Origin of the sequence: Streptomyces sp. NPDC006925, assembly GCF_042869575.1 — a bacterium.
GTDB lineage: Bacteria > Actinomycetota > Actinomycetes > Streptomycetales > Streptomycetaceae > Streptomyces.
Window position 1 is genome coordinate 1 of record NZ_JBIAGB010000019.1, and the last position, 57671, is coordinate 57671.

Annotated in this window: 46 protein-coding genes; 18 read left to right on the forward strand and 28 right to left on the reverse strand. The window is 72.8% G+C overall.

The genetic code is table 11. The features are described 5' to 3' along the window. Positions 1-349: 349 nt before the first annotated feature. Positions 350-1357, reverse strand: coding sequence for a stage II sporulation protein M (locus tag ACFYNS_RS23080; RefSeq protein WP_360302719.1), 1008 nt, complete (start codon positions 1355-1357; stop codon positions 350-352). A 167-nt stretch (positions 1358-1524) separates the two neighbouring features. On the opposite strand from ACFYNS_RS23080, the gene ACFYNS_RS23085 reads away from it, so the two are divergent. Next, positions 1525-2490, forward strand: a complete 966-nt coding sequence (locus ACFYNS_RS23085; protein WP_388604845.1) for an RDD family protein — start codon at positions 1525-1527, stop codon at positions 2488-2490. Between the two features lie 69 nt (positions 2491-2559). Here ACFYNS_RS23085 and ACFYNS_RS23090 read toward each other — a convergent pair whose 3' ends face one another. Together ACFYNS_RS23090 and ahcY are read right to left on the reverse strand one after the other, a co-directional pair. Continuing rightward, positions 2560-3180, reverse strand: coding sequence for a hypothetical protein (locus ACFYNS_RS23090; protein ID WP_360302724.1), 621 nt, complete (start codon positions 3178-3180; stop codon positions 2560-2562). 367 nt (positions 3181-3547) lie between these two features. Beyond that, positions 3548-5008, reverse strand: coding sequence for an adenosylhomocysteinase (gene ahcY, locus ACFYNS_RS23095; protein WP_360302727.1), 1461 nt, complete (start codon positions 5006-5008; stop codon positions 3548-3550). Positions 5009-5401: 393 nt separating this feature from the next. Here ahcY and ACFYNS_RS23100 point away from each other — a divergent pair, with 393 nt between their 5' ends. Beyond that, complete coding sequence (locus ACFYNS_RS23100; RefSeq protein WP_388604847.1) at positions 5402-7756, forward strand: fructose-specific PTS transporter subunit EIIC; 2355 nt, start codon at positions 5402-5404, stop codon at positions 7754-7756. A 194-nt stretch (positions 7757-7950) separates the two neighbouring features. Here the strand turns inward: ACFYNS_RS23100 and ACFYNS_RS23105 are convergent, their stop codons facing one another. From ACFYNS_RS23105 to ACFYNS_RS23130, 6 genes are all read right to left on the reverse strand, one after another. Next, the gene (locus ACFYNS_RS23105) at positions 7951-8928 is read right to left on the reverse strand and encodes a cation diffusion facilitator family transporter (protein ID WP_388604849.1); all 978 of its coding nucleotides are present in this window, start codon (positions 8926-8928) and stop codon (positions 7951-7953) included. A gap of 39 nt (positions 8929-8967) precedes the next feature. Next, positions 8968-10152: a mannose-6-phosphate isomerase, class I gene (gene manA / locus ACFYNS_RS23110; protein WP_388604851.1), complete on the reverse strand. Its 1185-nt coding sequence runs from the start codon at positions 10150-10152 to the stop codon at positions 8968-8970. Between the two features lie 75 nt (positions 10153-10227). Beyond that, positions 10228-11433 carry an SIS domain-containing protein gene (locus ACFYNS_RS23115; RefSeq protein WP_360291186.1) on the reverse strand — a complete coding sequence of 402 codons (1206 nt, stop codon included), beginning with the start codon at positions 11431-11433 and terminating at the stop codon, positions 10228-10230. 122 nt (positions 11434-11555) lie between these two features. Continuing rightward, positions 11556-11729 (reverse strand): Trm112 family protein, encoded by a 174-nt coding sequence (locus tag ACFYNS_RS23120; protein WP_019356880.1) that lies wholly within the window; start codon positions 11727-11729, stop codon positions 11556-11558. Between the two features lie 115 nt (positions 11730-11844). Next, positions 11845-13227, reverse strand: a complete 1383-nt coding sequence (locus ACFYNS_RS23125) for a phosphomannomutase/phosphoglucomutase (RefSeq protein ID WP_360291182.1) — start codon at positions 13225-13227, stop codon at positions 11845-11847. An 84-nt stretch (positions 13228-13311) separates the two neighbouring features. After that, complete coding sequence (locus tag ACFYNS_RS23130; protein WP_360291202.1) at positions 13312-13758, reverse strand: DUF3499 domain-containing protein; 447 nt, start codon at positions 13756-13758, stop codon at positions 13312-13314. 287 nt (positions 13759-14045) lie between these two features. Here ACFYNS_RS23130 and ACFYNS_RS23135 point away from each other — a divergent pair, with 287 nt between their 5' ends. Then, positions 14046-14495, forward strand: a complete 450-nt coding sequence (locus tag ACFYNS_RS23135; RefSeq protein WP_360291180.1) for a metallopeptidase family protein — start codon at positions 14046-14048, stop codon at positions 14493-14495. A gap of 60 nt (positions 14496-14555) precedes the next feature. Here ACFYNS_RS23135 and ACFYNS_RS23140 read toward each other — a convergent pair whose 3' ends face one another. From ACFYNS_RS23140 to ACFYNS_RS23150, 3 genes are all read right to left on the reverse strand, one after another. Then, a complete protein-coding gene (locus ACFYNS_RS23140) occupies positions 14556-16202 on the reverse strand; it encodes a DUF5719 family protein (protein ID WP_388604854.1) in 1647 nt (548 codons plus the stop codon). Further along, positions 16199-20008, reverse strand: a complete 3810-nt coding sequence (locus ACFYNS_RS23145; RefSeq protein WP_388604856.1) for a glycosyltransferase — start codon at positions 20006-20008, stop codon at positions 16199-16201. Before ACFYNS_RS23145 ends, ACFYNS_RS23140 begins: the two co-directional genes overlap by 4 nt. A gap of 284 nt (positions 20009-20292) precedes the next feature. Beyond that, on the reverse strand, positions 20293-20556 hold the full coding sequence (locus ACFYNS_RS23150) for a WhiB family transcriptional regulator (RefSeq protein ID WP_004952403.1): 264 nt from the start codon (positions 20554-20556) through the stop codon (positions 20293-20295). Between the two features lie 803 nt (positions 20557-21359). On the opposite strand from ACFYNS_RS23150, the gene ACFYNS_RS23155 reads away from it, so the two are divergent. The 3 genes from ACFYNS_RS23155 (at position 21360) to ACFYNS_RS23165 (ending at position 24474) form a co-directional block, all read left to right on the forward strand. Next, a complete protein-coding gene (locus ACFYNS_RS23155) occupies positions 21360-21896 on the forward strand; it encodes a cysteine dioxygenase family protein (protein WP_360291173.1) in 537 nt (178 codons plus the stop codon). Positions 21897-21973: 77 nt separating this feature from the next. Continuing rightward, entirely contained in the window at positions 21974-22975 is a 1002-nt protein-coding gene (cofD, locus tag ACFYNS_RS23160; RefSeq protein ID WP_360291170.1) for a 2-phospho-L-lactate transferase, read from the forward strand. Between the two features lie 158 nt (positions 22976-23133). Beyond that, a complete protein-coding gene (locus ACFYNS_RS23165; RefSeq protein ID WP_388604946.1) occupies positions 23134-24474 on the forward strand; it encodes a coenzyme F420-0:L-glutamate ligase in 1341 nt (446 codons plus the stop codon). A 71-nt stretch (positions 24475-24545) separates the two neighbouring features. Here the strand turns inward: ACFYNS_RS23165 and ACFYNS_RS23170 are convergent, their stop codons facing one another. From ACFYNS_RS23170 to ACFYNS_RS23180, 3 genes are all read right to left on the reverse strand, one after another. Continuing rightward, entirely contained in the window at positions 24546-25460 is a 915-nt protein-coding gene (locus ACFYNS_RS23170) for a DNA-3-methyladenine glycosylase 2 family protein (RefSeq protein WP_360291163.1), read from the reverse strand. Positions 25461-25590: 130 nt separating this feature from the next. Beyond that, a complete protein-coding gene (locus tag ACFYNS_RS23175; RefSeq protein WP_360291160.1) occupies positions 25591-26673 on the reverse strand; it encodes an NDP-sugar synthase in 1083 nt (360 codons plus the stop codon). A 198-nt stretch (positions 26674-26871) separates the two neighbouring features. Continuing rightward, positions 26872-28344 (reverse strand): peptidoglycan recognition protein, encoded by a 1473-nt coding sequence (locus ACFYNS_RS23180; RefSeq protein WP_360291157.1) that lies wholly within the window; start codon positions 28342-28344, stop codon positions 26872-26874. Positions 28345-28455: 111 nt separating this feature from the next. Here ACFYNS_RS23180 and ACFYNS_RS23185 point away from each other — a divergent pair, with 111 nt between their 5' ends. The 4 genes from ACFYNS_RS23185 (at position 28456) to ACFYNS_RS23200 (ending at position 34287) form a co-directional block, all read left to right on the forward strand. Continuing rightward, positions 28456-29211 (forward strand): TIGR03089 family protein, encoded by a 756-nt coding sequence (locus tag ACFYNS_RS23185; protein ID WP_388604859.1) that lies wholly within the window; start codon positions 28456-28458, stop codon positions 29209-29211. A 158-nt stretch (positions 29212-29369) separates the two neighbouring features. Beyond that, positions 29370-30527, forward strand: a complete 1158-nt coding sequence (locus ACFYNS_RS23190) for an LCP family protein (RefSeq protein ID WP_388604861.1) — start codon at positions 29370-29372, stop codon at positions 30525-30527. Between the two features lie 141 nt (positions 30528-30668). Continuing rightward, entirely contained in the window at positions 30669-32471 is a 1803-nt protein-coding gene (locus ACFYNS_RS23195) for an LCP family protein (RefSeq protein WP_360291149.1), read from the forward strand. Positions 32472-32541: 70 nt separating this feature from the next. Beyond that, on the forward strand, positions 32542-34287 hold the full coding sequence (locus ACFYNS_RS23200; protein WP_388604863.1) for an LCP family protein: 1746 nt from the start codon (positions 32542-32544) through the stop codon (positions 34285-34287). A gap of 159 nt (positions 34288-34446) precedes the next feature. Here ACFYNS_RS23200 and ACFYNS_RS23205 read toward each other — a convergent pair whose 3' ends face one another. Then, entirely contained in the window at positions 34447-35490 is a 1044-nt protein-coding gene (locus ACFYNS_RS23205) for a glycosyltransferase family 2 protein (protein WP_360291143.1), read from the reverse strand. A 353-nt stretch (positions 35491-35843) separates the two neighbouring features. Between ACFYNS_RS23205 and ACFYNS_RS23210 the strand changes: the two genes are divergently transcribed. Next, positions 35844-37289, forward strand: a complete 1446-nt coding sequence (locus ACFYNS_RS23210) for an LCP family protein (RefSeq protein WP_388604866.1) — start codon at positions 35844-35846, stop codon at positions 37287-37289. Positions 37290-37334: 45 nt separating this feature from the next. Here the strand turns inward: ACFYNS_RS23210 and ACFYNS_RS23215 are convergent, their stop codons facing one another. Then, the gene (locus ACFYNS_RS23215; protein WP_360291140.1) at positions 37335-37871 is read right to left on the reverse strand and encodes an acyl-CoA thioesterase; all 537 of its coding nucleotides are present in this window, start codon (positions 37869-37871) and stop codon (positions 37335-37337) included. Positions 37872-38000: 129 nt separating this feature from the next. Here ACFYNS_RS23215 and ACFYNS_RS23220 point away from each other — a divergent pair, with 129 nt between their 5' ends. Continuing rightward, the gene (locus ACFYNS_RS23220; RefSeq protein WP_360291138.1) at positions 38001-39266 is read left to right on the forward strand and encodes an LCP family protein; all 1266 of its coding nucleotides are present in this window, start codon (positions 38001-38003) and stop codon (positions 39264-39266) included. Positions 39267-39440: 174 nt separating this feature from the next. Here the strand turns inward: ACFYNS_RS23220 and ACFYNS_RS23225 are convergent, their stop codons facing one another. Continuing rightward, a complete protein-coding gene (locus ACFYNS_RS23225; protein ID WP_360291135.1) occupies positions 39441-39824 on the reverse strand; it encodes a VOC family protein in 384 nt (127 codons plus the stop codon). Positions 39825-39952: 128 nt separating this feature from the next. Here ACFYNS_RS23225 and ACFYNS_RS23230 point away from each other — a divergent pair, with 128 nt between their 5' ends. Together ACFYNS_RS23230 and ACFYNS_RS23235 are read left to right on the forward strand one after the other, a co-directional pair. Next, complete coding sequence (locus ACFYNS_RS23230) at positions 39953-40498, forward strand: CGNR zinc finger domain-containing protein (protein ID WP_388604869.1); 546 nt, start codon at positions 39953-39955, stop codon at positions 40496-40498. Between the two features lie 171 nt (positions 40499-40669). Next, positions 40670-41494, forward strand: coding sequence for an alpha/beta hydrolase (locus tag ACFYNS_RS23235; RefSeq protein WP_360291129.1), 825 nt, complete (start codon positions 40670-40672; stop codon positions 41492-41494). Between the two features lie 85 nt (positions 41495-41579). On the opposite strand, the gene ACFYNS_RS23240 is transcribed toward ACFYNS_RS23235, so the two are convergent. Next, complete coding sequence (locus ACFYNS_RS23240; protein ID WP_360291126.1) at positions 41580-42923, reverse strand: UDP-glucose/GDP-mannose dehydrogenase family protein; 1344 nt, start codon at positions 42921-42923, stop codon at positions 41580-41582. A 216-nt stretch (positions 42924-43139) separates the two neighbouring features. On the opposite strand from ACFYNS_RS23240, the gene ACFYNS_RS23245 reads away from it, so the two are divergent. Next, positions 43140-44306 (forward strand): acyl-CoA dehydrogenase, encoded by a 1167-nt coding sequence (locus ACFYNS_RS23245; RefSeq protein WP_360291123.1) that lies wholly within the window; start codon positions 43140-43142, stop codon positions 44304-44306. 408 nt (positions 44307-44714) lie between these two features. On the opposite strand, the gene ACFYNS_RS23250 is transcribed toward ACFYNS_RS23245, so the two are convergent. The 3 genes from ACFYNS_RS23250 to ACFYNS_RS23260 all read right to left on the reverse strand — a co-directional run bounded on the left by ACFYNS_RS23250 (position 44715) and on the right by ACFYNS_RS23260 (position 47713). Then, positions 44715-45929, reverse strand: coding sequence for a dipeptidase (locus ACFYNS_RS23250; RefSeq protein WP_388604872.1), 1215 nt, complete (start codon positions 45927-45929; stop codon positions 44715-44717). Then, positions 45926-46474, reverse strand: coding sequence for a 5-(carboxyamino)imidazole ribonucleotide mutase (gene purE, locus ACFYNS_RS23255; RefSeq protein WP_360291117.1), 549 nt, complete (start codon positions 46472-46474; stop codon positions 45926-45928). The genes ACFYNS_RS23250 and purE overlap by 4 nt, the downstream gene beginning before the upstream one ends. Before the next feature lie 75 nt (positions 46475-46549). After that, positions 46550-47713, reverse strand: a complete 1164-nt coding sequence (locus ACFYNS_RS23260; RefSeq protein ID WP_360291114.1) for a 5-(carboxyamino)imidazole ribonucleotide synthase — start codon at positions 47711-47713, stop codon at positions 46550-46552. A 126-nt stretch (positions 47714-47839) separates the two neighbouring features. Here ACFYNS_RS23260 and ACFYNS_RS23265 point away from each other — a divergent pair, with 126 nt between their 5' ends. After that, the gene (locus ACFYNS_RS23265) at positions 47840-48295 is read left to right on the forward strand and encodes a protease inhibitor I42 family protein (protein WP_388604874.1); all 456 of its coding nucleotides are present in this window, start codon (positions 47840-47842) and stop codon (positions 48293-48295) included. A 155-nt stretch (positions 48296-48450) separates the two neighbouring features. Next, positions 48451-49197 carry a GtrA family protein gene (locus ACFYNS_RS23270; protein ID WP_360291108.1) on the forward strand — a complete coding sequence of 249 codons (747 nt, stop codon included), beginning with the start codon at positions 48451-48453 and terminating at the stop codon, positions 49195-49197. Here the strand turns inward: ACFYNS_RS23270 and ACFYNS_RS23275 are convergent. Both ACFYNS_RS23275 and ACFYNS_RS23280 read right to left on the reverse strand, forming a co-directional pair. After that, positions 49117-50403, reverse strand: a complete 1287-nt coding sequence (locus ACFYNS_RS23275) for an ATP-binding protein (protein ID WP_388604876.1) — start codon at positions 50401-50403, stop codon at positions 49117-49119. The two genes, ACFYNS_RS23270 and ACFYNS_RS23275, sit on opposite strands and share 81 nt — an antisense overlap. Before the next feature lie 198 nt (positions 50404-50601). Beyond that, on the reverse strand, positions 50602-51282 hold the full coding sequence (locus ACFYNS_RS23280) for a response regulator transcription factor (RefSeq protein ID WP_027760256.1): 681 nt from the start codon (positions 51280-51282) through the stop codon (positions 50602-50604). A 323-nt stretch (positions 51283-51605) separates the two neighbouring features. On the opposite strand from ACFYNS_RS23280, the gene ACFYNS_RS23285 reads away from it, so the two are divergent. After that, a complete protein-coding gene (locus ACFYNS_RS23285; RefSeq protein WP_360291102.1) occupies positions 51606-53132 on the forward strand; it encodes an oligopeptide:H+ symporter in 1527 nt (508 codons plus the stop codon). Between the two features lie 278 nt (positions 53133-53410). Here the strand turns inward: ACFYNS_RS23285 and ACFYNS_RS23290 are convergent, their stop codons facing one another. From ACFYNS_RS23290 to ACFYNS_RS23305, 4 genes are all read right to left on the reverse strand, one after another. Next, on the reverse strand, positions 53411-54565 hold the full coding sequence (locus ACFYNS_RS23290; protein WP_388604947.1) for a neocarzinostatin apoprotein domain-containing protein: 1155 nt from the start codon (positions 54563-54565) through the stop codon (positions 53411-53413). 2 nt (positions 54566-54567) lie between these two features. Beyond that, positions 54568-55665: a hypothetical protein gene (locus ACFYNS_RS23295; RefSeq protein ID WP_388604878.1), complete on the reverse strand. Its 1098-nt coding sequence runs from the start codon at positions 55663-55665 to the stop codon at positions 54568-54570. 240 nt (positions 55666-55905) lie between these two features. Next, positions 55906-56694 carry an LPXTG cell wall anchor domain-containing protein gene (locus tag ACFYNS_RS23300; RefSeq protein WP_388604880.1) on the reverse strand — a complete coding sequence of 263 codons (789 nt, stop codon included), beginning with the start codon at positions 56692-56694 and terminating at the stop codon, positions 55906-55908. Positions 56695-56978: 284 nt separating this feature from the next. Beyond that, positions 56979-57665 (reverse strand): ATP-binding protein, encoded by a 687-nt coding sequence (locus ACFYNS_RS23305; RefSeq protein ID WP_388604882.1) that lies wholly within the window; start codon positions 57663-57665, stop codon positions 56979-56981. Between the last annotated feature and the right edge of the window lie 6 nt (positions 57666-57671).

Below are 57671 nucleotides of genomic sequence, written 5' to 3' on the forward strand. Positions count from 1 at the left end.
GGGGTATCAACATATCTGGCGTTGACTTTTGGCACGCTGTTGAGTTCTCAAGGAACGGACGCTTCCTTCGAAACCAATCGGTTCTGACGATGCAGCACCGGTTTCTCCGGACGTTTGCCCTTTCGGTGTCTCCGACTCTATCAGATCGAATCTGCTTGAAGTTCGGAGTGCTTCTCGCACGAGAATTCCGTTGCCGGATTTCTTGAGCCGAAGCGGAGAAGAATCTAACTGCTGCTGCCGAGCTTGTCCAACTCTAGGCAACTGTTCGAATCTACTGCCCGCAGGCCACCGCGTCAACGGTTTTCCGGGGCGGAGAGGACAGTAGCAGGTTTCCGGCTGTCCACGCACATCATGCGGCGGTGGGCGCCTCGGCTGAGCGGTCCGACACGGCGATGTCACCGGTTTCGCCCATCCCTGCAGCCCGGCGCCCCAGGACGTACACGTAGCCGAGGAAGGCCAGTTCCACCAGGACTCCGATGAGGATCCGCGCCCAGGTCGGCAGGCCGGAGGGGGTCACGAAGGCTTCCACGCCGCCGGAGACGAGGAGGACGGCCGCCAGTCCGAGGGCCATGCCGAGTGCCGAACGTCCTTCCTGTGCCAGTGCTGTCCGCCGGCTCCGGGGCCCCGGATCGATGACAGTCCAGCCCAGACGCAGCCCCGTGCCTGCCGCGACGAAGACGGCTGTCAGCTCGAGCAGGCCGTGCGGCAGCAGCAGGCCGAGGAAGGTGTCGAGGCGTCCGGCGGACCCCATGAGCCCGATGCCGACGCCGAGGTTGAGGACGTTCTGGAAGAGCACCCAGAGCACGGGGATGCCGAGGAGGGTCCCGAAGGCCAGGCAGAGGGCTGCGGCCTGGGCGTTGTTCGTCCAGACCTGGGCCGCGAAGGAGGTGGCGGGGTGGCTGGAGTAGTACGCCTCGTACTGGCCGCCGGGACGCGTCATCTCGCGGAGCTCCTCCGGCGCTCCGATGGTGGCGCGGACCTCGGGGTGGGTGCCCACCCACCACGCGATGAGCGCGGTCAGCACGATGGACAGCAGGGCTGTCGGAACCCACCAGGTGCGCGAGCGGTAGACAGCGGCGGGGAAGCCGGCGGTGAAGAAGCGCGCCGCATCCTGCCAGGAGGCGGTGTCCGCTCCGGTGATCGCGCTGCGCGCGCGGGCGACGAGGTGGGTGAGGCGTTCGGTGATGTCCGGATCCGGCGCACTCGAGCGCACCTGGGAGAGGTGGGTGGCAGCGCGCTGGTAGAGCCGGACGAGTTCGTCGGCATCCGCGCCGGAGAGCCGGCGGTGGCGGCGCAGCAGTGCGTCCAGGCGTTCCCACTCCGCGCGGTGCGACGAGACGAAGACGTCCAGGTCCATGGAGTCGAGTTTCCCAGATCGTCTTACTGGAAGACTGGGGCTGCGGCGCCAGATGGTTGCCGCAGGTGCCGAATGGTGCCGCGGCGGGAGCCTCCCCGCCATGAGGTGCGAGTGCGGCTTGTGGCCGTGGTGCCACTGCGCCGCGTCCGACGAACCGGGGGTGTGCGATGAGCGAGCTGGTGACCGGGGAGGCCGTCGTGCTCGGGCTGCGTCCGGCGCGGCTGCCGAGCAGGGCGCTGGCCGTCTGCGTGGACCTGGTCATCGTCTGGGTCATCTACCTCGCGCTGACGCTCGCCCTGCTGGTGTCGGTGGACTCCCTGGACCCAGCGGCGCTCGCGGCTGTGCAGGTGGGACTGTTCATGGTGGTCCTCGTCGGACTTCCGATCGCGGTCGAGACGCTCACCGGGGGACGCTCGGTCGGGAAGATCGCGGCGGGGCTGCGGGTCGTGCGGGACGACGGCGGTCCGATCCGGTTCCGGCACGCGCTGGTGCGCGGGGCGGTCGGTGTCGTCGAGATGCAGCTGCTGTTCGGTGTGGTGGCCTGTACGGCCTCACTGGTCTCCGAGCGGGGCCGTCGGTTGGGTGATGTGTTCGCCGGGACGCTGGTGGTACGGGAACGCAGCCCCCGGCTGCGGCAGACGACGGTGCCGCAGCCGCCCCGGTGGTGCACCGCGGAGTTCGCCGGGCTCGATCTCTCGCGCGTCCCGGACGCGCTCTGGCTCGCGATCCGGCAGTTCCTGCTGCGTGCCGAGCAACTGGATCCCGCTGTGCGGCACTCGATGGCGGAACAGCTCGCGGACGATGTCATCGAGCGGACCGGAGCGCCGGTGCCGCAGGGGATGCCCGCGATCAGCTATCTGGCCGGGATCGCTGCGGAGCGGCGGGAGCGGGAGGCGCGGCGTTCTTTCGGTTCCCCCGGGATGCCGTCTTCCCCCGGGATGCCGTCTTCCCCGTCATCGGCTTCCCAGCCGTCGCCACAGGCACAGGCACAGGCACAGGCACAGGCACAGCCGTCATCGTCCACGGCGACTCCGCCTCCTTCCCGACCTGCCTCGGAGCGGGAGGGCTCGGCCCCGGGCGGGGGCGAGGACGGGCCGCCCACTCCGCGCACAGGCTTCATACCGCCCTCTTAGCCCGCTCTCGGTCCGGCCGGTGCCGAGAGCCCGAGAGCACGGGAGCACGGGAGCGGGACTTCGACGCGTCTAACCCTGGTCGAACACGGACGGGGGCGACTCCAGGTCCTCCAACTCGATGCCCGGGGCCGCCAGAACGACGTCGCCGGCGAGGTGCACCGCGTGCTGCTCCCCCGTCTGCAAGTCGTTGACCTGGTAGTTGTGCACGACGAGCGGGCCGTTGTCGGTGTCGTGTGCTTCGCTGTCGGACAGCGTCCAGGACTGGTCCAGAGTGCGGGGAGCGAGGACGGGGGGCGTGAACGCGACGAGGCGGACGCGGGTCGCCGGGTCACCGGGAGCCGGGCGCAGCAGCCGTGCGGTCGCGATGAGGAATGCGGGGGATGCGCCGGTGAAGGAGTGGGCGGCGGCGTTGCCCTCCTGGGCCTGCTCGCCCATGGGATCGGAACGCACCCAGGTGACGCCGTCGAGTGCCGCTCCGCGGATCCGCCAGTTCGCGGCGCGGAGTTCGAGCCGGATCGGGCGGCCGAGATCGTCGAGCGTGAGGTCGACGGAGCCGGTGTGCTCACCCGCGGGGTCGGTGAGCTGTGAGACGTAGCGCCAGCCGGAGGGGCCGGTGGCGCAGTGGAAGTGCTCTTCTCCGAGGAAGGTGTGGTCGTGCGGATCGTGCAGCGAATAGCGGCCGCGGGGCATGGGCGGTGTCCGGGGTCGGTGCGGTGACGGGCAGGCCCCCGCCGGGGCGGGGGGCCTGGGGTCCGGTCCGGGGGCCGGGCAGGTCCGGAGGTGGTGTCGCCGGACTCGGCGCGGGGCCCGGTAGGACCGTGGTGCTGGAGCGGACCGTACCGTCCTTCCGGCGGTGCCGGAGGCGGCGCGACCGGTGGTGACGGGCTCGGCCCGGTACCACCGTACGGCCTTCTGCCGTCAGGACACCGGTGGGTACCGCGGTGCGCGCCGACGCGCACCGCCGGTACTCGTCGGCGTGTACCGGCGGGCCGACCGGGCCGGGTGCGGGTGCGCACGGTCGCGTACGCCACCCGCACCGGCCGGCCGGTCGCGGTGCTCAGTAGCGGTAGTGGTCCGGCTTGTAGGGGCCCTCGACCGGGACGCCGATGTAGGACGCCTGCTCCGGGCGGAGCGTGGTCAGCTTGGCGCCCAGGGCCTCCAGGTGGAGGCGGGCGACCTTCTCGTCGAGGTGCTTGGGCAGGACGTAGACGTCGGTCGGGTAGGACTCGGGCTTGGTGAACAGCTCGATCTGGGCGATCGTCTGGTCCGCGAAGCTGTTGGACATCACGAACGAGGGGTGGCCGGTGGCGTTGCCCAGGTTCAGCAGGCGGCCCTCGGAGAGGATGATGAGGGTCTTGCCGTCCTTGAAGGTCCAGGTGTGGACCTGCGGCTTGACCTCGTCCTTGACGACGCCGTCGATGGCGGCGAGGCCCGCCATGTCGATCTCGTTGTCGAAGTGGCCGATGTTGCCGACGATGGCCTGGTGCTTCATCTTGGCCATGTCCGAGGCCATGATGATGTCCTTGTTGCCGGTGGTGGTGATGAAGATGTCGGCGGTCTCGACCACGTCGTCCAGGGTCACCACCTGGTAGCCGTCCATCGCCGCCTGCAGGGCGCAGATCGGGTCGATCTCGGTGATCAGGACCCGGGCGCCCTGGCCGCGCAGGGACTCGGCGCAGCCCTTGCCGACGTCGCCGTAGCCGCACACGACGGCCGTCTTGCCGCCGATGAGGACGTCGGTGGCGCGGTTGATGCCGTCGACCAGCGAGTGGCGGCAGCCGTACTTGTTGTCGAACTTCGACTTGGTGACGGCGTCGTTGACGTTGATCGCCGGGAAGAGCAGCGTGCCCGCCTGGTGCATCTCGTACAGGCGGTGGACACCGGTGGTGGTCTCCTCGGTGACGCCGCGGATCTCCGAGGCGAGCTGGGTCCACTTCTGCGGGTTCTCGCTGAGGGTGCGGTTGAGCACCGAGAGGACGACGCGGTGCTCGTCGTTCTCGGCGGTGTCGACCGAGGGTGCGGAGCCCGCCTTCTCGCACTCGACGCCCTGGTGCACCAGGAGGGTGGCGTCACCGCCGTCGTCGAGGATCATGTTCGGGCCGCCGGTGCTGGCGTTCGGCCAGGTGAGGGCCTGCTCCGTGCACCACCAGTACTCCTCCAGGGTCTCGCCCTTCCAGGCGAAGACCGGGATGCCCTTCGGGTTCTCCGGCGTGCCGTCGGGGCCGACGGCGACGGCCGCGGCGGCGTGGTCCTGGGTGGAGAAGATGTTGCAGGAGGCCCAGCGGACCTCGGCCCCCAGGGCGACCAGCGTTTCGATGAGCACCGCCGTCTGGACGGTCATGTGCAGGGAGCCGGTGACACGGGCGCCCGCGAGCGGCTGGTCGGCGGCGTATTCCTTGCGGATCGCCATCAGGCCGGGCATCTCGTGCTCGGCCAGCTTGATCTCCTTGCGGCCGAAGGCCGCCAGCGAGAGGTCCGCGACCTTGAAGTCCTGGCCGGTCGTGGAGGTCGTCGTCATTGCGAGCTGCTCCTCGGTGTCGAGAAATAAGGCTGGTCCGTGCTGCGGCGCCGGGGCGGTGCGGTACCGGTCGCGCGGAGGCGCGCATCGTGACCGGGCACACTCGTCCCCTGCTCGCAGCTCAGTCCGTCGGAGGCCCTCTCTCCCTCGGTGGCCCGGGGTCCGGGCCTCCCGACCGCCATCAGCAGCGACGTCTGGCTCTACGAATCTACACCGCCCGTCCAGGGGACAAGACGGGCGCCGCTGACAGCAAGGGCGCCTCGGGGTCGGTTTTCGGCCGCTTGCTTTTTTGGTCGTCCGGCTGGTTCGGTGCACCCTGCGGCCTCTGCGACTGCCACTGCGATGGCGCGAGAACGCATCCCTCCACCCCTTGGCCGAGCTAGGAGTTCCCACGTGACCAGTCCTGCCGACCCCCGTGACGGAGCGGCTCCCCCGGCCGACCCGGGGCTGAAACTGCTCGCTGTGACGGCGTGTCCGACCGGTATCGCCCATACCTACATGGCGGCGGAAAAACTGACCCAGGCCGCACAAGCCCGTGGTATCGCCATGAAGGTGGAGACCCAGGGGTCCATCGGCGCTGAGAACGTCCTCTCTGACAACGATGTCAGCGCTGCGAGCGGCGTGATCGTCGCCGCCGACAAGGACGTGGACCTCAGCCGGTTCGGCGGCAAGCGGGTGCTCTGCGTCGGAGTGGCGGAGGGCATCAGCGACCCCGACGGGCTCATCGACCGGGTACGCGAGGCCCCGGTGCATCCGGGCGGCGCGGCCTCCGCTCCGGCCGGAGAGGCCCACAGCGGTGCCGGCACCGGCGACGGGAGCGGCGCCGGGAGCGGCGGGGGCTCCGGCACGGCGGCCACCGGGCCCGCCGGGGCCAAGGGCCGGGAGCGCAGTGCCGGCTACAAGGCGCTGATGAACGGCGTCTCGTACATGATCCCGTTCGTGGTCGTCGGCGGACTGCTGATCGCCGTCTCGCTCGCGCTGGGCGGGCACCCGCAGGCCGACGGCGGTCTGGTGATCCCCGACGGCAGCTTCTGGAAACACGTGAACGACATCGGCGTGATCGGGTTCACGCTGATGGTGCCGATCCTCTCCGGCTACATCGCCTATGCGATCGGCGACCGCCCCGCGCTGGTCCCGGGCATGATCGGCGGCTGGATCGCCAACACCGGCGAGCTGTACGACTCCGAGTCCGGTGCGGGCTTCATCGGCGCGATCGTCACCGGGTTCCTGGCCGGGTATCTGGTGCGCTGGATCAAGCGGATACCGGTCTCGCGGTTCGTACGGCCCATCATGCCGATCATCGTGATCCCGATCGTGGCGACCTCCGCGCTCGGCCTGTTCTTCATCTATGTCATCGGCAGGCCGATCTCCTGGGTCTTCGAGAACCTCACCGACTTCCTGGGCGGTATGACGGGGACCAGCGCCGCGCTGCTGGGCGTGGTGCTCGGGCTGATGATCGCCTTCGACATGGGCGGCCCGGTCAACAAGACCGCGTTCCTGTTCGGGGCCGGGCTGGTCTCCAAGAGCCCCGAGGTGATGGGGATGTGCGCGGCGGCCATTCCGGTGCCGCCGCTGGGGCAGGGCCTCGCGACGCTGCTGCGCCGCAGGTTCTACTCCGACCAGGAGCGGGAGACCGGCCTGGCCGCACTGTTCATGGGCTTCTTCGGCATCACGGAGGGCGCCATCCCGTTCGCCGCCGCGCGGCCCGCCACAGTGATCCCGGCGAACATGCTCGGCGGCGCCGTCGCGGGCGGCATCGCCGGGCTGGCCTCGGTCGGGGACAACGTGCCGCACGGCGGGCCGATCGTGGCGGTGCTGGGCGCGGTCGACGGTGTGGCGATGTTCTTCGCGGCGCTCCTGATCGGTGCCGCGGTCACGGCAGCGACCACGGTCGGCCTGGTGACGCTCGGAGCACGGCGTTCCGGGCAGGACACCCCCGGAACGGACTCCGCGGAGGGTGCGGTGCGCGCCCCGGCCGCGGTGGGCGCCGGTGTCCGCGCCGTGGACGGCTCGGGGGACACCGCCCGGGGCACGGCGGCCGCCCGGAGCACGGCGGCGGACCCCGCGCCGGACTCTGCCGCGCACTCGGCCCGGGCGGCCCAGCAGTCCCCGGCCCCTGCCGGGGAGCGGCCTGCCGTGCCGGCCCAGGGCGGGACGCCGGATCGCGCGAGCGGCACCGTCCCCGCGGCCGGCGCACCAGCCGGGGAGCCGGAGGCCGCCGAGGACGCGCCCGGGACCGCCGGCACCGGCCCGGAAAGCAGCTCCGCGTCCGATGCCGCCGCGGAGCCGTCCGGGGCGCTGTCCGGATATCTGTCCGCGGAGACCGTGAGCGAGCAGCTCGCGGCCGACGGCAAGGAAGCCGGCATCCGGGAGATGGCCGAGCTGTTGGGCCGCAGCGGCAAGGTCGCCGACAGCGAGGCCCTCGTACGGGCCGCGCTCGCCCGCGAGGAGCAGGGCACGACCGGGCTCGGCGAGGAGATCGCCGTTCCGCACGCCAAGACGGACGCGGTCACCGCTCCGGTCGTCGGGTTCGCACGGTCCGCCGAGGGCATCGAGTGGGGCTCGCTGGACGGGACCAGGGCGCGGCTGGTGTTCATGATCGCGGTGCCCGAGGCTGCGGCGGGTGACGAGCACCTGCGCATCCTGGCGCTGCTGTCGCGGAAGTTGATGGATCCCGCGTTCCGCACCCGGTTGCTGGAGGCTCCGGACAAGGACGCGGTGCTGACCGCGCTCGCCGAGATCGGCTGAGGCCGGCGCATCGCCCGCTCCTGACCGCACCATGAGGAGGGCGACAGGGTTCTGAGCCGCTCCGGTGCCGGGACAGCACACCGCGGTGGTGCTCCCGCCGGAACGGGTCCGCCCCCGATCCCGGGGGCGGGCCCTCGCACCGCACACGGCAATCGTGCCGGGCCCGGCACGCCCGGGGAGGGCGGACGGCCCGGTCAGGCGCCGGGGCCGCGGCCGGACGCGTCCGCCGATTCCGCCGCCGGCTCCGGCCCGGTGTCCTGCTCCGCACGGTAGACGTCCGGCTCCAGGTAGATGACCCGGGCGATCGGGACGGCTTCGCGGACGCGGTGCTCCGCGGCGTCGATGGCACGGGCCACCTGTGCGGCCGTGTCGTCGTGCTGGACGGCGACCTTGGCGGCCACCAGCAGCTCCTCCGGGCCCAGGTGCAGGGTGCGCATGTGGATGACACGGGTGACCGTCTCGCCGTCGACGAGCGCGGCGCGGATCCGGTCCCGTTCGGCGGGGGCGGCGGACTCGCCCAGCAGCAGCGACTTGGTCTCCGCCGCGAGCACCAGCGCGATGACGACGAGCAGCGCACCGATGCACATGGTGCCCACACCGTCCCAGACGCCGTCGCCCGTCAGCAGGGCGAGGCCGACGCCGCCGAGGGCGAGGACGAGGCCGACGAGCGCGCCGAAGTCCTCCAGGAGCACCACCGGCAGTTCGGGTGCCTTGGCGCGGCGGACGAACTGGGTCCAGCTCTGCTTGCCGCGGATCTCGTTGGACTCCCGGATGGCGGTCCGGAAGGAGAAGCCCTCGGCCACCACGGCGAAGAGGAGGACGCCGACCGGCCAGTACCAGTGCTCGATCTCGTGCGGGTGGACGATCTTCTCGTAGCCCTCGTAGAGCGCGAAGACGCCGCCGACGGTGAACAGGACGATGGAGACCAGGAAGCCGTAGATGTAGCGCTCACGGCCGTAGCCGAAGGGGTGCTCCTCGTTGGCTTGCTTCTTGGCCTTCTTTCCGCCCAGCAGCAGGAGGGCCTGGTTCCCGGAGTCGGCCACGGAGTGGACGCCCTCGGCCAGCATCGAGGCCGAGCCGCTGAAGGCCGCCGCGACGAACTTGGCGACGGCGATGGCCAGGTTGGCGCCCAGTGCGGCGACGATCGCCTTTGTTCCGCCTGATGCACTCACGAGTGAGAGGTCCCTTCCTGCTGCTGTGCGACCGTCCGATCAGACGGCAGCGGTGGCGCGGAAGAGCGTACCGTCACCCGAGATCCGCACCGGCTCGTCGGCCGGAACGTAGGCGGACTGCCCGGGCGCGAGGGCGAGTTCCTCCCCGCCGTCTGCCCCGCCGTGCAGGACGACGGCTCCCGCGGTGCACAGCAGGATCTGCGCGGCGGACGGGTCCAGCGGGTGCGCCGGGGCGCCGGGGACGAGGACGAAGCGGGAGAGGCGGAACTCCCCGACGGGCGTCTCGTAGACCTCCTCGCCGCTCACCTCGTCGGCTTCGGGCCGCAGTACGCCCGGCTCGGTGTGCTCGAAGCGCACGATGCGCAGCAGTTCGGGTACGTCCACGTGCTTGGGCGTCAGGCCACAGCGCAGCACGTTGTCGGAGCTGGCCATGATCTCGACGCCGAGGCCGCTGAGGTAGGCGTGCGGCACTCCGGCGGCCAGGTACAGCGCCTCCCCGGGGCGCAGCACGAGGTGGTTGAGGAGCATCGCGGCGAGCACTCCGGGGTCGCCCGGGTAGTGGTGTGCGATGTCCGCGTACACCGCGTACTCGGGGCGCGCGGCAGCTGCTTCGGCGGCCGCGGCGACGGTGGCAGCCATCGCATCCCGGTCCGCCGTCAGCAGGGCGGACAGCACTTCGCGCAGGGCCTCGTCACCGGGGCGGGCGTGCAGGATGTCGACGTACGGCTTCAGTCCGGGCACGCCGAGTCCGTCCAGCAGCGCGGCGGCCTCCTCGGGGTGCCGGAATCCGCACAGTCCCTCGAACGGGGTGAGAGCGCAGAGGAGTTCGGGCTTGTGGCTGTCGTCCTTGTAGTTGCGCTCCGGCGCGTCCAGCGGGATGCCGCGCGCCTCCTCGTCGGCGTAGCCCTGCGCAGCCTGCGTGCTGTCGGGGTGCACTTGGAGGGAGAGCGGGGCCGCGGCTGCCAGCAGCTTCAGCAGGAAGGGCAGCCGAGGGCCGTGGGTGCGCACCGTCGGGGTGCCCAGTTCGCGCTCCGGAGCGGCGTCGATCACCTCGGACAGCGGGAGCGGTCCGGCACCCCGGTCGATGCGGGAGGGTGCGCCGGGGTGCGCCCCCATCCACAGTTCGGCCTGCGGGCGGCCGGTGGGCTCCTGGCCGAGCAGTTCCGGGAGGGCGGTGGTGGAGCCCCAGGCGTACGGCCTGACGGAGTTCTCCAGACGGTCCATGAGAGGTGCTGTTCCTGTCCTGCGGGGAGGTGTTCCGTGCGGGGTGCGGTGGGCGCGGCGGCACGCCGGGACGCGTCACGCCCGAGTGCCGCGTCCTGCCCAAGGGGAGTCGCTGTCGGCGAGCGTGAGGTGAACGGCGGCGAAATCGGCGGTGGCGATCAGTTCGGCGGCCGCCTCCAGCGGACCGCTGCCCTCGGCCGGTTCCAGCTCGCTGAGTGCCGCTCCGTGCGCGTAGGCCAGGTCGCGGGCCGGCACGGTCGCGGAGTCGGCACCGGGAGGCGCCTCGCGCAGCAGGACGACGCGGACGCGGGTCGTCTGCTCGTCCTCGACCCGGTCGCGGAAGAAGTCGTCCTGGCCGGAGGCCGGGGCGAAGGGGCCGGTCAGCAGCGCCCCGTGCGCCGTCAGCGCCTCGGGCAGGCCCGCCGCGAGCGCGGGGCGGCCGCAGAGCCCGGCCAGGACCGCGGACCAGTGCCGCGCCGCGGCGGCCGCGACGCCGCCCTCGCTCCACAGCAGCGGTATCGAGCCCGCCAGTTCGACGGCCAGGGTCTTGCCGGGGTTGCTGTAGGTCGGGACGGCGGGTCCGCAGCGTTCGGCGACCTCGTCCAGCCGGTCGGCGACCCCGGCGAGCTCCGCGGGGCCGCTGCGGGTCAGTCCGAGGCGGTCGCACAGCAGCAGCAGCGGGGTGAGCAGGCTCCAGAAGGTTCCGGGACCGCCGCCCGGCGCAGCGGCGGGGGCTGCCGGGTCCAGCGGATGCTCGGGGCGGTCCAGGGAGGAGTGGACCCCGTGCGGGGCCGGGGCCGGGGGCAGGGTGAGGCCGCGGGTCTCGCCGAGCGCGTCGGCCAGCGGGGTGCCGCGCGGGGTGACGGCGACGACGGTGCAACCGCGCCGGTACGCCTGGTCGAGCAGCGCCGTGAGGCCGGGTTCGGTGCCGTCCGGGGTGACGAGCAGCAGCAGGTCCAGTGGCCCGGCCCAGCCGGGCAGCGTCCAGCGCAGGGCGCCGCCGGCGGCCTGGGCACCGGTGGGGCGCAGGCCGGTGACGGGCAGGGAGCCGTTGGTGAGGGCGCCCAGCAGGTCGGTGACGCACGCGAGGGCGGACCCCGGACCGGCGACCAGGAGGGCGCGGGGGCGGCCCTCCGGCCGGAGGGTGTCCACGCCCGCCTCGGCTGCCTGCCGGATGCCGGTGCGCACGTGCGCACCGGCCTGTGCGGCGCCGCGCAGCAGACCGCGGGCGTCGGCGCGGGCCAGGTCCTCGGGGGCGTCGAGGAGCGTCTCGTCGAGCATCTTCCGTGCCTCCGATCGGCTTCCGGTGCTGCGCGTGGCGGCAGCCACCGCGGGTGCGGCGCTCCGGCGGCGCGTCCCGGATGGAGGCGCCGATGTGTTGCCAGGTGCCGCGACGGGCCGCTTCAGGCGGGCCGGCGGGCCTCGTCCACCAGGAGCACCGGGATGCCGTCGCGTACGGGGTAGGCCAGGCCGCACTCCGCGTCCCCGGTGCACTGCAGTTCGTCGCCCTCCTCACGCAGCGGCGCGTGGCACGCCGGACAGGCGAGGATCTCCAGGAGTCCGGCTTCGAGCGGCATGTCTTCCTCCAGGTGCGGTGTGCGGCTGCGGCTGCGGCTGCGGCTGCGGCTGCGGCTGCGGTGACTGTGCCGTCAGGGTACCGCCGGGTGCGGTCGGCGGTACCGGGGGCGGCCGTCAGACCGTGAGGGTCCGCTCGCCCTCCGCCCGCACGATGGCCAGCACCTCGTCGCGGACCCGCTCGACCGTGGCGGCGTCGCGGGCCTCCACGTTCAGCCGCAGCAGCGGTTCGGTGTTGGAGGGGCGCAGGTTGAACCACCAGTTGACGCCGGTGACGGTGAGGCCGTCCAGCTCGTCCATGGTGATGCTCTCGCGGCCCGCGAAGGCGGCCTTGACTGCTGCCGTGCGGTTGAACTGGTCCTCGACGGTGCTGTTGATCTCGCCGGAGGAGGCGTAGCGGTCGTAGTGGGCGACGAGGCGGGAGAGGGTGCCGTCCTGTCCGCCGAGTGCGGCCAGCACGTGGAGGGCGGCGAGCATGCCGGTGTCGGCGTTCCAGAAGTCGCGGAAGTAGTAGTGGGCCGAGTGCTCGCCACCGAAGATGGCACCCGTCCTGGCCATCTCCTCCTTGATGAAGGAGTGGCCGACGCGGGTGCGGACCGGCTGCCCGCCGCTCTCCCTGATCACCTCCGGGACGGACCAGGAGGTGATCAGGTTGTGGATGACGGCGGAGCCGGGCGCCTTGGCCAGCTCGCGCGAGGCGACCAGCGCTGTGATCGCGGACGGCGGGACCGGGTCGCCGTTCTCGTCCACCACGAAGCAGCGGTCGGCGTCGCCGTCGAAGGCCAGGCCGAGGTCGGCGCCGACCTCGCGGACCCGGCGCTGCAGGTCGACGATGTTCTTCGGATCGAGCGGGTTGGCCTCGTGGTTGGGGAAGGTGCCGTCCAGCTCGAAGTACATGTCGTGGACTTCGAGCGGCAGCCCGGCCAGCACGAAGGGAACGGTCAGACCGCCCATCCCGTTGCCCGCGTCGACCACCACCTTGAGCCGGCGGATGTGCGACAGGTCGACGAGGGAGTGCAGGTGCTCGGCGTACTCCGCGAGCATGTCCCGCTGGGTGACGGTGCCTTGAGGCTTGTCGGAGGCGGGTGCGCCCTCGACGACCCACCCCTCCACCAGGGAGCGGATCTCGGCCAGCCCGGTCTCCTCGCCCACCGGCGCCGCACCGGCCCGGCACATCTTGATGCCGTTGTAGCGGGCGGGGTTGTGGCTGGCGGTGAACATCGCGCCGGGCAGGCCGAGTTTGCCGCTGGCGAAGTAGAGCTCGTCGGTGGAGCACAGGCCGATCTCGGTGACGTCGGCGCCCTGTCCGGCCGCACCCCGGCCGAACGCCCGGACGAGACCGGGCGAGGAGGGGCGCATGTCGTGTCCGACGACGAGCGCCGATGCGCCGGTGACATGGACGAAGGCGGCGCCGAACAGCTCAGCTGTCGCCTCGTCCCACTGGTCCGGCACCACACCGCGCACGTCGTACGCCTTCACGATCTGAGACAGATCAGCCACGGCCAGCCTCTCCTGGGTCGTCGGTCGTAAACGGTCCCAAATCTACCCGCGGCACGGAAGGGCGCCGTGCGGCAGCGCGGTGCGCTACGGCTCCGGGGACCGCAGGACCCTCAGATGGCCGCGCCGGGCGACCTCCGTCGCGTCGGCGTCGCCCGCCTCGGGCCCGCCCCGGCGGTCGCGCGGGGTCGGGTCCCGCGGGTCGGGGCGCGGTGTCCGGGCCGCCTCGCGCACGGCGTCGGCCAGGGCTTCCAGGTCGTCGCTGCTGGGGCGGGCCGCTGCCGTGTCGACGGCCAGCCGGACCACCTCCCAGCCGCGCGGCGCGGTGAGCCGCTCGGAGTGCTCGGCGCACAGGTCGTAGCAGTGCGGCTCGGCGTAGGTGGCGAGGGGGCCCAGGACGGCGGTGGAGTCCGCGTAGACGTACGTCAGCGTCGCGACGGCGGGACGACCGCAAGCGGTGCGCGAACAGCGACGTACAGGGCTCACAGCGTTGGACCGTACCGCACTCTTGAGCGGGCTGCGACGACTCGCCAGGACGTCACTCTGCCGTGTCGTCCGGGTTCTCCGGAAACGTCTGATCTGCAGAAAGGCAGACCGAGCGGTTCGGCGCCCCCGCCCCCGGCCGGTCCGCACGCCCGGCGGCCGCGTACGGCCTGGGCTCCGCACCTGGTCACAGCCGATTTCGAAGCCGGTACCGCCGGAATGGGCTGCCGACCCGGCGGCGAGGGGCGCGGCGCCACCGGCCGCCGAAGCGGGCGCGGCGGCCCGCACCCGCCCGTCGCGCCCCGCGCGGGCCCCGCGGCGGGCTACGCTCGGGGGCGATGGACAGCCCCGTACCGCCGCGCCGGGCCGGCTCCCGGCCGCGCCGCCGAGACCGCCACGGCCGCGGCATGCGCGGCCCCGTCGCCCCTCCCCAAGTACCGCTCGCCATCAGCCGGGCAGAGGCGTTCGACGACCTGGTGCGCGACTCGGTGACCCGCCTGGAGCGGCACTGGCCGCAACTGGCCGGTGTCGAGTTCGCCGTCCAGGAGGTGCCGCGGTCGGACAACGGGGAGGTGCGCGACGAGGACGACGCCGTACCGCTGGGCCGGGTCGCCGAGGGCAGCGGCGAACACCCGGACCGCGTGATCGTCTTCCGGCGCCCGGTGGAGATCCGCAGCCGGAGCAGGGACGAGCGGGCCCTCCTGGTGCACGAGGTGGTGGTCGAGCAGGTGGCCGAACTGCTGGGCCTGGAACCCGAGTCGGTGGACCCCCGCTACGGGCAGGATTAGGCACCCCCGGCGGGAGCGGACGGTCCGGCCCCGTCCGGTCTCCCCGTCCGCTCTGCGCGCTCACTCGTCGTCGTTGAGCACCGACAGGTCCTGGGCCGACTCCGGTACGGCGACCGTGCTCCGGTCGTCCGGGAGCGTCTGCACCGTGAACCCGGTAACGCCGGACTGCTCGTGCTCCAACGTGCGGGAGGCGTAGACCGGGCCGCCCGAGAGGCGCTCCACCGTCACCGCGTATCCGCCCTTGCCGTCCGCGGGACGGGGCGGGGTGAACGCCTTGGTGGTGTGCGCCTTGAGCGTGACGGTGGTGCTCTTGGGGCTGCCGCCGCCGCTGCCCGGCGACGCGGTCACCCGCACCTTCGCGCCGCCCTCCGGCGCGGTCAGCGCCAGAGTGGTTCCGCTCGCGGTGTTTCCGGCGGCGGTGGCCCGCTTCTGCACCGGTGCCGTCGCCGGGACGAACGCCGTCTCCTGCTTGCTCCCCTTGCCGCGCAGCACCCGCGCCGCCGCCACCACGTCGGGGGCGTCCTCGCCGTCCTCGGCCGGGGAGAGCACCAGCGACCCGGACTCGCCCTTGATCAGGCCCTTGAGGTCGACAGTGGTGACCATGCCCGCCTTCACGTGCAGGGACTCGTGCCCGGCCGGGCTGATCCGCCCGGACTTGCCCGCGAGCTGCACCTTCAGGTCCGCGTCCGCGCCGCCGGGGGCGAGGACCGAGAGCCGGACCGCCGTCGCGTCCTCGGGGATGCCCGGGAGGACCTGGCCGGGGGCCGGGTCGGCGGCGGGCGCCAGCCAGTCGCCGCCCAGCTTGCGGTCCGAGGACTGGATCTGGGCGCCCACCCGGCCGGACCGCGCGATCACGTGCAGCGTCACATTGGTGACCGGTTCGGAGGTCAGGGTGGACAGCAGGACGGGAACGGTGGCGTGCGGCGGGACGGTGATCCCCTCCCCGCTGCCCTGTCCGGCCTTCTCCTTGCCCTCCTTGCCGTACAGCTCCAGGTCGACGACCGCGGGGGTGCTGTCCGGGTTGGTGAGGTGGACGTAGTCCTGCCGCCCCTCGGCCGTGCTGGCGCCCGGGAACCAGAACGAGGTGTCCGGCACCGAGCAGGACGTGCCCTGCAGGCCGCGCCCCGCTCCGGCGGCGACAGCCGTCGTCTGCTGCACCGTCCAGCCCGGTGCGAAGGGGCCGTCGGCGGTGCCGGTCAGCGCGGGAGCCCCGGGGTCGTCCGTCTCGGCCGCGACGGGGGTGCCGGGGCTGCCGAGGGAGAGGAAGGGCTTGCCGTTCCCCTTCCCCGCGCCGTCCTCGCCTCCAGCATCCTCCTTGGAGCCCTTGTCCTCCTCGGAGTTCTTCTCCTTGTCGGAGTTCTTGTCCTTGTCGGATTCCTCGGAGTCGGACTTGCCGTCCTTGCCGTCCTTGCCGTCGGCGGGGTCCTCCGGGTCCTGGGGGTCGGCGCGCTCGGCCGCGTACAGGGCCGCGCTGCCCTTCTTGCCGGGGCCGCCCTTGGGCGTGAACGCCTCGTAGGCGGTCTCCGCGACATCGGACGTGCTCGGGGAGGGGCAGACCAGCGTCGAGCGCTCGACCGGCTTGCGGGCCGCCGTCCCGAGGCTCTCGGCGCTGCTCGCCGCCTCCTCGGGGGCGGTGAGCGCGGCGACGCCGGTCACCGCGGCGAGCGCGACGGCGACCGCCCCGACGCTGAGGACTGTGCGGTTCACTGCTGCTCGCTCCCGTCGCCGTTGCCGTACCTGCTGTCGTAGCCGTGCGCACCCGTCCCGTCATGGCCCTGCGGGTGGTCGTACGGCGCGGCGTACTGCTGGGCCGCGTACTGCTGGGCCTGCCATTCCTCGTAGGACTGCTGCTGGTAGGCGTCGTAGCCGGGCTGGGTGCCGTAGTACTGCTGCTCCTGGTGCCCCTGGTCGTAGGACTGCTGCGGGACCTGGCCATAGGGGGCCGCGCCGTAGGCGTCGTAGGGGGACTGCTCGTACGGAGCGGCCTGTCCGTAGCCCGCCGGGTCCGCGTACGGGGACTGCTGCGGCACATAGGGCCGCTGCTGTCCGTAGGGGTCGTACTCCGGCTGCTCCGGCACCGGCTGCTGCTGTCCGTAGGGGTCGTACTCCGGCTGCGGCGGCAGATCCTGCGGCGGCGCCGGTTCGGGCGGCGCCGGGGGCTGCTCCTGCGCGGACTGCGCGGGGGACGTCTGCGCGGCCTCGGCTGCGGCGCGGAGTCTGCGGGCCCGGCGGCCCTCTCCCGCCGCGGACGGATCCGGCGCCGCGGGCTCGGTCTCGGGCAGGTCGTCGTCCACGTCCCGCCGTCGGCCCGGCAGTGCCAGGACGACGACGACCAGCAGCAGGAAGCCCTGCGTCCACACCCACCCGGTGTGCGAGAGGGGCGCTCGGTAGTCGAGTTCCAGCTTGCCGCCCTTGGTCGGCAGTTCGAAGCCCTGCGCCCAGCCGTCCACCGTGACGCTCTTGAGCGGGCTGCCGTCGAGAGTGGCCTGCCAGCCGTCGGCGGCGCGGTCCGCGAGCCGCAGCACCCGCCCCGAGGGGCCGGACGGCAGCGTCGCGTGCGAGGCGACAGGACCGGCCGGAACGGCCACCGGGGCGGTCACCGCGCCGCCCGCGCCGTTCTCCGGGTCGCCCGGGACGATCGAGACGCGCGACACCTGGCGGTCGACGCGCCACAGCGCGCTGCCGTCCTCCTGGCTGAGCCGGGTCAGTCCGGGCGTGGCGTCCAGGGTGCGGCTCACCCGGCGCGAGGCGCCGTCCCGCAGCAGCACGTACCGGACCGCGTAGCCGCCCAGTTGGCTGGTCTGGTCGGCGCCGGAGCCGGCCACCAGATTGGAGACCACTCCGTCCAGGCGCCCGTCGTCGCCCTGGGCCGCCGCCAGATCGGCGTCGCCCAGCCGGGCGCCCGCGCCGCGGGTGAGCGTGTAGGTGACGCCCGTGGCGCCCTCGGGCTGGTCGAGGACGAGGGTGCGGGCCTGGTCGCTGGTGGTGCTCTCCTCGGCGACGAACGCGGGCACCTGCACCGGGTCGCGCCGTGAGAGCGGGCCGTCGGCGCCGCGCAGCATCCATTGCCCGGCGGCGACCAGCGGCGCGAGCACGCAGGCCGCGGCGACCAGGGCGGCGGCGGGCTGGCGCCAGCCGAAGCTCTGCGCCGCCACCCGCTCCTTGGCGCCCTCGGCACCGACCGCGGCGGCGCACAGCAGCGCGAGCCCGTAGACGAGGGTGGCGGGGCCGGCCCAGGCGGAGCCGTTGGACACCGCTGCCGCCAGCAGCCCGGCCAGCGCGGCGGCCCACGCGGCGGACACGGCGAGCCGCCGCTCGCTGCGCAGCAGGGCTGCGAGCCCGGCCAGGACGAGGCCGACGAGGAACAGCCCGTCCGTGGTCCCCGGGCCGCCCGGGGAGAGGGTCAGCAGGTCGAGCGCGGAGGCCGCGCCGGTGCCGTACTCCAGACCGGCCTCGCCCAGGAACTGCGCGGGGCTGGTGAACAGCGACAGCGACCACGGCGCGAGGAGCACCAGCGGCGTCACCAGGACGGCGGCCAGCCGGGCGAGGAGTGCGCCGAGCGAGGCGCCGTCCGCGCGGCGCACGGCGAGCACGGCGAGCGCCAGCACTGCGGCGATCAGCCACACGACGGGGGTGAACGCCGTCGTGAACGTCAGCAGCAGCGCGTAGGCCCAGGCCGCGCGCCAGCCGCCCTTGCCGCGCAGTCCGCTCGCCGCCACGGCGGCCCGCGCCAGCAGCGGCAGGAGTACGGCGAGCACGGCGGTGCCGATGCGGCCCTGGGCGAGCGCGCCGGTGGCGGCGGGCAGGAAGGCGTAGGCGACGCTTCCCCAGGCCCGCACGAGGCGGGAGTCGGCCAGGGGGCGGGAGGCGAAGTAGGCGGTGAGACCGGCGAGCGGGACCGAGCAGACCAGCAGCAGGGTCAGCGCGAATCCGGTGCTGCCGAACAGCAGGGTGGCGAACGTGGCCAGGACGGCGAGATAGGGGGGAGCCGGGACGGTGCCGCCGGTTCCCACCGGATGCCATCCCTCGGCGTAGCGCGCCCACAGCTCCGAGACCCCGTCGGGCGCGGGCAGCAGCGCACCGCCCGCCAGCGCACCGCCGCCCAGCAGGGCCCGGCAGGCCACCAGGGAGACGAGCAGCAGGATGGCGAACAGGACGGGTCCGGGCTTTTGTCCGAGCCGCTTGAGGCGCGCGAACTGTTCGACCTCCAGGAAGTCCGCGTCCTCGTCCCCGGGGCCCGACTCGGCGGCGCCGTGCCGGCCCGCGGCGGAGGAGTCCGGTTCGGGGCGTCCGGGAAGGCTGCTGGTGGCCTGTTCGAGGGTGGCCCGCAGGGTGGCGCCGGGGGGCGGGAAGAGTGGCCGCAGCTCCTTGTACGGCACGGCGGGCCTGCCCCGTCGGCGGCGCGCCGCCAGGATGCGGCCACCGCGCAGCAGGGTGCCGGAGAGGCCGGTGATCTCGTCCAGGGCTTGTCCTGGCACCTTGCCGATGAGGTAGCCGAGGGTGCGCAGCACGGTGCCGACGACGAGGCGCAGCAGCACCCACGGCAGCAGGGTGCCGGGCACGTTGGCGAGCAGGGTGTAGACGGCGCCCGCCTTGTCCACGCGGTGCGGGCTGGCGCCGCTGCTGGAGCGCCCCACGCAGTCGACGGGGCGGCGTTCCCGGGAGGCGGCCTCGGCGTGCCGCAGCACGGCGTCCGGGACGGTCAGCACCCGGTGTCCGGCGGACTGGGCGCGCCAGCACAGGTCGACGTCGTCGCGCATCAGGGGCAGCCGGCGGTCGAATCCGCCGAGCTGGTCGAAGACGTCGCGGCGGATGAGCATGCCGGCGGTGGAGACGGCCAGCACGGGGCGCACCTGGTCGTGTTGGCCCTGGTCCTGCTCGCGGCGCTCGATGCCGGTCCAGCGCCGTCCGCTGTGCGCGAGGGAGACCCCGGCCTCCAGGAGCTGGCGTTTGTCGTACCAGCTGCGGAGTTTGGGGCCGACGATGCCGACGGACGGGTCCGCGTCGACGACCCGCAGGAGCTGGGCCAGGGTGTCCGGTTCGGGGGCGCAGTCGTCGTGCAGCAGCCACAGCCACTCCACGGGCTCGCCGTAGGGCAGCTCGGGCAGGTCGTAGGCATCGTCGCGCCAGGTGCGGTTGACCGGGTCCCAGCCGCTGGGCCGCTTGAGATACGGCAGGTCCTCGGGGGTGAGCCGGCGCGCGGTGCGGGCGGCCTCCTCAACGGCGGTGCCGAACCCGGTGCGCCGCGCCATGTGCAGGACACGCTCGGCGCCGAGTGCGTCGGTCAGCAGCCGGGCGGTGTCGTCCGCGCTGCCGGTGTCGGCCGCGATGATGTTCTGCACGGGGCGGTGCTGCTCCAGCAGTCCGCTCAGTGCGCGGGGAAGCCAGCGGGCGCCGTCGTGGGCGACGAGGACGGCGGTGACGACGTGCCGGGGGGACTCGGGCGGCTCCAAGGTGGCCAACCCTGCTGCGGCCGCCTCGTAGTGGGCCGCCATGTGGCTGTGCACGGACATCGAGGTAGGGGCCCTCCCCGGGGTGCCGGGGCCTCGCGGCGGTGCCGCGGTGTGGCTGCAAGCCCCCGGAAGACGCGTATCGGAGCGGTGAGCGCACGCCCTTGCCAGGGTGGTGTGCGTCGTGGACGGCCCCACACTAACGGCTCACCCTCACGCGCCCGGCGCCTCCGGGCAACTGCCCGGGGCCGGCTGCCGATTGCCCGGCGCGAGCGGTGCTCGGGCCCGGCCCGGTCGCCCGGGTCCTTCCTGGGTGCGGCTGTTCGACGGTCCGGCGCGCGGCCGGGTCAGACAGCGGCTTTCTTCAGTCGGCGCCGTTCGCGCTCGGACAGGCCGCCCCAAATACCGAAACGCTCGTCATTGGCGAGGGCGTATTCGAGGCATTCGGAGCGGACTTCACACGCGAGGCAGACCTTTTTCGCTTCGCGGGTGGATCCGCCCTTCTCGGGGAAGAACGACTCCGGGTCGGTCTGCGCGCACAGGGCGCGCTCCTGCCAACCCAGCTCCTCGTCCGCCTCTTCGACCAGCAGTTGTTGGAACAGCTCGGTCATGTGCGCCCCTCGATCCGTCTCTTCGACCCCGTGATGCTGTCGTTATCGAACCCTCATGAACGACACGAGTGAAATTACAAGTGTGCCGATCCGGGGCAGTCAAGCCGAGATCTGCTATTGAGCCCGTTATTCACCCGGCGGAACCAAGCTTTCGCAGTAAGTGTTCAAATCACTACGAAATATGACACTCGTGCCCGGAGTCGGGGCGTTTTCCCGACTCCTGTATTCAGAACGCGATGACCTGCGGTCACGTTCCGCACCAACCCTCGGATGGCCCTGATCACACTCTGATCACGAAGGCGCAACGGCGTGCAGGGGCGGCTACTGCGCCAGGTCTCCCGCGCGGGTGGGCGCAAACCTTTCGCCGACCGAAGGAGCCGGAAGGGGTGAAACATTCGCCACAAACGCGACAACAGGTTGACACCTGGGGCACGGGGGCGCTGTTCTGGAGCGCATGGCAGTGACCTCTGAGACCCGTACGACCCGTGGCGCCCCCGCCATGCGGTCTGCCGGAGGTGCGCGTGCGCTCCTCCGTGCCGCCTCTCACGTCCTGGAGCCGCGCCGCTGTCGCTGTCCGCGCGGCTGCCACACGCCCTGTTGCTGAGATGTCGCTGAGGTCCGGCCTCCGCTGATCCGAGCGCCCGCGACCCGCCGTCGAGCAGCCACTCCGGCGGAGTGCGATCACCTCCTCCGCACGCCCCGCGCGCCCTGTCGCGCCTCCTCCCCGCCGCCCCGGCTCCCACCGGGTGCGGCTCCGCTCGCCGCCCGGCTCCGGTCGGCCCCGCACAAAGGCACTTCCGCACGTGAACAGCGACCTCGAAATCGCGGGCGATCCGCTCGCCGTCCCCCATCTGCTCCCCGCTCCCCCGGCGCACCCGGCCACCGTCGCGGACTTCGCCGGGCTGATCGGCGCACTGGCCGCCGACCGGGCCGCCTGGGCGCCGCTGGTGCGCTACGACCCGACCCTGCGCTGGTACCACCGGCTGCGCACCGGCCCCGGCTACGAGATGTGGCTGCTGAGCTGGCTGCCCGGGCAGGGCAGCGGCCGGCACGACCACGGGCGCTCGTCGGGCGTGTTCGGCGTGCTCGCGGGCGAGCTGACCGAACACGGGTACGGCACGACCGGAGGCGGACGCGGCACGACCGGACACGGCACCCGGGTGCTCGGCGCCGGCGCGGTGCGCGTCTTCGCGCCCGGATATGTGCACGAAGTGGTCAACGACGGACTGGAACCCGTCGTGAGTGCGCACATCTACGCACCCGGACTGACCGAGATGCCCCAGCACTGCTCCAGCGGCCCCGGCGCCGTACGGAACCCGGCGCAGGAGTCGCCGGCCTGACGCCCGGTACGCGGTGCTCGGCACCGGGCGGGACACCTGATGTCGGAGGCGGGCACCGGGCTGCGAGACTGGTGCCCATGCAGCGCATTGTGGTTCTGGCCGGGGGCATCGGCGGTGCCCGTTTCCTGCGCGGGCTCCGGTCCGCGGTGCCCGACGCGGAGATCACCGTCGTCGGCAACACCGGTGACGACATCCATCTGTTCGGCCTGAAGGTCTGCCCCGACCTCGACACCGTGATGTACACCCTGGGGGGCGGCATCCACGAGGAACAGGGCTGGGGACGGGCCGACGAGACCTTCGCCGTGAAGGAGGAGCTGGCCGCCTACGGCGTGGGCCCCGAGTGGTTCGGGCTGGGCGACCGGGATTTCGCCACCCACATCGTCCGCACCCAGATGATCTCCGCGGGCTACCCGCTCAGCGCCGTCACCGAGGCGCTCTGCGCCCGCTGGCAGCCCGGGGTGAGGCTGCTGCCGATGACGGACGACCGGGTCGAGACCCATGTGCTGATCGACGACCCCGACGCCGGGGACTCCGCGGGCGAGGACGGCGGGGACGGGACGGCCGGACGCAAGGCGGTGCACTTCCAGGAGTACTGGGTGCGGTTGCGGGCCTCCGTGGACGCGCACGCCGTGGTACCCGTCGGCGCCGACGCCGCCAAACCCGCACCGGGCGTGCTGGAGGCCGTCGCCGCGGCGGACACCGTCGTCTTCCCGCCCTCCAACCCCGTCGTCAGCGTGGGCACGATCCTCGCCGTCCCCGGCATCCGGGAGGCGATCGCGGACGCCGGGGTACCGGTCGTCGGCCTCTCGCCCATCATCGGAAACGCCCCCGTGCACGGCATGGCGGACAAGGTACTGGCCGCCGTGGGGGTCGAGACCACGGCGGCGGCCGTCGCCGCGCACTACGGCTCGGGGCTGCTGGACGGCTGGCTCGTCGACACCGCGGACGCCGACGCCGTGGCGGCTGTCGAGGACGCGGGCATCCGCTGCCGCGCCGTGCCGCTGCTGATGCGCGACGAGGAGAGCACCGCCGAGATGGCCCGGCAGGCGCTGGCGCTGGCGGAGGAGGTGCGCGCGTGACGGCGGTGACGGCGGGAGCGCCCGGGCAGGAGCAGTACCCGCGGGCCACGGCGCCCGCGGAGGCCGACGGTCTCGCGACGAGAGCCGAGCAGGCGGACCGGGACGGAAGCGGCCCCGGCACCTCCTACGAGGTCTGGGCGCTGCCCGGCATCCCGGACGTGCGCCCCGGCGACGACCTGGTGCGGCTCCTGGTCGACGCGGCGGCCGCGCCCGGCGGGCGGGGGCTGGCGGACGGCGACGTGCTCGTCGTCACCTCGAAGATCGTGAGCAAGGCCGAGGGCCGCATCGTCCGGGCCGACGACCGCGAGGCCGCCATCGACGCGGAGACCGTGCGGGTCGTCGCGCGGCGCGGCCCGGCCCGGATCGTGGAGTCCCGGCACGGCTTCGTGATGGCCGCAGCAGGGGTCGACGCCTCCAACACCCCCAAGGGCACCGTGCTGCTGCTGCCCGAGGACCCGGACGCGACGGCCCGGCAACTGCGGGACGGGGTGCGGGAGGCGCTGGGGGTCACCGTCGGCGTCGTCGTCACCGACACCTTCGGGCGGCCCTGGCGCGAGGGCCAGACCGACGTGGCGATCGGCGCGGCCGGGGTGCGGGTCCTGGAGGACCTGCGCGGCGGCGTCGACATGTACGGCAACCTGCTGGGCGTGACCGTCACCGCCGTCGGCGACGAACTGGCGGGAGCGGGCGAACTGGTCAAGCGCAAGGCGAGCGGGCTGCCGGTCGCGGTGGTGCGCGGACTGGCCCACCACGTGCGGCCCGCACCCGGCAGCGCGGAGACGGCCACCGGGTCCCCCGGGGCGCCCGAGGCACCCGAGGCACCCGAGGCACCCGAGGAGGAGGCGACAGCCCGGGCGCTGGTGCGCGACGCCGCCGCCGACATGTTCCGGCTGGGCACCTCGGAGGCCGTGCGCGAGGCGGTGACGCTGCGCCGCACCGTACGGGAGTTCACCGCGGAGCCGGTGGACGGGCAGGCCGTGCGGCGCGCGGTCGCCGCCGCCGTGACCGCACCGGCTCCGCACCACACCACGCCGTGGCGGTTCGTGCTGCTGGAGAGCGCCGAGTCACGGATCCGGCTGCTGGACGCCATGCGGGACGCCTGGGTCGCCGACCTGCGCGGCGACGAGAAGAGCGAGCAGAGCATCGCCAAGCGCGTCAAACGCGGCGACGTGCTGCGCAACGCGCCCTGCCTGGCCGTGCCCTGCCTGGTGATGGACGGCTCGCACACCTACCCGGACGCGCGGCGGAACGCCGCCGAGCGGGAGATGTTCGTCGTCGCGACGGGCGCCGGCATCCAGAACTTCCTCGTCGCACTGGCCGGGGAGCGGCTGGGGTCCGCGTGGATCTCCTCCACGATGTTCTGCCGGGACGTGGTGCGCGAGGTGCTGGACCTGCCCGAGGGGTGGGACCCGATGGGCGCGGTCGCCATCGGCCATCCGGCGGCGCCGCCCCGGGAGCGCCCGCCGCGCTCCGTGGCCGACTTCGTCGTCGAGCGGTGACCTCCCGCTGAGGACCGTGCCGTGCGACGCCGCCGCCTGCGGTGTCGCCGGTACCGCTGCGCCCGCGCCCCCTACAGCGGCGCTATGTTCCCCACCGGGAAACGGGGAGCGCGGCGCGGCATCCGCGGGCCGCCCAGCAGGATGAGCCGGCTGGCGCGGTGCCGCTGCCCCTCGTAGGGAGCCAGGAGTTCCAGCATGCCGTCGTCGTCGGTGCCGCGGGCACCGGTGAGGGCATAGCCGATCTGACCCGGCAGGTGCAGGTCCCCGACCGTGACGGCGTCCGGTTCCCCGTTCGAGCGCTGCAGGACCTCGGCGGCCGTCCAGGGGCCGATGCCCGGAATGGCCTGGAGCCGGGCCAGTGCCGCGTCCAGACCCAGGTGGGCCGCCTCCTCCATCCGGCCGGCCCGCTGGAGGGCGCGCAGCACGGCGGCGGAGCGCTTCTGGTCGACCCCGGCGCGGTGCCACTCCCAGGAGGGGATGCGCAGCCAGTCGCGCGGATGGGGCATCACCCACAGGTGTGGATGCGGACCCGGGGCACGCTCGCCGAATCTGCGGACCAGCAGCCGCCAGGCGCGGTACGCCTCCTCGGCGGTGACCTTCTGCTCCAGCACGGAGGGGATCAGGGACTCCAGCACCCGCCCCGTGCGGACGAGCCGCAGTCCGGGGTGGCGCCGGTGTGCCTCCCGGGCGATGTCGTGGTGCGGGACGAAGGCGGCCGGGTCGTCCTCGGCGCCGAGCAGCGCGGGCAGCCCGTCCAGCAGCCACCCGGCCCCCGGCCCCCACGCCTCGGCGCACACGGTGCCGTCGGCGGCCTCCCGCTGTTGGGACAGCCGCAGCGCCGCGGGACCGTCGGGGGTGCGGGTGCCGCGCCAGATCGCACCGTCCTCGGTGCGGTACGTCGGGTCGTACGGACCTCGGCGCAGCACGCGCAGGCTGCCGTGCAGGTCGTACGGGCCCGGCGGGGTCCAGGAGCGGGTGAGTGACACGGGCAGCAAGACTACGGCCCGGCACCGACAGCCCGACCGGGCGGCGGCCCCACGGGCGACGGCCCGACCGGCGGGCTGCCCGGCCCAGGAGCGCCGGAACGAGGCCCGGGAGCGCCGGAAAGGACCGCGGCTACTGGTCCGAGGAGAAGCGCACCGCCCCGGCCGGTATCCGGGCGTCGCACCACACCCGGATGCCGCCGCGCAGTTCGTTGCCCTCGCCGACGACGGCTCCGTCACCGATGACCGCACCGTCCAGCACGGTGTCGGCGCCGATGCGGGCGCCCGCGCCGATCAGCGAGTCGCGGATCCGGGCGCCGGGCGCCACCACCGCGCCGTCCAGCAGGGCGCTGCCGTCGATCCGGGCGCCGGAGCCGACCGCGGCCCCCGCTCCGGCGACGGTGCCACCGGTGAGCTTGGCGTCCTGCGCCACGTCGGCGCTCTCCAGGATCAGCCGCTCCCCGCACCGGCCCGGTACGGCGGGTGAGGGCGCGCGGCCCAGCACGAGGTCGGCGGAGCCGCGGACGAACGACTCGGGGGTGCCCAGGTCGAGCCAGTAGGTGGAGTCGACCATGCCGTGCAGCGTCGCCCCGGCGGACAGCAGCCCGGGGAAGGTCTCGCGCTCCACCGAGACGGGGCGTCCCGCGGGGATGGTGTCGATGACCGAGCGGGTGAACACGTAGGCGCCCGCGTTGATCTGGTCGGTGACGATCTCCTCGGGCGTCTGCGGCTTCTCCAGGAAGGCCGTCACGCGTCCCGAGCCGTCCGTGGGGACGAGCCCGAAGGCCCGCGGGTCGGTCACCCGGGTCAGGTGCAGCGAGACGTCGGCCGCGGACCGGGAGTGCTCGTCGACCAGGGCCCGGATGTCGAGGCCGGAGAGGATGTCGCCGTTGAAGACGAGTACCGGCTCGTCGGGGCCCGAGTGCAGCCGGGAGGCGACGTTGCGGATGGCGCCGCCGGTGCCCAGCGGCTCCTCCTCGGTGACGTACTCCAGGTGCAGGCCCAGTTGGGATCCGTCGCCGAAGTACGGCTCGAAGACCTCGGCGAGGTAGGAGGTGGCCATCACCACGTGGTCGACGCCCGCGGCGCGGGCCCGGGCCAACTGGTGGCTGAGGAAGGGCACACCCGCGGCGGGGACCATGGGCTTGGGGGTGTTCACCGTGAGCGGACGCAGCCGGGTGCCCTTGCCCCCGACCAGAAGGATCGCTTCTGTCACCTGTTGTCTCTGCTTCCTGCCGGGGTCCGCCGACCGCCCTTCGGATGGCCGGCGGACAGTCTATGCAGACGCGTGCGGACGCGTGGGCGGCCCGGTACGACCGTCCCCGGCAGACGCGACCGGGGGCCCGGCGGTTGCTCCGCCCCCGCGAAACCACCGCGGGCCGACGCCCCGGCGGACCAGCGGACCGGTGCCGAGTCAGCGGCCCTGCAGCCGGGCCGCCGCGCTGCGGACGGCGCCGAGCTTCGCGTACAGCCGGTCGCCGGGACACTCGGTGACGAACCCGTCCCGGTGCCCGGAAACGGTGTGGAAGTGGATCTTCCGCCCCTTCTTGAACTTGCCGCCGCCGGACGTCAGCCAGGTCTTGCCGGCCGGGTCGGCGCCGAAGAGTCCCAGCTTCCACGCGGTGAGCCGGGCGAGCGCGTCCACGGCGCGCTCGGAGGGTTCCTGCTTGCCGTAGGAGCCGAGGACCGCGATGCCCGTGCTGTCGGTGTTGAAACCGTAAGTATGGGCTCCCATCACCGGCTTGGCCACGCCTCCGGCCCGCCCCTCGTAGATGGTTCCGCACTTGTCCACGAGGAAGTTGTAGCCGATGTCCCGCCATTTGCTGCTCTTGACGTGGTAGCGGTACATCGCACGAATCATGGAGGGCGCCTGGTCGCACGCGTAGTCGTTGGTCATGGCCGTGTGGTGCACGAAGGCGGCCTTGACGGTGTCGGTGTAGCGGAACTCCGCCTCCCGCAGCTTCTCGTCGGCGCCCCAGCCCGCGCGGGTCACGATGCGCGGGCGGGGCCCGGCGAACGACCCGGCTTCCGGGTACTGGGAGCGGGTCGCCTCCCGGGAGAGGGCGGGCAGCACCCCGCCGTCGGCGCCCTCGGCGGAGTCCGCCTCCGCGGGCTCCGCACCCGCGGCACCGCTTCCGGCCCCCTCCGCCGCCGCACCTGCCGCCGCGCTGTCCCGCTGACCGCCCGCGGGCTCCTCCGCCGGGCCGGGGGCCGCGGACTGACCGGAGGCCGCGGACTGGTCCGGCTGCCTGTCCTGGTCCGGGCTGTCCGGGCTCGTGTCGGGGCCCGGGTCGACCAGTTCCAGGCGGAGCCCGTCGGGCAGCGACCCGCCGTGCTCCGTGCGCTCCGGCAGCACCCGGGCCTCCACGCCGTCGGAGGAGCCGACCCACAGCGGAGCCGTGGCGCCGCGGGCCGGTCCGCGGGCGCCGCCTCGCCGGGCGTCGACGGGATGGTTCTCCAGGTGCCGCCACGCCGACCAGTGTCCGGAGTCCGCGTCGCGGGTGCGGACTTGCACACGCCCGCGCAGCGGGGTGCCGGCTCCGTCCCAGACCACACCCAGGAGGGAGTACGGGCGGACGGTGCGGGCAGGGACCCGCACCCCGGCTTCGGGTGATTCCGCCGCGCGGGTGCCGGACTCTCCCTCGGGAGCCCCGTCGAAGGAGAGCGACTGGGTGCGGCCCGGGACCGCGGATCCGGCGGCGGCGGAGGACTCGGAGGCCGCGGAGGACTCGGAGGCCGCGGAGGCCGCGGAGGACTCGGAGGCGGCGGGGGACTCGGGCGCCTTGGAGGACGAGGACGGGAACGCCGGAGACGCCGGGGACGCCGCCGCTGCCGTGGCGAGAGGGGTGAGGGGGGCGAGGGGCAGCAGCAGCGCGGCCGCACTCACGACTCCGACCGTTTGAACACGATTCGCACGCATACTTCAGATCATGGACATATATGATCATTGCCGTCTATTGACGCACCGCCAGTTGGGCGCCCGCGTACGCTTGCAGGAATGAACGCCTCCGACCGCACCCCCGCCGACCTGCTGCGGACCGCCCTCTCCGCAGACCCGGCACGCCCCCTGCTGACCTACTACGACGACGCCACGGGCGAGCGCGTCGAGCTCTCGGTGGCGACGTTCGCCAACTGGGTGGCCAAGACCGCGAACCTGCTCCAGGACGAGTTCTCGGCCGAACCCGGGGACCGGCTTGCGCTGCTGCTCCCGGCGCACTGGCAGACGGCGGTCTGGCTGCTGGCCTGTTCCTCGGTGGGAGTCGTGGCCGACCTCGGCGGCGACGCCGCCCGCGCCGACCTGGTGGTGACGGGACCGGACACCCTGGAGGCGGCCCGCGGCTGCTCCGGGGAGCGGGTGGCGCTCAGCCTGCGCCCCATGGGCGGGCGCTTCCCCCAGCTGCCGGAGGGGTTCGCCGACTACGCGGTGGAGGTGCCGGGCCAGGGCGACCACTTCGCCCCGTACGCACCCGTGGACGCGGACGCCGCGAGCCTGGCGCTGCCCGACGGCGGCGAGCTGACGGGCGCGCAGGTCGTGGAGCGCGCCCGGGCCGACGCCGCCGCGCGGGGACTGGAGCCCGGCGCCCGGCTGCTGTCCGCGCTGCCGTGGGACGGCTGGGACGGACTCAGCGCGGGGCTGCTGGCACCGCTGGCCGTGGGCGGATCGGTGGTGCTCGCACCCCGCGCCGGGCAGCTGGACGCCGCCGCCCGCCGGCAGCGCGCGGAAGACGAGCGGGTGACGCACACCGCCGACTGAGCACCCGGCCCGGCCCCTCCCGGGACACCTGAGCCGGATGGTCCGTACAACCTTGCGAGTGATTCGAGCGTCTGTCTTCATGACCGGCGCACCCCTGCGGGTGTACGCCTTGTACTCCGCGTGCGCCGGTGTCGCCGCCACCCGAGGGATGAACACTCGTGACCGATCCGGGCACCACCGATGCCGATTCCGGCGCGTCCAGTACGGCTTCCATCCGGACGCGCCGGCGTCGCTGGCCCCGCTGGGCAGCGCTGGGCGCCGCAGTGCTCGTCCTGGCCTCCGCGGCGACCAGCTGGTCCCTCTATCGGAAGCTGGACGGCAACATCCGCACCGACGCGGGTACCGCGCAGGCACTGGCGCCCTACGAGAAGGAGCGGCCCACTCCGGTGCGCGGCACCCAGGAGGCGCGCAACATCCTCGTCCTCGGCTCGGACAACCGCGGCGACGGCAACGGCGCCTACGGGCACGACGAGGGCAGCCAGCGCTCGGACACCGCGATCCTGCTGCACATAGCCGCCGACGGGCGCGGCGCGACGGGGATGTCGATACCGCGGGACCTGATGGTGGACATCCCCGACTGCCGGAAGCCGGACGGCTCCACCACCGCCCCGCAGTTCGCACAGTTCAACTGGGCGTTCCAGCGGGGCGGCGCGGCCTGCACCATCCGCACGGTGGAGAAGCTGACCGGCATCCGCGTCGACCACCACCTGGTCGTGGACTTCAACGGCTTCAAGAAGCTGGTGGACGCGGTGGACGGGGTGGAGGTCTGCCTGGCGGAGCCGGTGCACGACCGGGAGGCGAAGCTCGATCTGCCCGCCGGGCGGCAGACCCTCGACGGGGAGGACGCGCTCGGCTACGTCCGCGCCCGGCACGGTCTGGGAAACGGCAGCGACACCCAGCGCATCGAACGCCAGCAACGATTTCTGGGATCTCTGGTGAAGAAGGTGCGCAGCAAAGGAGTTCTGTTGAACCCCACGCGCGCCTATCCCGTACTGGATGCCGCGACCTCGTCGCTGACCGCGGATTCCGGCCTTGATTCCCTCTCCGAACTGTACGAACTGGTGCGGAGCGTACGCGATATCCCGGAAGACCACATCCGTTTCCTTACGGTGCCCCGGCAGTCGTACAAACTGGACATCAATCGGGATGAGCTGGTACAGCCCGCCGCCGACGAGCTCTTCACCAAGCTGCGCGAGGACAGCCCGGTGGCCGTCGGAGGAGGCGGAACGGAGAAGAAGGACGGAAAGGAGAAGGCGGGCGGGTCGTACCGCGGGACGACGGCGGACCTGGACATCTGCGCGAACACAGCACGCTGAGATTGAGGCGAATTGACCGTTTCCGGCTGCACAGAACTTGTCACCGCCGTCGCTGGCCGCGGAACCTGCCGGATAGTGTGAGCGCTCCGGTCGGCCCCGGGGCGGCATCAGCAGCCGGTTCTATGGAGGACTTACGCAATCGTGGACGCGCAAGGCCGTGGGCACGCGGGGAATGTCGATCCCGCGGATCAGTGGGTGTTCAACCCGGACACCGGCAGCTACGAACTGCGACTGAACCCCGACGCCGACGACTCTCCCCGTCGGCCCGGTTCCCGCCGCACTTCCGCACCGCGCCAGAGAAGCGCCTCCCCGGACGAGAGCACGGACACGCCCGCCGACCACGGAAGGCGGTCCGAGGGCTCCGGTGGGGACCGCCCGCGCTCCCGTACGGGTGAGGGCGGCGACGGCACCGGGTCCCGCTCCGCGCGGCGGGCCGAGGCACGGCTGCCCGCCCAGCGCCGGGCCCGCGCCTCCGAGCGGGCCGGTTCCGGCGAGGCACCGGGCAAGGGCGGCGGCCGGGGGCGCCGGAAGGCCAAGCGTCAGCTCTCCCGGAAGCAGAAGGTGCTGCGCATCGGCGGCGGCACGATCGGCCTCCTGATGGTCGCGGGCTGCGTCGGCGGCGTCGTCTGGTACCAGCGGCTCAACGGCAACATCAACAAGGTCGATGTCGGCCGGAACAACCCCGCGGTGAAGGACGGCCCGGTCAACATCCTGGTGATCGGCACCGACGCCCGCGAGGGCAAGGGCAACACGGGCTACGGCGATGCGGGAAGCGTCGGCCACGCCGACACCACCTTCCTCTTCCATGTGTCCGAGGACCGCTCCAACGCCACCGCGCTGTCCATCCCGCGCGACATGATCACTGACATCCCGGACTGCAAGACCAAGGAGGAGAACGGTTCCACCAAGGTCATCCGGGGGGACCAGAACGTCCGCTTCAACACCAGCCTCGGCCAGAAGGACAGGGACCCGACCTGCACCTGGAACACGGTCGAGGAATTGGTCGGGGTGAAGATCGACCACTTCATGATGGCCGACTTCAACGCCGTCAAGGAGCTCTCGACGGCGGTCGGCGGCGTCGAGGTCTGCACCAAGAAGGCGATAAACGACCCCAAGTCGCATCTGAAGCTGAAGGCGGGCAAGCACACCGTCCAGGGCGAGCAGGCGCTCGCGTTCGTACGGACCCGGCACGCGGTGGGCTTCGGCAGTGACCTGGACCGGATCAAGCTGCAGCAGCAGTTCCTCAGCTCGATGATCCGCAAGATGAAGTCCGGGGGCACCCTCAGCAGCCCCTCCAAGCTGTTCAAGCTGAGCGACGCCGCGACCAAGGCCCTGACCGTGGACCTCGGCATCGGCAGCGTCAAGAAGCTGATGGACCTGGCGAACGACCTCAAGCGGGTCGACATCAAGAACATCACCTTCGCCACGGTCCCGGTCGTCGACAACCCGAACGACAAGGCCACCGTCCTCCTGAACCAGGGCAAGGCCGACCCCCTGTTCAAGATGGTCCAGGAGGACAAATCCCTGACCGGGAAGAACAAGAAGAAGAAGTCGGCGAAGCCGAAGGTGGAGAAGGCCCCGGCGTCCGAGGTCGACGTCTCCGTGCTCAACGGCGGCGGCCCCTCGGGGGCGGCGGCCGGGACGGTGGAGTGGCTGGTGAACAAGGGCGCGGGCAAGGCGGTCTCCGGCGGCAACGCACCGCAGCAGCTCTCCAGGACGCGGCTGGAATTCGCCCCCTCCCAGGAGGGCGCGGCCGCCAGGCTGGCCGACATGCTGAAGCTGCCGGCCTCGGCCCTGAAGAAGACCGAGGGAGCGGGTCCCAGCATGAAGCTGACCCTCGGCAAGGACTTCACCGCCGCGGGCGAGTCGGTCGGGGCTCCCGACAAGGCACCGTCCGGGGTCGACAAGGTCAACGCCAACGACAAGAACGTGTGCGCGAAATGACGCAGACCGCTCCGGCACGTCCCACCGGACGCCCGGGGGCAGCACGACATGAACACCCCCGGGAGGTCCCGTGCGGCACCACGACACCGACGGCGGCGGAGAGACGCAGCGCGGCGCTCCCACCGCCGCCGACCGCGGTTGGGACGAGAGCCTGTACGGAGAGCACCCGGCGGAGCCCGGCTCCCGTGGCGGGCACGCCTCCGCCGCCGTATCCGCACCCGGTGCCGCACCCGCGTCCGGTGCCGGCGGCGGAGGGAGCGGACCGGACGGCGGCGGCGCCTCCGGAGCGGGTGGCGAGGGTCCGGCGGTGAACGGCGCCCCGCGGCGGAGCCGCGGCCGCCGCGTGCTGCGCTGGTCCGCGGCCGTCCTCTCGGTGCTCATACTCGCGACCGCGGCAGCGGGCTACTTCTACTACCAGCACCTCAACGGCAACCTGAGCAAGGACGACCTCAACCTCGGGGACAACAAGCTCCACCACTCGGACCCGAACGCCGCGGGGCAGACCCCGCTGAACATCCTGCTGCTGGGCTCCGACTCGCGGGCCTCCGAGGAGAACGTCCGGCTCGGCGGCTCCCGCGCCGACCGCGACCGGCCGCCGCTGGCGGACGTGCAGATGCTGCTGCACGTCTCCGCGGACCGCAGCAACATGTCCGTCGTCTCCGTACCGCGGGACACCAGGACGACGATTCCCAAGTGCACCGACCCGGACGACGGGAAGGTCTATCCGACGACCACGGACAAGATCAACACCAGCCTCCAGCACGGCGGCCCCGGGTGCACCGTGGCGACCTGGGAAGAGATGACCGGCATCCCGGTCGACCACTTCATGATGATCGACTTCTCGGGTGTGGTCTCCATGGCCGACGCGGTCGGCGGCGTCCCGGTCTGCGTCAAGGAGAACGTGCACGACCCGAAGTCGAAGCTGAAGCTGGAGAAGGGCACCTCGGTCATCAAGGGCGAGCAGGCGCTGAGCTGGCTGCGGACCCGGCACGGCTTCGGCGACGGCACGGACATAGGGCGTGCCAAGGCCCAGCACATGTACATGAACGCGATGGTGCGCCAGCTCAAGGCCGGGACGAAGCTGAGCGACCCGGGCAAGCTGCGCGGCCTGGCGGAGTCCGCCACCAAGGCGCTCACCGTCGACAAGGGGATCGGCACGGTCAAGAAGCTCTACGACCTGGGCAACGACCTCAAGCAGGTGCCGACCAAGCGGATCACCATGGCCACCATGCCGTGGGAGTACGGCGGCGGCGGCAGCTACGTCGTCCCGAAGAAGGACGACGCGGACCAGGTCTTCTCCCTCGTACGCAACGATGTGGCGCTCGACGGCAAGGACAAGAAGAAGGCGGAGGCCAGCAGGTCCGCGCAGCCGACCGAACCGTCCCAGCCGAAGGCCGACATCCCGGTCAGTGTGATGAACGGGACCGGCACCTCACTCCAGCGGCCGGTCACCGGCCGGGCGGGCCAGGTCGCGCAGACCCTGACCCGCGAGGGCTTCGGCAAGGCCGCGGCCGACCCGACGCCCCAGTCGCGGGCCGACACCACCATTCGCTACCCGCGCGAGGAGCTGCGCGGCGACGCGCTGGCCGTCGCCGAGGCGCTCGGTATCCCCGAGCGGCTGGTGAAGCACTCCACCGGCGTGCAGCAGGTCACCCTCGTGATCGGCGCCGACTGGCGGGAGGGCGCGAGCTACCCGGAGAGCGACGGCGGCGGAGACGCGGACAAGGGCCACCACAAGGCGCCCGAGAGCGCGGACGCGCTGCGGGGCGACGACAAGAAGGCGTGCATGGACGTCAACCCGAACTACACGTGGTGAGGCCCTGAACGTGGTGGGGTCCTGACACAGGACCGCGTGATGAGGACCTGACACCGCACGCCGGACGCCGGACGCCGGACACGAGTAAGGGGCGCCCTCCTGTGGAGGGCGCCCCTTACTGTGCGCTGGACGACCGGGCCGCGGCCGCTCGCGGCCCCGCTACCGCGTCGCCGGCACCGGCTCGCGGCGGCTGGCGATGACCTTGCGGGCCAGCTTCTTCGGGCTGGTCAGAAAGCCCCAGCCCCAGGACATGTGCATGGTGGCGAGCGCGACGGGGATCTGCGCACGCGCCGCGAGCGGGAGGCCCCGGCCCGCGGGCAGCGAACCGGCCGCTATGGCCGCCAGGTAGCCGCCGGGCACCACCAGCGCCCAGGGCGTGAGGGCGGCACCGGCCACCAGGCCCGCAGCGACGGCGCACAGGGCGACCGGCGGGGCCAGGTAGCGCAGGTTGATGGAGCCCGCGTGGTAGCGGGCGACGACATGCCGCCAGCGGCCGTAGTTGCGGTACTGCTTGGCCAGAGCGCGCACGCTGGGCCGGGGGCGGTAGGAGACCCGCAGCTCGGGCGAGAACCAGATCAGCCCGCCCGCGGAGCGGATGCGGAAGTTCAGCTCCCAGTCCTGGGCGCGGATGAACTCCTCGTTGTACCCGCCCTGCTGCTCCAGCACCTCGCGGCGGAAGACCCCCAGGTAGACCGTCTCCGCCTCGCCGGCGGCGCCACCGGTGTGGAAGGCGGCGTTGCCCACCCCGATCCTCGAGGTCATCGCGGCGGCGACGGCGTGCTCCCAGGCGTTCTCGCCCTCGGCGTGCATGATGCCGCCGACGTTGGCCGCACCGGTCTCCTCCAGCAGCCGCACGGCGGTGGCGATGTAGTCGGCGGAGAGCATGCCGTGCCCGTCGACCCGCACCACCACCGGATGCCGGGACGCCCCGATGGCGGCGTTCAGCCCCGCGGGGGTGCGGCCCGTGGGATTGGGCACCGTGCGTACGCGGGGGTCCTCGGCGACCAGCTCGGCGGCGATCTCGTCCGTGCGGTCCGTGGACGGGCCCAGCGCGATGATCACCTCCAGCTCACCCTCGTAGCGCTGCTCCAGGATGTGCCGCACAGAGCTGCGCAGGTGCCGTTCCTCGTCGAGTACCGGCATGATCACGGAAACGGGGGGCGGGGCTTCGTCCGCGGAAGGACGTCGGTTCTCGCGAGTCACGGCGCTCACGTTACCGCGATCGGGCGAACGGTCCGTACGCATGCGCCCCGCGGAAGGCGGCTCCCGGAACGGGACGGCGTGTACGCACGATCCGGAGATCGTACCGGCATACAGTGTGGGAACTTCACGTCACCGTATTGTCACTCTAGGTATTGTTCCTGTTCTTCTCTCGCGGAAGGCGGCCACCCTTGCCTCGACGCGCCTCCTCCCCTCCTGGCAGTCCCCATGGAAGTCACGGCAGCACCAAGGGAACCCGCAAGAGTCCCGGCAGGAGCCGCCGCGGGGGCCGCCGCCGCCCGAGCTGGAGCCGTCCGGGCCCGCGCTGGGGCCTGCGGATCGCCACGGGCGCCTCCGTGCTGCTGCTGGCCGCCGGCGGGGTCGGCCACGCCATGGTGACCGGGCTGAGCGAGGACGTGCGCAGAGTCGACCCGTTCGACGACCTCGACACCGACAGCCGCCCCAAGGGCGACAACGGCGTCAACTTCCTCGTCGTCGGAACGGACCGGCGGGACGGGATCTCGGCGACCCAGAAGGAGCGGTACAACCTGGGCGGCTCGGCCTGCGACTGCACGGACACGATGCTGCTGGTGCATCTCTCCGGCGACCGGGACCGGGCCACCGTCGTCAGCCTCCCCCGCGACACCTACACCAAGCTCCCGCCGCACAAGGACCGCGCCACCGGCAAGCGGGTGGCCGCGCGGCCGGCCAAGCTGAACGCCGCCTACACCGCCGGCGGCGCCCCGCTGACCGTGCGGGCGGTGGAGAAGCTCACCGACGTGCACGTCGACCACTACCTGGAGGTCGACTTCACCAGCTTCATGAGCACGGTGGACGTCCTGGGCGGCGTTCCGGTCTGCACCACCGAGCCGCTCAAGGACAGCTACTCGGGGCTCGACCTGCCCAAGGGCACCACCAAGCTGAACGGCGGCCAGGCGCTGCAGTACGTCCGGGCGCGGCACCTGGACGGGGGCTCGGACCTGAGCCGGATGAAGCGGCAGCAGCACTTCCTCGCCTCGGTCATCTCCCGGGCCACGGACACCGGGGTCCTGATGAACCCCGTGCGCTTCAACACGGTGGCCGCCACCCTGCTGGAGTCGGTACGCGCCGACCCCGGATTCGGTACCGAGCAGATGATGGCGCTGGGCCGGGCGATGCGCGGCTTCAGCCTCGCCTCCTCGGAGTTCGCCTCGGTGCCGCTGTCCGACGTCGACCACCGGGTGCCCGGACTGGGCTCCACCGTCGAGTGGGATCGGTCCAGGGCCGCGAAGCTGTTCGCGGCGCTGCGCGCGGACCGGCCGCTCTCCGCACCGGCCGAACCCGACCCGGCGGCATCCGGTCCGGCGGCATCCGATGCGGACGCATCCGAGCGGGACGGCTCCGACGGCGGGGGCTCCGACCGGGACGGGGGACCGCGGGTCGAGGTGGCCCCGCGCGACGTCCGCGTCGAGGTCGCGAACGCCACGGGCCGCCGGGGACTCGGGGCGCGGATCGACCGGGAGCTGCGCGGCACCGGTTTCGCCACCACCGGCGCGCCCTCCAACGCCCGGCACGCCGAGCACGCCGAGCACGCCGAGCACGCCCGGACGACCATCGCCTACGACCCGCGCTGGGACCGCTCGGCGCGTTCCCTGGCCGCGGCGCTGCCGGGGGCGAAGCTGGTGAAGGACCCGCACCGCGGAGCGCGGATGAAGGTCACGGTCGGCGCCCCGGACCAGCGCGTGAGGCCCGTGCGCGCCCCGGCCGCGCACGGCACCCCGGACGAGGCTCCGATGCGCGGGGACGAGGCCGACTGCGGCTGAGCCCGCGGCCCGGGGTCGGTGCCCGCGCGCGTACCGGCGTCGGACTCAGTCCGGGGAGCGGCTGGCGCGCAGCTCCTTGATGGCGCGGCGGCGGGCCAGCCGGTGGGTCCGGCGGATCTGCGCCTCCTGGTAGCGGCGCCGGTCCTTCTCGGTCTCCGGGATCACCGGCGGCACGGAACGCGGCTTGCCGTCCTCGTCGATCGCCGCGAAGACGAGATACGCGGAGCCGACCTGGGTGGCGGGCGTCGACTCGTTCCAGCGCTCCGCCAGCACCCGCACACCGACCTCCATGGAGGTCCGTCCGACCCAGTTGACCTGGGCCTTCACATGGACGAGGTCGCCCACTCTGACCGGTTCCAGGAAGACCATCTCGTCCATGGAGGCGGTGACGGCCGGGCCCTCCGAGTGGCGCCCGGCCACGGCCCCGGCCGCGTCGTCGGCCAGCTTCATGATCACCCCACCGTGCACGGTCCCGAGCAGGTTGGTGTCACCCGCGGTCATGATGTGGGAGAGGGTGGTACGGGAGGCGGCCGTCGGCTTGCCGGGGAGCTCGCTGTGCGCCGTGTGCGCCTGGTGGGTCATGTGCACCACCTTATGCGCGCGGAGGAAGCCCCTCAGAAACCGGCATTCTGCATCAGAACTGCTACAGCCTCCCCCCGAAGTGGTACCCGGCCTGTGTTCCTCCCCCGGAGTGCAGGCACACTGCGGGACATGAATCAGTGGCCCGATGGTTGGACCGACAGCTCGCGGGGCCGGGAAGGTCGTGGCCGCGGCGCGCCCCGGCCCGACCCCACACGTGTCATGCCCCACACATCGGCCCCCGGCGTGCCCCCGCAGACCCGGGGCTCCGGGCAGGGCGGCCCCGGGTACGGCCCGGGCGGCCACGACGCGCGCTACGGACAACCGCAGGACGGCTACGACTCCGGCTACAGCGAGGGCCAGGTCTACGGCGGCGGCCGCGGCGGCGGCGACTACGACGGCCGCCCCCGCCCGGACTGGCGCCGTCGCACCAAGTGGACACTGCTCACCCTGGTCGTCGTCCTGCTGGTGTGGTCGGTCGGCACCTACTTCTGGGCGGACTCCAAGCTGCGCCGCGAGGTGGACCTCAGCATCGTCGAGGACCGCCCCGACGCGGGCGACGGGACCAACTATCTGATCGTCGGCTCGGACAGCCGCGAGGGCATGAGCGACGAGGAGCGGCAGAACCTGCACACCGGCGGGCCCACCGACGGTGGCCGCACCGACTCGATCATGATCCTGCACGTCGGCAGCAACGGGAACACCATGATCTCGCTGCCCCGCGACTCGAACGTCGAGGTGCCCTCCTACACCGGCTCCGAATCCGGCAAGAAGTACCCGGCCCAGCACCGCCACACGAAGATCAACGCGACCTACGCCGAGGACGGCCCCACGCTCCTCGTCCGGACCGTCGAGCACAACACCGGGCTGCGGATCGACCACTACGCGGAAATCGGCTTCGGCGGCTTCGCCAAGATCGTGGACGCGGTCGGCGGCGTGGAGATGGACATCCCCCGCGACATCAAGGACAAGAAGTCCGGCGCCGACTTCGAGAAGGGCAAGCAGACCCTCGACGGCCGGGAGGCGCTCGCCTTCGTCCGCACCCGGTACGCGCTGCCCGGCAGCGACCTGGACCGCACCAAGAACCAGCAGAAGTTCCTCGCCGCGCTGGCGAACCAGGCCGCGACCCCCGGCACCGTGCTCAACCCGTTCAAGCTCTACCCGACGATGGGCGCGGGTCTGGACACCCTCAAGGTGGACAAGGACATGAGCCTGTGGAACGTCGCCTCGATGTTCTGGGCGATGAAGGGCGTCTCCGGCGGCGAGGGCACCTCCATGAACATGCCGATCTCCGGTTCGACGCCGAACGGCAATCTGCAGTGGGACGAGGCCAAGGTCAAGAAGCTCGTCGGCCAGCTCAACAACGACGAGAAGGTGACGGTGACCTCCGACCGCTGAGACACACCCCCTGAGGTGGTCGCCGAGGCGGCCACCCCCGCGGCACGCAGGACGGCCAGGCTCCCGGCAGGGGGCCTGGCCGCGGTCGTTCCGCACCACGCGGGGCGGGCTCCCACTCGACGGACGGCTCAGTGCTCGCCCACCCGACCGCTCAGTGCTGGCCCACCCAGCCGCTCAGTGGTCGCACAGGCACAGGCAGAAGGGGTGCCCCGCCGGGTCGAGGTAGACGCGGAAATCCCGAGCGCCGTCCGCGTCTCCCTGGATGAGCCGGGCGCCCAGCGCCAGCACCTCCCGCTCGGCTTCCTCCAGGTGGGCCCGCGGCACGTCCAGGTCGAGGTGGAGCTGCTGGGAGTGCTCCCCGCTCGGCCACTGCGGCGGGACGAATCCGGACGCCTCCTGGAACGCCAGCCGCCTGCGGCCGTCGGTGTCCAGCACCTCGGCCCACGTGCTGTCGCCGCCCGGATCCACCTTCCAGCCCAGCATCCGGGCGTAGAAGTCCGCCAGGCGCAGGGGGTCGGGGCAGTCGAGTACGACTACGCCCATCGTGGGGATGGCCATCGTGATTCCTCATCTCCGCTGTTCGGCGACCGCCGCCTCGACCGCCGCCCGCCGTTACTGCCAGAAGGCTGCATGGGGTAACAGCCTGGGTTACCCCATGATGGATGAAGACCGGTAACGTCACAAGAGTGGGAGACAGAGAAGCGCCGGAGCCCCTCCGTCTGGTGCAGGAGTTGGTGAACACCCTCGACATCGAATCCGGCACCGACGAGCTGGCCTCCCCGGCGGACCTGGCCCGGTTCGCCGACGACCACGGGCTGGCGCGGTACCGCCTCGGCCCGGCCGACCTGGCGGAGCTGCGCGAGCTCCGGGAGGCGCTGCGCGCGGCCTGTACGGCCCACACGGGCGCGGCGATCCCGCCGGAGGCGGCCGAATCCCTGGAGCGGCTGCTGAGCGCGGCCCCGCTCGCGCTGCGGCTCGGCTCCCGCGGTGAGGCCGCGCTGCACCCCGTATCCGGCCTCACGGGCCTTCCCGCCCTCACCGCTCACCTGGCCGCCCGGATCGCCACCGCGGCGGGCGAGGGCACCTGGCAGCGGCTGAAGGCGTGCGAGGCGCACGACTGCCGCTGGGCCTACTACGACCGCAGCCCCGCCGGCCGCAGCCGCTGGTGCAGCATGGCCGTCTGCGGGAGCCGCGCCAAGATGCGCACCTACCGCGCCCGGCGCAGCTCCTAGTGCGGTGACCGCGTCGGTTCACCGGCTCGGGCCGGAGGGCTTGGGCCCGCCGTGGCTTTACGCCGTCCGGTCCCGTCCCTTCTGCGGCCGGGGTGCCCACCGGGGCATGGGCTGGCTAAATGCAAGAGCGACCCCGGCACGCGGTGGTGCGGTCAGGCAAGGAGGACGGGTATGGCAGGTGTGCGTGTCAACGGCGTCGGCCTCTTCTACGAGACGGTCGGCACCGGCGATCCGCTGGTGCTGGTACACGGCTCGTGGGCTGATCACCGCAGCTGGGAACAGGTCCTGCCGGACCTGGCCCAGGAGTACCGGGTGCTCGTCTACGACCGGCGCGGCCACAGCCGGAGCGAGCGCCCGGCGAGGCAGGGCTCCCGCACCGAGGACGAGGACGACCTGGGCGCGCTGATGGACGAGCTGGGATTCGGGCCGGCGTATGTCGCGGGAAACTCCTTCGGCGCCTCGATCGCCCTGGGGCTGGCCACCCGACGCCCTGAACTCTTCCGGGGCCTCATCGCCCACGAGCCGCCGCTGGCGGGCATTGTCACCGGAGAACCCGAACTCCGGCCGCTCATGGACGCCACCGACCAGAAGATCGGCTCTGTCCTCGCCCACTTGCGCGCGGGTGAGACGCAGGCCGGTGCCCGCCTGTTCGTCGAAGAGGTCGCCCTCGGACCCGGCGCCTGGGAGCAGCTCCCGGAACAGGTGCGTGAGACCTTTCTGCGCAATGCGCCCACCTTCCTCGACGAGCAGAAGGATCCCGGCTGGGCGGCGCTGGACCTCACGGCCCTCTCGCAGTTCACCGGGCCCGCACTGGTGACAGGGGGCACGGCGAGCCCGCCCTGGTTCGCCACGGTCACCGCCCGGATCGCCGACGCCTTGCCGCAGGCGCAGGTGCACACCTTCGAAGGGGCTGGGCACATCCCTCACGTGACCCACCCGAGGGACTATGTGGATGCGGTGACCCGTTTCCTCAGGACAGCGGACGGCCGACCGTAGCCCACGGAGGGCCAGTGCCGTGGCGTACGGGTTCGCCGGGTCGGCCGGGGGCGGTCAGGCCGAGGCCCCGTGGTGGGCCCCGGCGTCACGCGGTGGGGCGGCCGAGTGCGCGGAAGAGCCAGCCGGACTTGCGCCAGAGCGCGGAGTCCAGGGTGTTGCGGCCGTCGAGGAGGTGACGGGAGGCGACGACGTCGCCCAGCACGGCGGGGTCGAGCTCCTTGAACTCCCGCCACTCCGTCAGATGCAACACCACATCGGCACCGCGTGCGGCGTCCAGCGCGCTGTCCGCGTAGCCCAGCGTGGGGAAGACGGCCCGCGCGTTCTCCATGCCCTTCGGGTCGTAGACCGTCACCTGGGCGCCCTGGAGATGCAGCTGCCCGGCGACGTTGAGCGCGGGCGAGTCGCGTACGTCGTCGGAGTCGGGTTTGAAGGTGGCGCCCAGCACGGCGATCCGCTTGCCGAGCAGCACCCCGCCCAGCGCGTCCCGGGCCAGCTCGACCATCTGGGCGCGGCGCCGCATGTTGATGGAGTCGACCTCGCGCAGGAAGGTGAGCGCCTCGGAGGCGCCCAGCTCGCCGGCGCGGGCCATGAAGGCACGGATGTCCTTGGGCAGGCAGCCGCCGCCGAAGCCGATCCCGGCCCGGAGGAACTTGTGGCCGATGCGGTCGTCGTGGCCGATGGCCTCGGCGAGCTTGACCACGTCGCCGCCCGCCGCCTCGCAGACCTCGGCCATGGCGTTGATGAAGGAGATCTTCGTGGCCAGGAAGGAGTTGGCGGCGGTCTTGACCAGCTCGGCGGTGGGGAAGTCGGTCACCAGGAAGGGGGTCCCCTCGGCGACCGGCTGCGCGTACACCTCGCGCAGCAGCCCCTCGCCCCGCGGACCGCCGACCCCGACGACGATGCGGTCGGGGTGGAGGGTGTCCTTGACGGCGAAGCTCTCGCGCAGGAACTCGGGGTTCCAGGCCAGCTCGGCCTCCTGCCCGGCGGGCGCCAGCTCGGCGATCCGGGTCGCGAGCCGCTCGGCGCTGCCGACCGGGACGGTGGACTTGCCGACGACGAGCGCGGGTCCGTGCAGATGCGGCGCGAGGGAGTCGACGGCGCGCTCGACGTAGCTCATGTCGCAGGCGAACTCGCCGTGCTTCTGCGGGGTGTTGACGCACAGGAAGTGCACGTCGCCGAAGGCGCCCAGCTCCTCCCAGGAGTCGGTGAAGCGCAGTCGGCCGGTGGAGCCCTCGACCCCGGCGACGTGTGCGCGCAGCAGCTCCTCCAGGCCCGGCTCGAACATGGGCGCCTGCCCCTGCTCCAGCTTGCGCATCTTCTCCGGGACGACGTCCAGCCCCAGCACCTCGAACCCCAGTTCGGCCATGGCGGCCGCGTGGGTGGCGCCGAGATAGCCGAGGCCGATCACGGTGATCTTGGGCGAGGCCATGCGATGAGCTCCTTGGGACGGCAGAACGCTGTCCGCGAGCATAACGGGACCCCTCCTGTCGCGAACCTCACGTACCCCCGAGGGGCCGTCGGCCACTAAAATTGAGGTTACTTAACGGTAATTAGCAATCCCGGGGCACCCGGCACGACAACCGAGGCAATCCAGCAGCCCGTGGCACCCCAGGCATTCCGCATCCTCTCGAAGGAGTGAGACACCTTGGCGTCTGATTTCGACCTCTACCGGCCGTCCGAGGAGCACGAGATGCTCCGCGACTCGGTGCGCGCGCTCGCCGAGGCGAAGATCGCGCCGCACGCCGCCGAAGTGGACGAGGAGGCGCGGTTCCCGCAGGAGGCCCGGGACGCCCTGGTCGCCAACGACCTGCACGCGGTGCACGTACCCGAGGCCTACGGCGGCGCCGGGGCCGACGCGCTGGCCACCGTCATCGTCATCGAGGAGGTCGCCCGGGTCTGCGGCTCCTCCTCCCTCATCCCGGCCGTCAACAAGCTCGGCTCGCTGCCGGTGATCCTCTCCGCCTCGGAGGAGCTCAAGAAGCGCTTCCTGACGCCGCTGGCCAAGGGCGACGCGATGTTCTCCTACTGCCTGAGCGAGCCGGACGCCGGTTCCGACGCGGGCGGCATGAAGACCAAGGCCGTGCGGGACGGCGACCACTGGGTCCTCGACGGCGTCAAGCGCTGGATCACCAACGCCGGGGTCTCCGACTACTACACGGTGATGGCCGTCACCGACGCCGAGAAGCGCACCAAGGGGATCTCCGCGTTCGTGGTGGAGAAGGACGACCCGGGCGTCTCCTTCGGCGCCCCGGAGAAGAAGCTGGGCATCAAGGGCTCCCCCACCCGGGAGGTCTACCTGGACAACGTGCGCATCCCGGCCGACCGGATGATCGGCGACGAGGGCACCGGCTTCGCCACCGCCATGAAGACCCTCGACCACACCCGCATCACCATCGCCGCGCAGGCCCTGGGTATCGCCCAGGGGGCGCTGGACTACGCGAAGGGGTACGTCCAGGAGCGCAAGCAGTTCGGCAAGCCCATCGGCGACTTCCAGGGTGTGCAGTTCATGCTGGCCGACATGGCCATGAAGATCGAGGCCGCCCGGCAGCTCACCTACGCGGCCGCCGCCCGCTCCGAGCGGGTCTCGGAAGGCAGCGAGAAGGAGGACCTGACCTTCTTCGGCGCCGCCGCCAAGTGCTACGCCTCGGACGCCGCCATGGAGATCACCACCGACGCCGTCCAGCTCCTCGGCGGCTACGGCTACACCCGCGACTACCCCGTCGAGCGGATGATGCGGGACGCGAAGATCACCCAGATCTACGAGGGCACCAACCAGGTGCAGCGCATCGTGATGGCGCGGAACCTGCCGTAGGGGTTTCCGCGGGTCGGCGGCGTAGCGGTTTCCGCGGGTCGGCGGCGTCCGGGAGACCGGTTCCGGGCCGGGTCCGGGGGCAGCACCTGGTGCTTCCCCCGGACCCGGCCCGTTCCGCTGCGCACCCGGCGCGCGCCCGCGGTCGTGCTCACGCCAGGTCGCAGCAGCCCTTCCGGCGCTGCCGGTGGCGGTCGTGGCCTGCCCGGACTCCGGCCACCGCGTGGCCTGGAGACGGTGCCCGAGCAGACGCCCGGAGCGGACACGCCGACGCTCACGGGCCCCGGGGCGCGGTCACGACCGCTCACGCCGGGCTCGAAAGGGGTCCGCCCTGCGGCTCGTTGCGGACCGGCCCGCGGAACCAGCGGCGGCCTCTTCGCCGGCCTGTTCGCCGGCCTGTTCGCCGACCGGTCAGCCCGTGCGCCGGGCGCCGTCCAACTGGTCGATCGTGGCGATGGAGGGCCCGCGCTGCGACTGCAGCGTCCTGGCCGCCTCCTCCGCCTCACGCAGCACACGCAGGGCGTTGGACCAGGTCAGCTTGGCCAGATCGGCCGCGGACCAGTTGCGGTCCAGCAGCTCGGCCACCAGGTGCGGGTAGCCGGCCACATCTGAGAGCTGGGCCGGGGTGAAGGCGGTGCCGTCGAAGTCGCCGCCGATGCCGATGTGGTCGATGCCCGCGACCTCGCGCATGTGGTCGAGGTGGTCGGCCACGGTGCTCGCGTCCGGGATCGGCCGCGGGTTGGCGCGCTCGAACTCGCGCTGCACCGCGCGGCCCTCGTCGGACAGGTCGAGGTGGTCGAGGCCGTGCGCACGCATGTTCTCGTCGGCCGCCCGGGTCCAGGCCACCGCCTCGGGGAGGATGAACTTGGGCACGAAAGTGGCCATCGCCACGCCCCCGTTGGCGGGGAGCTGGGCGAGCACGTCGTCCGGGATGTTGCGCGGGTGGTCGCAGACAGCGCGCGCGGAGGAGTGCGAGAAGATGACGGGCGCCTCGGTGACCCGCAGCGCGTCGCGCATCGTCTCGGCCGCCACGTGCGAGAGGTCCACCAGCATGCCGAGCCGGTTCATCTCCCGGACGACTTCCTCGCCGAAGCAGCTCAGGCCGCCCGCACGCGGCTCGTCGGTGGCGGAGTCGGCCCAGTCCAGCGAGTTGTTGTGGGTGAGCGTCAGATAGCGCACCCCGAGCTGGTAGAGGGCGCGCAGCGCGGCCAGCGAGTTGTTGATGGAGTGCCCGCCCTCGGCGCCCATCAGCGAGGCGATGCGCCGCTGCGCGTGCGCCGCCTCCACGTCCTCGGCGGTGAAGGCCAGTTGGAGGTCCTGCGGGTAGCGCGCCGCCAGCAGCCGTACGGCGTCGATCTGCTCCAGGGTGGCGCTCACCGCATCGTCCCCGGTCAGCTCGCCGGGTACGTAGACGGACCAGAACTGCGCCCCGACCCCGCCCGCGCGCAGCCGCGCCAGGTCGGTGTGCAGCTTCTCGCGCTGGTCGAGTGCGATGTCGAGCTTGTCCAGGTCGTAGTGCGCCTGTTCGCGCAGCGCCCAGGGCAGGTCGTTGTGTCCGTCCACGACGGGGTGCTCGGTCAGCAGCGCGCGGGCGTGTTCCAGGCGGGGGCTGTCGGGCCGCGTCACCGGTTGCCTCCCGCCTGGCCGAAGCCGAACCCGGTTTCCCCGGCGGCCTTGGCCCGCAGCCGCTTGCCCTTCTCGGTGGCCTGCTCGTTGAGCTCCTGCTGGAAGTCGCGCATCTTCTCGCGCAGTTCGCCGTCGTGCGCGGCGAGCATCCGCACGGCGAGCAGCCCGGCGTTGCGCGCTCCGCCGACGGAGACGGTCGCGACGGGGACGCCCGCGGGCATCTGCACGATGGACAGCAGCGAGTCCATGCCGTCCAGGTACTTCAGCGGTACGGGTACGCCGATGACCGGCAGCGGGGTGACCGACGCGAGCATGCCCGGCAGGTGCGCCGCGCCCCCCGCGCCCGCGATGACCGCCTTCAGACCGCGGTCGGCGGCGTCCTCGCCGTAGGCGATCATCTCGCGGGGCATCCGGTGCGCGGAGACGACGTCCACCTCGTAGGGCACCGAGAACTCCTCCAGCGCCTTGGCGGCCCCCTCCATGACGGGCCAGTCCGAGTCGGACCCCATGACGATCCCCACGAGGGGGCTGGCAGCAGTACTCATACGGCTCCTAGATAGCTGGTCCGGACCGGCTCGCCGGCCGCGCGCGCCGCCCTGCGGTGCGCGACGCCCACGGGCTCACTCCACGACGGTGCCGCGCAGATATCCGGCGGCGTGCGCGGCGCGCTCCCGCACCTCGGCGAGATCGTCACCGTAGACGTTGACATGCCCCACCTTGCGGCCGGGCTTCACGTCCTTCCCGTACATGTGGATCTTCAGCTGCGGGTCGCGGGCCATGCAGTGCAGATACGCCGCGTACATGTCGGGGTAGTCGCCGCCCAGCACATTGGCCATCACCGTCCAGCGCTCCCGGCAGCGCGGGTCGCCCAGCGGCAGGTCGAGCACGGCGCGCACGTGGTTGGCGAACTGCGAGGTGACGGCGCCGTCCTGGGTCCAGTGCCCGGAGTTGTGCGGCCGCATGGCCAGCTCGTTGACGAGCAGGCGTCCGTCGGCGGTCTCGAACAGCTCCACGGCCAGGTGCCCGACGACTCCCAGTTCGTGCGCGACCTGCAGCGCGATCTGCTGGGCACCCAGCGCGAGGTCCTCGGCCAGTTCCGGCGCGGGGGCGATCACGGTGTCGCAGACCCCGCCGACCTGCACGGACTCCACGACCGGGTAGGCGACAGCCTGCCCGTGCGGGGAGCGCACGACGTTCGCCGCCAGTTCCCGCGCGAAGTCGACCTTCTCCTCGGCCAGCACGGGGACGCCCGCCTTGAAGGGTTCGGCCGCGTTCGGGTCGTCGGCGCCGCGCACGACCCACACGCCCTTGCCGTCGTAGCCGCCGCGCACCGTCTTGAGGACGACGGGGAAGCCGTCATCGGTGCCGGGGGCCGCGCCCTCCGCGGCGAAGGCGGCGACGTCCCGGGCGTCGCTCACCAGGCGGTTGCGCGGCGCGGGCACACCGAGTTCGGCGAGCCGGGCGCGCATCACGCCCTTGTCCTGCGCGTGCACGAGCGCGTCCGGCCCGGGACGGACGGGGATGCCGTCCGCCTCAAGGGCGCGGAGGTGCTCGGTGGGCACGTGCTCGTGATCGAAAGTGATCACGTCGCAGCCTTCGGCGAAGCGCCGCAGCGTGTCCAGATCTCGGTAGTCGCCAACGACAACTTCGTTGACGACTTGTGCCGCCGAGTCCTGCGCCGTATCGGAGAGGAGCTTGAACCTGATGCCGAGCGGGATGCCCGCCTCGTGGGTCATACGAGCGAGCTGGCCACCGCCGACCATGCCGACCACCGGGAATGTCACGGCTCCAGGGTACGGCGCACCGGAGGGCGCCCGGTCCGCCCGGGCCCCGGCACCCCCGCTGCCCTATGCTCGGCGCCGGTCGGTCCTGACAGGGACCTGCGGAAAACGGGGGCCGGATTGCGGCGTATGAAACCAGCCACACTGGCGCTGTCCGTCCTGCTGGCCGCCACGGCCTGCGGCGGAAGCGGTGGCAGCGGTGGTGGCGACGGCGGGACCGGCGTCCCGCGGCCGCGCGAGTTCGGTACCGACCGGACCCGGGTGCGGGTCGGCCCACACGAGACGTTCGTACTGAAGGTCCCCTACCGGCCCTCGGAGGGGTACGGCTGGGTCGTCCGCGGGAAACGGCCCGACCGGCGGATCCTCACCCGGCTGAGCACCACCAGCCACGGCTTCACCCCGGACCGGCCGGGCGACCGCGGCGAGCGCTGGTCCACCTTCCGGGCCGAGCGGCACGGCAGCACGGAGTTCACACTGCGGGAGTGCTTCGGGTGCGGGGCCGGGCGCCCGGAAGGTGACGTCCCGGACGGGACGGTCCCCGTCCGGGACGTCACCTTCCGGGTCACGGTCGTGGACCGACCGTGACCGGGCCGCTCACCGGCCGGCACCGCGTCCGGAAACCGGCCGCCGCGGCGCAACCCTCGGCGCCCCTGTGTGCGTCAATCGCCCTACAGGGCGAACGCACGCCTGGTTAGCATGGGGCAGCTTCGACACCGACCGAAACGGGGCGCAGTATCGCTATGGGTGAATGGCGCACGATGCGCCCGGGACTGGAACGGCTTGTGCGCGAACTGGGCAAGTTCGGCGCCGTCGGTGCGCTGGGCTTCCTGGTGAACGTCGCGATCTTCAATCTGTGCATCCACACGTTCCAGCTCGCACCCATCCGCTCCGGCGTCATCGCGCAGGTCGTCGCGATCGGCACCAACTACCTGGGCAACCGCTACTGGACCTACCGGCACACCGACAAGAACCGGATCCACCGCGAGACGGTCCTCTTCTTCCTCTTCAGCGGGGCCGGGCTGGTGCTGGAGAACGGCATCCTCGCCCTCTCGCACTACGGCTTCGGCTACACCTCGACGCTCGCGGACAACATCGCCAAGAACGTCATCGGACTCGCCGTCGGCACCGCCTTCCGCTTCTGGGCGTACCGCACCTGGGTCTTCCGGGCGCGCAGCAAGGCGCCCGCGCGGACCGGCGGGGCCCCCACCGCGGGACCGCCGACCGACGGTCCCGCCCCGGAGCAGGGCCGCCCCGCGGACGGCCGCGCCGCAGAGGTCGGCGAGGGCGCGGCCGGGGTCGGCGAGGCAGTGCTGCGGGACGATGCGCCGGCGATCCGGAACGAGGAAGCGCCCGCGCTGCGGGACGAGGACCCGGCCGGAGTCCGGTTGGCCGTCGGGCCGGCTGCCTCAGCCGGCGCCGGACGCATCGAGGTCGGCGGCCTCGCGGCTGAGGAACAGCGCGAAGACCGGCGGCAGCTGCTGAAGTAGCTCCAGCCGCCCGCCGTCCGCCTCCGCGAGGTCCCGCGCCACCGCGAGGCCCAGGCCGGTGGAGTTGTGGCCGCTCACCGTCCGCTCGAAGACGCGCGAGCCCAGCGCCTCGTCCACCCCGGGACCCTCGTCCGTGACCTCCACGACCACCTGGTTCCCGGTCACCCGGGTGCGCAGCGCGACCGTCCCGGCGCCGTGCATCAGCGAGTTCTCGATCAGCGTCGCCAGCACCTGCGCCACCGCACCCGGCGTGCCCACGGTCCGCAGCCCCGTCTTGCCCGAGCGCACGATGGCCCGGCCCGCGCTGCGGTAGGCGGGCTTCCACTCCTCTATCTGCTGCTTGACCACCTCGTCCAGGTCGAAGCTGACCGCCGAGCCGGTACGCGGGTCGCGGGAGTTGGTCAGCAGCCGCTGCACCACGTCGGTGAGCCGCTCCACCTGGGCGAGCGCGATGGTCGCCTCCTCCTTGACCACGGCGCGGTCCTCGGGCTCGTCGCCCTCGGCCATCGTGATGATCTCCTCCAGCCGCATGGACAGCGCGGTCAGCGGCGTCCGCAGCTGGTGCGAGGCGTCCGCCGCCAGTCGGCGCTCGGCGGTCAGCATCCGGCCGATCCGGTCCGCGCTGCCGTCCAGCACGTCCGCGACCCGGTCCAGCTCCGGTACCCCGTAGCGCCGGTGCCGGGGGCGCGGGTCGCCGGAGCCGAGGCGCTCGGCGGTCTCGGCCAGGTCGGTGAGCGGGGCCGCGACGCGGTGCGCCTGGCGGACCGCGAGCACGGCGGCGGCGATCACGGCCAGCAGCGCGACCGCGAGGATGATCAGCAGCGTACGGCCGACCTCGGCACGCACCGCCGACCGGGACGCCTGGACCGTGATGCGTTCGCCGTGCGCACCGGTCTGCCGGGACTCGACGACCTCGCCGGAGGGCTTGTCGCCGACCTCGATGGGACGCCGGCCGGGCAGTTCGACACGGATGTAGCGGACGTAGCGGTCCTTGGAGGTGGTGACGCCGATGGACTCCTCGGTCACCCGCTCCCCGGCCACCAGCCGACTCTCCACGGTGGAGACCAGCCGGACCGCCTCGGAGCGGACGTTCTCCTTGGTGCTGTTCTCGATCGTGCGGGACTCCACGATGACGAGCGAGATCCCGAAGACCGCGACGACGACCAGGACGACGGCGAGGATGGACAGGATGAGCCGACGGCGCACGTGCTGGCTTCTTTCCTAGCTGTTTCCGGAGCCTGGCTGATTTCGGGGGCCTGGCTGTTTCCGGGGGGCCTGGCTGTTTCCGGGGCCGGGGTCGGTGTGCGGGCGTGTCTTCCGGGTCGGGGCTTCTGCCGGCCCGCCCGGAGGGGCCCGGGACGGCTCCTCCCGGCGGGCCTCTGCTCCCCGCGCGGTCCGGGAGTCTCAGCTCTTCTCGAAGCGGAAGCCGACGCCCCGGACCGTGGCGATGTAGCGCGGGTTTGCCGCGTCGTCGCCGAGTTTCTTGCGCAGCCAGGAGATGTGCATGTCGAGCGTCTTGGTCGAGGACCACCACGTGGTGTCCCACACCTCGCGCATGAGCTGGTCGCGGGTGACGACCCGGCCCGCGTCCCGCACCAGCACCCGCAGCAGATCGAACTCCTTCGCGGTGAGCTGGAGTTCCTCCTCGCCCATCCAGGCGCGGTGGGACTCGACGTCGATCCGTACGCCGTGGGTGGCGGGGGGCTGGGCGGGCTCGGCGGGCGTTCCGCGGCGCAGCAGGGCGCGGACGCGCGCGAGCAGCTCGGCGAGCCGGAAGGGCTTGGTGACGTAGTCGTCGGCACCCGCGTCGAGGCCGACGACGGTGTCCACCTCGTCGGCGCGCGCGGTCAGCACGAGGACGGGGAAGGCGTGGCCCTCGTTGCGCAGCCTGCGGCACACCTCCAGGCCGTCCATGCCGGGCAGCCCCAGGTCGAGCACGACGAGGTCGATTCCCTCGCTCAGCCCCGCGTCGAGCGCGGCGGGGCCGTCCTCGCGGACCTCGACCTCGTATCCCTCCCGGCGCAGGGCGCGGGCCAGGGGCTCCGAGATCGATGCGTCATCCTCGGCGAGCAGTACACGGGTCATGCACCGATGGTAATCCGCGTGGCAGAGCGCGAGTGGGGACATGGTGCGTTCCCTCCGCCGCCACTGTCGATCCCCAGGTGATATGAACACGACACCGTCGAAACAGCGGGAAGGTTGCACGGTTCACCTGTGATCTGTCTCGCAAGCCCTTCCCTCGTGCCGCGGACGGTGACCTATGGTGAATGCACTTAAGTAGTGAACGTCGAGGACTCCTGGCGCCACAGCACCACGGCCAGGGGTCCTTTCTCCGTGTACGGGCCCCGCTTGCGAGCAACGCCGCTGGTCAGCGCGGCCCCGCAGCGCAACGGCAAGGAACACCGATTATGGCGCCCAGCCTGACGAAGGACGCCCCCGGCAACACCGGCGGCAGGACCTTCTTCGGCCACCCACGAGGTCTGGCCACACTCTTCATGACGGAGATGTGGGAGCGCTTCAGCTTCTACGGCCTTCGCGCCCTGCTCGTCGTCTACCTCGTGGCCGGCGGGCCCGACGCGGGCGAGGGCGGCGCGGGCCACCAAGGCGGCGGCCTCGCCATGGACCTGGCGACCGCCACCGCGATCTACTCCGTCTACAACGCCATGGTCTACCTGCTGACCATGCCGGGCGGCTGGTTCGGCGACCGGCTCTGGGGCCCCCGCAAAACGGTCACCGTCGGCGCCGGGATCATCATGCTCGGCCACCTCACCCTGGCCGTGCCGGGCGAGGGAGCCTTCTTCGTCGGCCTCGCGTGCGTGGCCACCGGCTCCGGACTGCTGAAGGCCAACATCTCCAAGATGGTCGGCGACCTGTACAACGGCCCCGACGACCCGCGGCGGGACGGCGGCTTCACGGTCTTCTACATGGGCATCAACGCGGGCTCCTTCCTCGCCCCGTTCGCCATCGGCACCGTCGGCCAGACCGTCAACTGGCACCTGGGCTTCGGCATGGCCGCCGTCGGAATGGGACTGGGCCTGATCCAGTTCCTCGTCGGCTCGCGCCACCTGGACCCCCGCAGCAGCCAGATCCCCTCGCCGCTCTCGGTGCAGGAGAAGTCGGCCGTGCTGCGCAAGGCGCTGCTGTGGCTGATCGTCGCCGTCCTCTTCTACGGCGTCGTGGTGGCCACCGGCACCTTCACCCTCAACTGGGCGATGGTCCCGCTCACCGTCCTGGGCCTGCTCATCCCGCTCGGCATGCTGGTGCGGATCAAGCGCGACAAGGACCTCACCCGGGCCGAGCAGGGCCGGATGACCGGCTACATCTGGTTCTTCGCCGCCGCGGCGATCTTCTGGATGATCTACGACCAGGGCGCCTCGACCGTGCAGGCCTTCGGCGACGCCAAGACCACCACGCAGGTGCTGGGCTGGCACTTCCCCTCGACCTGGTTCCAGTCGATCAACCCGCTCTTCATCATTCTGCTCGCGCCGCTCTTCGCCGCGCTGTGGCTGTCGCTGAACCGGCGCGGCAAGGAGCCGTCGACCACCGTGAAGTTCGGCTTCTCGCTGGTCGTGATGGGCCTGTCGTTCTTCGTCTTCGTCATCCCGATGGGCATGGCCTCCGGCGGGACGAAGGTGAGCCCGATGTGGCTGGTCCTCATCTTCCTGCTGCACACGATCGCGGAGCTGTGCCTCTCGCCGGTGGGCCTGTCGGTGACCACCAAGCTGGCCCCCGCCAAGTACGCGAGCCAACTCATGGGGGTCTGGTTCCTCGCCGTGACGGCGGGCGACAGCATCACCGGCCTGCTGTCCATCGGCGGCGCCGACCTCAGCACCACCGGCGTCGTCGCCGTCGAGGCCACCCTCTCCGCCCTGGCGGGCTTCGCCATCTACATGTACCGGCGGCAGATCGCGGCCACGATGGACGAAGCCCAGTAGTCCCCCACGTCCGGCCCCCGCCGGGCCGCACCGGATCCCGTCGGCCTCCCGTCGGCCTCCCATCGGCCTCCCATCGGCCTGCCGGACCCCTGCTGATCCCGTCGGGCCCCGTCGCACCTGCGCGGCGGGGTCCGACGGCGTTCGGACGCGGTCCGCCCGGCTCGGCCCACGGCGAGTGGCCCGGCAGGCGGCCGTCGGCGGGTGGGCCGCGGCCCACATCGCGCCTCCCGGCCTCCGGCCGTGATACGGGCGCGAGGCGGGCCGACGAGGCCGGTCGTCTACGGTTGCTCAGCCGCGTTCGGCCCGGCGTCGCCCCTCACCGTCCCGGCACCCCGGCCGGACCGCTCCTCGGTGTCCCGGCCGTACGGACCTCCGGCCCCCCGTCCGGACCGCTCCTCGGCGCCGGGCTCGCCCGGGTGCGGGGCGGCGGTGCCCGGCCCAGCGGGGGGCGGTGCGGCGACCGCGTCGGGGGTGAACCAGGGGAGACCGCGGGAGGTGTCCGCCGTTCCGCGAGTCCGCTCCGCCGGGGGCGCCGGCCGCCGCGGACGGACCCGGTCGACGATCAGCATCCCCAGCCGGAACACCAGCAGGGGTACCACCAGGCACAGCAGCGCCCAGAAGAGGGTCACGCCCCACGGGCGGCCCACGTTCCAGGGCTGTTCGGTCAGCACCCGTCCGTCGCGCCTGGCCGCGGCCGTGTACGCGCCGTGGGCGCCCGCGGCCAGTTCGACCGTCAGCTCGACCCGCGCCTTGCGGCCCGGGTCGATCGTGCCGCGCCACCGCTGGCGCTCCCACTCGGGGGCCAGCACGCCGTGCGCGGAACCCACCTCGAAGACCGGGTCCCGGGCACGGTCGGAGCCCACGTTGCCGACCGTCAGCACCAGCTTCCGGCGCTGGGGGGCGCCGAACCAGTTGAGCAGCCCGCTGTCCCCCTCCAGCCGGGCCGCCAGCACGGTGAGCCGTCCGCCCGCGCGCTTCTCGGGCAGCGGCGCCACGGGATGGCCCGCGACCCGGAAGTCCGCGTTCGCCGCCGCGTAGGCGCCGGTGACCGTACTGGCCCGGACCACGCACGGGCACGGCTTCGGCGGTTCGGCCACGGGGATCTTCTCGCGGAACCCGCCGTCCGCGTCCGTGGTCACGGCCCGCCCCTCGGCGTTGGCGCAGGCGTTGGTGCCGCCGACGGCCCGCTGCCCGCACACCAGCAGGGTGAGCAGCGTGTCGGGGCGCCACCCGGTGCCCCGGACGGTGAGCCGGGCCCCCTGCCCCGCCTCCTCGCGGGAGAGGGTGATCCTCGGCTTCTCCTCGGCCGCCACCGCGCGGACCGGCGTCGCGGACCGGGCCGGCGCCACCGCCACCGCCGCGACCGCGACCGCGACCGCGACCGCGCAGCACACCAAGGCGCACACCAGGCCCGTGGACCACCGGACGGTCAGCCTCACGTCGCCGCTCCCGAGGCCGGTGCCGGAGGTGGGTGCGGGTCCCGCCGCCGGGCCGGGGTACGAGCCCCCGGAGCGATTCCGGGCGCCGGGCCCGGAGGCGGTTGCGCTTCTCCGGACGCGGGGCCCGCCGACGCGGAGGACGGCGCGGACGGTGGTGCGGGGGCCGCCTCGCCGCGCCCGGCGTTCCCGGGGGGACGCGGTGGCACACGGCGGCGCGTGCGCGCGAACCAGCCGAGGCCTCCACCGGCCAGTACGAACAGCACACCCAGCAGCGGCACCCAGGGCACGGCGGTGTAGGACGCGGTGGCGGAATCCCGGGCTCCGCCCGCAGCCGTCACCGTGAGCCGCACCTCGGCCAGATCGGCCGCGGGCGGATCGGGCCACCGTTCGTGGCGGGTGAGGCGGCGCCCCGGAAGCAGCTCCACCGGCAGGGTCCGGGCAGGCCGCCGGTGGAGCTTGCCGAACAGGCCCTCGGCACCGACCGCCAGCCGGGGCCGCAGCACCGTGTTGCCCCGGTTGACCAGGGTGTAGCCGATCCGTGCGGAGCCGTCGGGCCGCTCCCGAACCGAGACGTCCTCGACGCTGAGCGCGGCCAGCGTCGGCCCGCTCACCCGCAGCTGCATCCGCACCCGCTCGGTCCGCTTCCCGTCGTCCACGACGAGCGCGGCGGGGTGATCGCCGGGCACGGCGCCACCAGGAAGGGTCACGTTCAGCGGCACCTCCGCACGGGTGTGCGGCGGCACCTCGACGGTGTCCCGGGCCGGCGCGATCCAGGCGCCCGGGTCGCGGCCGCGGTCCGGGCCGTCCGCGTCCCGCTCCGCGGAGCGGCCACCGCCGTCGCCGCCGGGCGCGTCCGCACCGCGCAATCGCAGGGTCCGGGGCGCGTCGCCGTCGTTGGTGAGGGCCACGGAGTCCCGGAGCACGGCGCCGGGCGCCCCCTCCAGGTAGAAGAACGTCCGCGCCTGCGCACGCGGGGCGCCCTGGGGCGGGGCGGGCGCCGCCGACCACGGCTCCGCCGCGCCCGCACCGGGTGCCGCCGCGGCGGGACCGCCCGCGTTCAGCAGCAAGAGCAGCGCGGACGCCCCGACCAGCACCCCGCGGGCCCGGACGGTACGCGCCCGGGCCCGCGGGGTGCGGGGTACGGGCGCGACCGCTGCGGCACGGGGTGGCGGAGCGGCCGGGGCACGGGCCTCCCGGGCCGGCGGTGCGCCACAGGGCTCCGGACAGGCCGGTGCGGCGGGTGGTCCCGGAGGGACCGGTACCTCCCGGGGCCCGGGGGCGGCTTCCGGTGCTGGACGGGCGCCGCGGCGCGGCGGGGTGCGGCCCACCACGGGCTAGGTCCGTACCGCGGCCCTGCGCCGCGTCACCCACAGCGTTCCGCCGACCCCGGCCAGCAGGACAGTGCCGCCCAGCGTGCCGAGGGCGACGGCGGAGTCGGTGGGGCCGGTCTTGGGCAGTTCGCCGCCGCCGGAGCTCTGGCCGCCGCCGTCGGCCGCCGCGCCTCCGGAGGCGTCCCCGCCGCCGGTCGACCCGCCACCGGAGGAGTCGCCGCCGGAGTCACCACCGGAGGCGCCGCCGCCATCCGAACCGCCGCTGCCGCCCGCGGTCACGTCCAGGGTGAGGGAGGGCTTGGGATCGTTCTTCGGGGTGCAGGTGGTGGTGGTGCCCAGCGCCTTGATGGTGAGGATGCCGGCGGTGAAGGTGACCTTGCCGCTCTTCTCGGGGGTGTAGGTGCCGGACAGGTCGGGGATCTTGATGGGGGTGTTGGCCGGAATGGCCTTGTCGTTGGCGGGGCCGCTGACTGCGACGTCGCCGGTCTCGGCGCCGCCGAGCTTGATCTTGGCGCTGGGCTTCATCGCGCCTTTGCCCAGCTCGATGGGGCTGGAGGAGACGCCCTTCTCGAAGGACATCGTGAGCTTGTAACCGTCGCCGCTCTTGGTGGCCTTGATGTCGATGGGCGAGACGGCGCCCTTGTTCCCGATGGGGGTCTTGCACTGGTAGTCGACATCGACCGTCGTGGCGCTCGCGACGGGGGCCGACAGCAGGACGGCCGAGCCGGCGACGGCCGCTCCCACCGCCGCGGCGGCGGCCGAGCGGGTGCGGCGCTGCTTGCTGTGGGACACGGGGGTTCCCCCTTCATCCGGACGCGCAAGTTACTGACGACACATCAGATTCGCGCCGACAGTAGCCCCCGCCCCTTGCCGAGGGAAGAGCCATCGCGCCGACAGTCCGCCGGGGGCCGCCAGTTCGGCGCAGAACCGCTCCTGGGGCCGCGCCGGAGCGCCCGGACAGTGGAGGCGGAAACACGAACGCCCCGTCAGCACGGACCGGAGAACCGGGCCGCCCGCTCGACACGGACGGACGGGAAGAGAGGAGAGCGAGGAGCCAACGGCCGCAGCGGGCCGCTTCAGTGCGGGGCGGCCAGCTCCGCCCACACGGTCTTGCCGGAGCCCTCGGGATTGCGGACGACACCCCAGTCCAGGCACAGCCGCTGGACGATGAACATCCCGTGCCCGCCGGGCCGTCCGGCGCGATGCGGGGTGCGCGGGGACGGGGAGCCGCTGCCCGGGTCGACGATCTCCAGGCGCAGCACCTTCGCGTTGGCGCCCACCCGCAGCTCTTCGGGACCGTCGGCGTGCAGGCACGCGTTGGTGACCAACTCCGAGACGACGAGCAGGACATCCTCGGCGGCCGCGCGCTGGTCCGCGGTGGCGGCGGGCAGCCAGCCCCAGTCCTGGAGGGCCCGGCGGGTGAAGTCCCGGGCGCGCGGCACGGCTCCGCTGGCGCCGACCAGCCGCAGCCTGCGGACCTGCCGCATCGGCTGCCCTGCCCGGCGTGCGGCCCCTGCCGCGGCCGAGGCCGTGCTCTCCGCAGCGGTCCCCATGGCGCCACTCCCCCCTTCGGGTTCGGGTGCGGACGTGCCGGCGGCCCCGGAGCCCGAGACCCCCTGGAGCTGCTCACGCCCCGTGTCCGTACCGGTACGCACCCGTGCGTCAGCACTCCCGGCGGCACCGCACCCCGGGCCCGCGGTCGCCGGAGTGCCCTCGGGCTCCGGACCGCGGTCGCCCGCCGGTTGCGGCCGGGTGGTGCTCATCAGTGG

Bases quoted from the DNA above. Each gene is read 5' to 3' on its own strand.
- ACFYNS_RS23080 (WP_360302719.1), bottom strand. From the start codon at position 1,357: ATGGACCTGGACGTCTTCGTCTCGTCGCACCGCGCGGAGTGGGAACGC.
- ACFYNS_RS23085 (WP_388604845.1), top strand. From the start codon at position 1,525: ATGAGCGAGCTGGTGACCGGGGAGGCCGTCGTGCTCGGGCTGCGTCCG.
- ACFYNS_RS23090 (WP_360302724.1), bottom strand. From the start codon at position 3,180: ATGCCCCGCGGCCGCTATTCGCTGCACGATCCGCACGACCACACCTTC.
- ahcY (WP_360302727.1), bottom strand. From the start codon at position 5,008: ATGACGACGACCTCCACGACCGGCCAGGACTTCAAGGTCGCGGACCTC.
- manA (WP_388604851.1), bottom strand. From the start codon at position 10,152: ATGGACCGTCTGGAGAACTCCGTCAGGCCGTACGCCTGGGGCTCCACC.
- ACFYNS_RS23115 (WP_360291186.1), bottom strand. From the start codon at position 11,433: ATGCTCGACGAGACGCTCCTCGACGCCCCCGAGGACCTGGCCCGCGCC.
- ACFYNS_RS23120 (WP_019356880.1), bottom strand. From the start codon at position 11,729: ATGCCGCTCGAAGCCGGACTCCTGGAGATCCTCGCCTGTCCGGCGTGC.
- ACFYNS_RS23135 (WP_360291180.1), top strand. From the start codon at position 14,046: ATGGACAGCCCCGTACCGCCGCGCCGGGCCGGCTCCCGGCCGCGCCGC.
- ACFYNS_RS23145 (WP_388604856.1), bottom strand. From the start codon at position 20,008: ATGTCCGTGCACAGCCACATGGCGGCCCACTACGAGGCGGCCGCAGCA.
- ACFYNS_RS23150 (WP_004952403.1), bottom strand. From the start codon at position 20,556: ATGACCGAGCTGTTCCAACAACTGCTGGTCGAAGAGGCGGACGAGGAG.
- cofD (WP_360291170.1), top strand. From the start codon at position 21,974: ATGCAGCGCATTGTGGTTCTGGCCGGGGGCATCGGCGGTGCCCGTTTC.
- ACFYNS_RS23185 (WP_388604859.1), top strand. From the start codon at position 28,456: ATGAACGCCTCCGACCGCACCCCCGCCGACCTGCTGCGGACCGCCCTC.
- ACFYNS_RS23215 (WP_360291140.1), bottom strand. From the start codon at position 37,871: ATGACCCACCAGGCGCACACGGCGCACAGCGAGCTCCCCGGCAAGCCG.
- ACFYNS_RS23220 (WP_360291138.1), top strand. From the start codon at position 38,001: ATGAATCAGTGGCCCGATGGTTGGACCGACAGCTCGCGGGGCCGGGAA.
- ACFYNS_RS23225 (WP_360291135.1), bottom strand. From the start codon at position 39,824: ATGGCCATCCCCACGATGGGCGTAGTCGTACTCGACTGCCCCGACCCC.
- ACFYNS_RS23235 (WP_360291129.1), top strand. From the start codon at position 40,670: ATGGCAGGTGTGCGTGTCAACGGCGTCGGCCTCTTCTACGAGACGGTC.
- ACFYNS_RS23240 (WP_360291126.1), bottom strand. From the start codon at position 42,923: ATGGCCTCGCCCAAGATCACCGTGATCGGCCTCGGCTATCTCGGCGCC.
- purE (WP_360291117.1), bottom strand. From the start codon at position 46,474: ATGAGTACTGCTGCCAGCCCCCTCGTGGGGATCGTCATGGGGTCCGAC.
- ACFYNS_RS23265 (WP_388604874.1), top strand. From the start codon at position 47,840: ATGAAACCAGCCACACTGGCGCTGTCCGTCCTGCTGGCCGCCACGGCC.
- ACFYNS_RS23270 (WP_360291108.1), top strand. From the start codon at position 48,451: ATGGGTGAATGGCGCACGATGCGCCCGGGACTGGAACGGCTTGTGCGC.
- ACFYNS_RS23280 (WP_027760256.1), bottom strand. From the start codon at position 51,282: ATGACCCGTGTACTGCTCGCCGAGGATGACGCATCGATCTCGGAGCCC.
- ACFYNS_RS23285 (WP_360291102.1), top strand. From the start codon at position 51,606: ATGGCGCCCAGCCTGACGAAGGACGCCCCCGGCAACACCGGCGGCAGG.
- ACFYNS_RS23305 (WP_388604882.1), bottom strand. From the start codon at position 57,665: ATGAGCACCACCCGGCCGCAACCGGCGGGCGACCGCGGTCCGGAGCCC.